Source organism: Bacillus sp. TSO22 (genome assembly GCF_020223595.1).
Classification (GTDB): Bacteria; Bacillota; Bacilli; order Bacillales; family Bacillaceae; genus Bacillus; species Bacillus inaquosorum.
Genome location: NZ_JAHAWO010000011.1, coordinates 230,437 through 287,772 on the forward strand (window position 1 = coordinate 230,437; position 57,336 = coordinate 287,772).

Sequence of the window (57,336 nt, forward strand, 5' to 3'; positions counted from 1 at the left end):
AGATAGCCGCATAATGCGATGATAATAAAAAGGATCATTTTACATTCCTCCCAAAAAAAGTTTTGGTATTCTCTATTGTACGGATAAAATGTTAAAAAGTATTCAAAAAATTCTAAATTGGTTAAAAATAAATTACTGCCCCTCAAAAACAGTCTAACCTGATAACCTGAAAATAGTCTTGCAAATTGGTGATTGTTCATGTTGGTGATTGGTTCTATAGTTACTATCGACGATAAAATGAATTCCTTTATATAACTTTTAACCTAAATTTACGTAATTCCAATTACCTGTTTTTGGGTGCTGTTTTCTTGCTTGTTAGGTTTATACCCTATTTTTCGGAATCAAACACAAAAAACCCAAATTACGGAGCATTTGGGCGGTACGGGGGAATGCAGATTGTGGTTTTGGGGATTTGGATGTCTTATCAGAAGAAGCGTTTGAACATTTTTCTGATCTTTTGAAACGGGCTCGATTTCTTTTGCATTTTAAGCGGCCGGATCGTGATCCATTTTTTAAATAGGCTCTTTTTTGCAGCAATTGCATGTTTTGTCATTGTTTTTCCTCCTCATGTGTTGATACTTGTTTTACGGAGGACGTATTCAAAATGTTTCGTTTTTACGCAAAAAAACCAGCCCTTTTTTGGACTGGCTTTTGGCATTACGCCTGTTCTTCAAACAGCTTTGCAATCTCAACGATGACGTTTACGGCTTTGACCATGTTATCAGCTGAGATGTATTCGAACTTTCCGTGGAAGTTTTCCCCGCCGGTAAAGATGTTTGGCGTCGGGAGTCCCATGTAAGACAGCTGGGATCCGTCCGTGCCGCCGCGGATTGGAGAAATCTTCGGTTCGATGCCGAGGTTTTTCATCGCTTGCTCGGCAATGTTGACGATTTCGATGACAGGTTCGATTTTCTCTCTCATGTTGTAGTATTGATCGTTCATATCAAGCTGAATCCGGTCTTGCCCGTATTCGTTTTGAAGTTCTTCAACGACTCGCTTCATTGTTTCTTTTCTGCTTTGGAAGTTTTCTTTGTCAAAGTCTCTGATAATGTAGTGGAGTTTTGTTTCCTCTACATCTCCTTGAATCGACAGCAGGTGGTAGAAGCCTTCGTAGCCTTCTGTATATTCAGGCGCTTCGTCTGCCGGCAGCAGGCTGTTCAGCTTCATTGCGATTTTTGCAGAGTTGATCATTTTCCCTTTTGCCGTGCCGGGATGTACGTTGTTGCCTTTGATCGTGATTTTTGCGGCAGCGGCATTGAAGCTTTCGTATTCAAGCTCGCCGAGCGGACCGCCGTCAACTGTGTAGGCAAAGGACGCATTGAATCGTTTCACATCAAATTTGTGCGGGCCTCTCCCGATTTCTTCATCAGGCGTAAAGGCGACTCTGATTGTGCCGTGCTTGATTTCAGGGTGTTTGATGAGGTAATCCATGGCTGTCATGATTTCGGCAATGCCGGCTTTATTGTCTGCGCCGAGAAGGGTTGTGCCGTCTGTGGTGATGAGTGTGTGGCCCTTATAGCCGGACAGCTCAGGGAATTGATCAGGCGACAGGATGACCTGTAGCTGTTCATTGAGAACGATGTCTTTTCCATCGTAGCTTTCTACGATTTGGGGATTCACGTTTTTGCCGGTAAAGTCGGTGGCGGTGTCGACGTGGGCGAGAAAGCCGATTGTCGGCACGTCTTTTTCAGTATTGGAGGGAAGAGTCGCCATGACATAGCCGTTTTCATCAATGGCTGCGTCCTGCATGCCAATTGATTTCAATTCATCAACGAGCATGTTTCCTAACGTCAATTGGCCGGGTGTGGAAGGGCAGGTGTCGACGGATTCATCGGACTGTGTGTCGACCTTTACGTATGTAGTAAACCGTTCAATGATTTCTTCTTTCATTTCCAATCATCTCCTTTATCTTATTTTATCATGGCGGGATGAGAGATTTCTATTGCACAATACCGTTTCGAATGGCAAAAACGACTGCCTGTGTCCGGTCTTGGGCGTTACATTTTTGCAGGATGCGGTGCACGTGGGTTTTCACCGTGCTTTCGCTGACGAAAAGCTTTTTAGCAATCTCTTCATTTCTCAACCCATAGGCCATTTGCTGAAGAACCTCGAGCTCTCTTTTGGTAAACGGCTCTGCCAGTTCTTCGGCTTGAGTCTGTTGCTTCGAGCGAAATGTCTCACTGATAATTTTAGCAGCTGTGGCCGTACGGAAAATCGCTTCGCCTCTGGCCGCGGCGCGAATGGCGTCTATCAATTCTTCAGGAAGCGTATCTTTCAGCAAATAGCCGACTGCACCCGCACGGATGCCTTCAAATACATATTCTTCCGTGTCGAAGGTGGTTAAAATGACAATCTTTGTATATGGGAGTGTAGACATAATGTCTTTTGCCGCTTCGATGCCTGAGCAATGCGGCATTTGGACATCCATGAGGATGACGTCGGGTTTTGTTTGCTTTGCCAGTGCAATGATGCCGTGACCGTCGCCGGCCTCACCGGAAACCGTCATATCCGGCTGTGCGTTGATGACATAGCGGAATCCTTCGCGCACTAGCGGCTGATCATCGGCAAGTGCGACGCGTATTTTATCTTTGTTCATCTTTTTGCTCCTTATTCGTTGTCATGAGCGGCAATGCCAGCTCAATTTGCAGGCCGCTCGGCTGCACAGTGCTGAGGGACAGGGAACCGCCTGCTTTTTCAGCGCGCTCTTTCATTCCTGTCAGGCCAAATCCATAAGTAAGATTGCCGGTGAATTGTCCGTCGTCGGTGATTGTGACATAGAGATGGGTCTCGTCGTTAGATATGACGGCAGCCGCATGGGAAGCGTGAGCGTGACGAATGATATTGGTCAGCGCTTCCTGCAAGATGCGATAAATCGTCTCACTTACGTTTTGAGGCCAAGACTCTTCTGACAGGCCGGCAGTGTCTAAAGAAACGTGCAAGCCGCTCCGTTCCTCCACTTGATGGATAAGCCCCCGCAAAGCGGTAAGGCCAACCATGGATTCACTTCGTCCCATTTGGTGAACGACAGACCGTACTTCTTGAAGGCATTCTCTGGCGACACTCAGTACATTTTGAATGACTTTTTCTGAATCCTCCTTGCTGCTTTTCAGGATATAGGGAAGAGATTGAAGCTGAACAATCACAGAAGTCAGCTCATGGCCGATGCTGTCATGAATGTCGCGGGCGATTCTTGTGCGCTCCTCAAGGACCGCGTACCTTAAAGAAAGAACAGAAGCCTCCTGCAGCTCTGCGTGCGCTTTCTGGAGTTCTTCATGCGCCTGCTCCAGCTGCAAGTGCATTTTCGCTAATTCAGCATGATTCCGTTCAGCCTCTTTTCTGGCTTCCCGTCTGAAACGCATGGAGGAGAAGAATACGTACAGTCCGACCATGATCGAGATGTTACTGATGATATCGTCCCAGCTACTGTCAAAAACAGTGTACAGAAAGAAAACGTTTCCCCCAATTAGGCATATTGTAAAAATCAAGGACAGCCGTGCAGGAAGCTTTATGGCCGCATAAACCATTAAAAAGACGATTAAGAAAAAGGCGGCTCCCTGCTCTTGGCCGGAAACAGCCCAAAGAAAAACGGTCAGGAGCCAAAGACCGACGAATATGCTGAAATTAACAGCAGCGGATGCCACATAGGGAATGATCCACACGAATGCTAAGTACACCGTAAACACAAACGCTAACAAAATGGGATCAGCTTCGGATGGGTGAGATAAACATTGTATGCAATTCAATATGAGAATAAGGCTCGGCACAAATTTCTTGTAGTGCCGAGCCGAAGATTGTCGGTTCATGCTGGTCCTTCTTTCGGTTATTGAATCGATACTTTGCCTGCGGTCAGCCGTCTGTATGCTTTGTAAAGCATGAGGTTACGGGCTGTGATAGTGCCGAGGGGAATGAAGAACATAGAATGAATAATGGCAATAAAAATCTCGTTGCTCTCTGGCAGCCATATTCTCGCAGCCATACGCAAAGAAAGTATCACTAGAATGAGGATAACACTTCCAAGTGAGCCGCGTGAAGTAACCTTTCCGGTTTCTGGATGAATCCGCACGTTTACCATCTTCCCGATGCCAAACCCGCAGGACAGTCCAATCAGTAATAAGATGCCGCTGATCGCCACGTGTAAAACAGAATGAAAATATGAAGGCTGAAAAGATGCTGATACGCCCCATAACAGCAGCAGCGGAATGATCAGCAATTTCACGGGTTTTACCGTTCTTTCTCGATACATCGATAAAATAATAAGAATAAAGACAATAAAAATATAAGGGCTCATCGCCATGTCATCAAATCCTTTCTGTATGAAGCATAGCGAAAATTGCAAAAGAAAACGTCAACCGGCAGATTGATTTTTCAGCTGCTATACTTGTTCGCGCTGCATAAAGTCATGTAACATGGCGTGAAAATGCTGAATGTCCTCTATATGATTGCCTACAAAAAATATGAAGAAACTATTAATAAACAATTAAACTTCTTAAAAATGGATGTAGGCCAGTTCTAAACACTATATAATAATATCAGGTCATTTTTTAGGAGGGTTTACATCATGGCAATACTTGTTACAGGCGGTGCCGGGTACATCGGAAGCCACACATGTGTGGAGTTATTGAACAGCGGCTATGAGATTGTCGTTCTTGATAATCTGTCCAACAGCTCGGCTGAGGCGCTGAACCGCGTCAAGGAGATTACGGGAAAAGATTTAACGTTCTATGAAGCGGATCTATTGGATCGGCAAGCGGTAGATTCCGTTTTTGCGGAAAATGAAATTGAAGCTGTGATTCATTTTGCGGGGTTAAAAGCAGTCGGTGAATCTGTGGCGATTCCGCTCAAATATTATCATAACAATCTGACAGGAACGTTTATTTTATGTGAGGTCATGGAGAAATACGGCGTCAAAAAAATCGTATTCAGTTCGTCTGCGACGGTGTACGGCGTTCCGGAAACATCACCGATTACGGAGGATTTTCCATTAGGTGCGACAAATCCTTATGGGCAGACGAAGCTCATGCTTGAACAAATTTTGCGTGATTTGCATACAGCCGACAATGAATGGAGCGTTGCGCTGCTTCGTTACTTTAATCCGTTCGGCGCGCATCCAAGCGGACGGATCGGTGAAGACCCGAACGGCATTCCGAATAACCTCATGCCGTATGTGGCGCAGGTGGCTGTCGGCAAGCTTGAGCAACTAAGCGTATTCGGAAATGACTATCCGACAAAAGACGGGACAGGCGTACGTGATTATATTCACGTCGTTGATCTTGCAGAAGGCCACGTCAAAGCGCTGGAAAAAGTATTGAACGCCACAGGAGCCGACGCATACAACCTCGGAACAGGCACAGGCTACAGCGTGCTTGAAATGGTCAAAGCCTTTGAAAAAGTGTCAGGGAAAGAGGTTCCTTACCGTTTTGCGGACCGCCGTCCTGGAGACATTGCGACCTGCTTCGCAGATCCTGCAAAAGCCAAGCGGGAACTGGGCTGGGAAGCGAAACGAGGCCTTGAGGAAATGTGTGCTGATTCTTGGAGATGGCAGTCTTCTAATGTGAATGGGTATAAGAGTGCGGAATAAGAATAGAGGCCTTCTCAACAGAGAAGGCCTTTTTTAGAGAAAAAGGGCGCCTGCTAAGGCACCCTTTTCAGCTATTATTTGATTTTCACAATAACATCATTACTGAATTTGAGCTTCCAAGTTCCTTTAGCGTAAGCATCCTTGTCCACTTCGAATGCTTTCACATCTGTTACTTTAATATTAGGATTTAGATCACTTAATATTTTAGAGTTGTCAACTTTTGTCTCAGTTGCATAGGTCGAAGAAGCATCGATATCGGAATCATAAGAAGTGCCATCGCCATCAACTAATTTAACAGTTGGAATTGAAAAAGAACTTATCGGCTTTTTAGATACGTTTTTAATTGTATATTGAACAGCTACGATAGTGCCTCCATCAGACGCTTTCTTTTCAATGTATTGAGTGCCGACAGAATCTCTGTCCTCTACTTTCGTAACCGTTACTTCAGTTTTTTCAGTTTTTACAGTATCACCGATATTGTATGTTTTTTCAGTTTCTGCTTTGCTGCTGCTTGATGTTTTGGAAGTGGCTTCTGAACCGCCTCCGCCGCCAATGTTAGCAATAATAATGATAACAACAACTGCGAGAATAAACGTAATGATCTTATGTCGCATAAAAAAGTTACGTTGATCCTTACCACAGTTAGGACATTTTTTTACACCCTTTGCAATTTCTTGACCGCAAGCTTTACAGGGTACTAGTTTTCCTGCCATTATATTTCCTCCTATGTAATTAAATGTACAAAACATATGTACTATAATGCCTATATTATTTCACTTAGTCAATATAAAATTATGAATTTCTTATAATTATTATCATTTATAGTTAATTTTACTTGTAAAATATATGCTATTTTTCTTATCGGTCATATCTATTATTTGTTAATAAATAAATCGCTTTTTCTTGTAGCCCATCTGAATAAATCTCCGCGAATACCCCTTGAATCAATTCGAACCGTCCCTTATAATGCTAATATTGGAAAGTAAACAAGATATGATAAAAAACAGTGGTTTTCTAGGGTTCCGCAATGCAAATTGGTCTGTGACCGAGAGAAAACACATAACAGCCTGGCTGTTATGACACGGTGGGATAAAAGCCCAGGAGTTTCTGCTCTTTTGCGAGAGCGTACTCCTGGGTTTTTTTGTTGATACTATCTGGAGAAGGAGTGTTTTGTGATGAAAAAGAAAATGCTTGATGTGCTGATGCTTGTGATTGGTGCTTTTTTCTTCGCGCTTGCAGTGAATTTGTTTGCGATTCCCAATGACCTTGGGGAAGGCGGGGTCACTGGGATTACGCTGATTTTGTATTATGTGTTTCAATGGTCTCCCGGAGTAACGAACTTTATCTTAAATGCATTTCTGCTTTTAATCGGCTACAAGTTTCTAGACGGTAAAACCACTGTCTATACCATCATTGCCGTAGCGGCGAATTCGCTTTTTCTCCATCTGACACACGGGTGGAGTATTCCGTCTAATGAATTGATCATTAATACGATTTTCGCGGGTGTATTTGCGGGAGTCGGTATTGGCATGATTATTCGTGTCGGCGGCACGACCGCCGGTTCTGCGATTCTGGCCAGAATCGCTAATAAATATTTAGACTGGAATATCAGCTACGCGTTATTGTTTTTTGATTTAATCGTGGTATTTAGCTCTTATTTTATTATTGGTGCGGAAAAAATGATGTTTACGATCGTGATGCTGTATATCGGAACGAAAGTGATGGACTTCATTATTGAAGGATTGAATACGAAAAAAGCCATTACGGTCATTTCGGAAAATAAGAGTGAGATTGCAGAGCAGGTGAATACCTTGATGGATCGGGGTGTCACGATTTTATCAGGGAAGGGAAACTATACGGGCCAGTCGAAAGAGATTTTGTATATCGTCATTAACAAACAGGAGCTGTCCATGCTGAAGAAAATCATCAGAAGCTGCGACAAAAAAGCGTTTGTGATCGTCCATGACGTACGCGATGTGTTTGGTGAAGGGTTTGTTGATATATCTAAATAATGAGAATCCCTCTGCACTTGAAGCAGAGGGATTTGTTCGTTTAGAACGGATATTTGCGGTATTGCTTCTGTATCGAAATCCATTTCGTCACGGTAAATTCCTCGACCACCCAAGGATTTCCGAAGCGGCCGACACCGCTTGCTTTGTTTCCGCCAAAGGCTATATTCGGCGAGTCATTAACGGACTGGTCGTTGACATGGGTCATGCCGCTGTCAATTTGCAGGGCAAACTTTTCGCCTTTTTCTAAATCAGAAGTGAAAACAGCCGAGCTGAGGCCGTATTCTGTATCATTTGCCATATCAATCGCTTCCTGATCGCTGGAGGCTTTGATAATGGTGGCAATCGGGGCAAACAGCTCCGTTTGGGCAATTTTGCTGTTGTTGTCTGCACCGACAAAGACATACGGTGTGAGCACGTTTCCGACGCGTTTTCCTTCAACCGCAAGCTCAATTCCGTCTGCCTTTGCCTGCTCAATGATCTCCAGTGCTTTTTCGATTTGGCGTTCGTTGATCAGCGGACCGACAACGGTTTTCGGATCGGTTTGATCGCCGTACGGAAGCTGTTTGACACGGGCGGTGAATTTTTCAACAAACTCATCGTACACATCTTGATGAACGATGATCCTGTTGATAATCATGCAGATTTGTCCTTGGTGAATAAATTTCCCGAAAATCGCGGCGTCTACAGCACGATCGACATCTGCGTCTGATAGGACGGCAAATGGGTTGTTGCCGCCGAGCTCAAGGGCCATTCGCTTGAAGTTACGCCCAGCGATTTCACCGATGTGACGCCCGACTGCGGTTGATCCCGTAAAGCTGATTAATTTCGGGATTGGATTGGTCAGCATGCCGTCCCCGATTTCCTTTAAGTCCGTCAACATGACGTTGAGGACACCCGCAGGAAGGCCGGCGTGTTCAAATGCTTTTGCAATGATGGTTCCGCCGGAAAGAGCGGTTTGAATATCTGGCTTGTGAACAACACTGTTTCCCAGCGCAATCGCAGGTGCAATCGTTCTCATTGATAAATTCATTGGAAAATTAAATGGAGAAATCGATGAAATCACGCCGAGCGGAAGGCGGTAAATCTTATTGATTTTTCCTTCAATGTTTGATGGAACCTCTTTGACGCCGCCCAACTCGCCGGTATACGTCATGGCTTCATCTAAAATTGCAATGGTTTGCTCAAGCTCGATCGTTGCTTTAATGATCGTTCCGCCGGTTTCGCGGGAGATCATCATGATGATGTCATCACGGTTTTCCTGTAAATAGCCGCGCGCTTTTTGCAGGACTGCTTTTCGGTCTTCTGTTGTGCTCTTGGCCCACTCTTTTTGCGCCTGCTGTGCAATGTCAAAAGCATCCTCCAGCTGTTTGCTTGTTGCCAACGATACTGTTGTAATCACAGACTGGTCATACGGATTCAAAATGTTCTCCGTACGCCCGCTTTCTCCTTCTGTCCATTTTCCGTTGATAAAACTTTTGTTTAACGTTTCTAAACCCATTCATAATCATCCTCCTTTGGTCCTGCATATCCTCTTCTATTTCCGCTGAAGCCAATATGTAAACGAACGAGGTTTCCCTTTCAGTTTCTCGTCTGTCTATGCCGGATATACTCTTTTTTATTGGAGAACCTTGCATTTCGCCTTATACTAAATATACAGATCCTTACATGAGAGAGGAGACCATATGAAATCTCTGCTGGATATTTATCCCGGTTCGATTGTGTCTGATGAGCTTTGCGTAAAGGAAGATTGTCTATGCTTTTTTGATGAGAACAGTCAGAGATATATCTCCATTCCGAAAACGGAAATTAGCGAAAAAGAGACATTGCTGCTGCAGTCATTTTTGACGCCTGCGGATGAGGTCAATCAAATGTCTTTGAAGTCGCCGGAGGAAAACAAGTGGTTTGCGTTTCTTTTTTCTAAAGGGGAAGTGCCGGCGAACATAAAAAAGCGGACGAGATTTGTTCATTTTCATTTAATTGGCAAAATGGAGCGGGCGTCCTTTGCGGAAGCCGTCCGCCATTTTTGGCCGGTTCCTTTTGTGATTGTGTGGATGCATGAGGACAGAGGCGTGATTGTCGAGCAGGAAAGTGAAGCGGCGGCGGGGAAAGACGAACTGGAATCACTCGCTAAAGTTCTTGAGAGTGATTTCTACTTCAGTGTCCGTTTTTATGCCGGGAGATTTTATGAGCCGGATGAGAATCTGCGAACACATTACGCCCGTGAACAGACGTATTTCCTGTTTGCTGAAAAACGGCTGCCTCAGGTGCAGAGTGTGACCTTTGAGATGATTTTTCCTTTTTTATTATTAGAAGCAGAAAAAGAAAAGCTGGAAACGCTGCTCTCTGAAGAAGCTCAGCTTTTATTTGGAAATGAATCTGAGCTGAGGAAGACAATCAAGCTCTTTATTGAAAACAACTCAAACGTAACGTTAACGGCGAAAAAGCTGCATCTGCACCGCAACAGCCTGCAATATCGAATTGATAAATTTATTGAGCGGTCAGGGATAGACATTAAAACGTATAAAGGCGCGCTGCTCGCCTATTTTATCTGCCTGCAAAGCGAAGTTTCAGAATAAATTGGAAATATGCACGAAAAATGGCTGGCTGATTTTATGAACGCTGCCCATTCCAGCGATATGAAAAAGCTGTTACACTCAAATTAAGAAAGCGTTTACAATAACAAAGGGGGATGCTAGATGGCTGAATTGCGGATGGAGCACATTTATAAATATTATGATCAGAAGGAAGCGGCTGTTGATGACTTTAACCTTCACATTGCCGATAAGGAATTTATCGTATTCGTCGGCCCGTCAGGCTGCGGGAAATCAACAACGCTGCGGATGGTTGCAGGGCTTGAGGAAATTTCGAAAGGCGATTTTTATATTGAAGGAAAACGGGTAAATGATGTAGCGCCAAAGGACAGGGATATCGCGATGGTATTTCAAAACTACGCGCTCTATCCGCATATGACAGTCTACGATAATATCGCATTCGGGCTGAAGCTTCGAAAAATGCCGAAGCCAGAAATCAAAAAAAGGGTAGAAGAAGCCGCTAAAATTCTCGGGCTGGAGGAATATTTGCACCGCAAACCGAAAGCGCTGTCAGGCGGGCAGAGACAGCGGGTCGCACTTGGACGGGCAATCGTGCGGGATGCAAAGGTGTTCCTGATGGATGAGCCTTTGTCGAATCTGGATGCGAAGCTGAGGGTGCAAATGCGGGCGGAAATCATTAAGCTCCATCAGAGGCTGCAAACCACAACGATTTACGTGACACATGACCAGACAGAAGCGCTGACGATGGCGACACGGATCGTGGTCATGAAAGACGGAAAAATCCAGCAGATCGGGACGCCGAAGGATGTATACGAATTCCCTGAAAACGTATTTGTCGGCGGATTTATCGGATCACCAGCGATGAACTTTTTCAAAGGAAAGCTGACGGACGGCGTAATCAAAATCGGTTCTGCAGCATTAACCGTGCCGGAAGGAAAAATGAAGGTGCTGCGTGAAAAGGGCTACATTGGCAAAGAAGTCATCTTCGGGATCCGTCCTGAGGATATTCATGATGAATTAATTGTCGTAGAATCGTATAAGAACTCTTCGATTAAAGCGAAAATCAATGTCGCAGAGCTGCTCGGTTCTGAAATCATGATTTATTCGCAGATTGATAATCAAGACTTTATTGCGCGGATCGACGCCCGTCTCGATATTCAATCAGGTGATGAGCTGACGGTTGCGTTTGATATGAATAAAGGACATTTCTTTGACAGTGAGACAGAAGTGAGAATTCGTTAAGTTCAAAAACCGGACATGGAGACATGTCCGGTTTTTTTGTGTTCTCTTAAAGGTTTACAGAAAAAACCGCAGGGGGTAGTGGTTGGTAAGAAAGGGGAGATCGTGATGTGGCATGCGGCAATGTGGGGCGGGATCTCCGGCTCTGCAGTATTGCTGGGCGCGCTGGCGTCCATGTTTTTTTCGATTCGCAAACAGATCATCGGCTATATTATGGCGTTTGGCACAGGCGTCTTAATTGGCGCTGCCGCTTACGAGCTTCTTGGGGATGCAGTGGCAGAAGGCGGAATTGTGTCGACAGGCGCCGGATTTATTGCGGGGGCAGTCGTTTTTACAGTTTTTGATTACGCGGTTTTCAAAAGAGGCGCGTCACAAAGAAAAAGATCGGGACAAGCAGCTGCCGGCGGAGGAGGAATCGCCATTTTTATCGGCACCATCATGGATGCTGTTCCGGAATCGATTATGATTGGCGCCAGCCTTCTCGAAGAACAATCGGTCAGCTTCCTTTTGGTGATTGCCATCTTTATCAGCAACATACCTGAAGGGCTGTCCAGTACAGCAGGAATGAAAAACAGCGGGTATTCCAGAACAAAAATTATGCTGCTTTGGGCTGCGGTGTTCGTGATTTCGATTCTCGCATCATGGTCAGGATATTTCTTTCTCGACGGTGCTTCTGAAGAAGTGATGTCAGCAATCGCAGCGTTTGCGGGCGGGGGCATCATTGCAATGATTGCTTCGACGATGATGCCCGAGGCGTACGAAGACAGCGGTCCGATGACAGGTTTGATCGCTGCACTTGGCCTGTTAACCTCGCTGGTTTTGAATCAGTTTTCTTAAATGTGAGCCGGTCATGCTTCCATGTCCGGTTTTTTTGCTTGAAAATCTCAGAAACAAACCGATGAAAAAGGAGGAAGAAATAGACAGAAAGCAGGAGAACGATGAAACGATTGATTTTAAGCGCCTTTCTTTTAGGCGGCTGCTTTGCTCTCGCGGCTTGCGCTGATCAAGAGGCAAACGCGGAGCAGCAGATGCCGAAAGCAGAACAAAAGAAACCGGAAGAAAAGACAGTACATATTCAGAAAAAAGAAGACGATACATCCGCATGGATTAAAACAGAGAAACCGGCAAAGCTGCCGATTTTGATGTATCATAGCATTTCCTCAGGAAACAGCCTCCGTGTCCCGAAGAAAGAATTCGAAGCACATATGAAGTGGCTGCTCGATAACGGCTATCAGACATTAACGCCGAAAGAGGCGTATCTCATGCTGACGCAGGATAAAAAGCCGAGTGAGAAATGCGTGCTGATCACGTTTGATGACGGATACACAGACAATTATCAAGACGCGTATCCGGTGCTGAAGAAGTACGGGATGAGGGCGACGATTTTTATGATCGGCAAATCGATCGGACATAAACATCATCTGACAGAGGACCAAATGAAAGAAATGGCGAAGCATGGCATATCGATTGAAAGCCATACGATTGACCACCTTGAGCTGAACGGGTTAACGCCTGAACAGCAGCACAGTGAGATGGCTGATTCGAAAAAACTGTTTGACGGCATGTTTCATCAGCAAACCTCTATCATCAGTTATCCGGTGGGGCGCTACAATGAGGATACGCTAAAGGCCGCCAAAGAAACGGGCTATCAAATGGGCGTGACGACAGAACCGGGCGTGGCATCGAGAGACCAGGGAATGTACGCCCTCCATCGCGTGCGCGTGTCCCCGGGCATGTCAGGCGCATCTTTTGGCGCGTATATCGAGTCGATGAAATAAAAAAGGAGGCGCTCAATCGCCTCCGCCGCCACAGCCGGAATCGCTGAAACTTCCGTCACTGCCGCATCCATCATGATGCGAGCCATGATCTGAATAACCGAAAAACCCGCTGTCCGCCTGCTGCCGGCTTTTGTTTTCCAAGGGCTGCGGCTGAATGACTGAAAGAAAAACGATAATAGCTACAATCAATAAGATGATCACAATCATTTCTGGTCACTCCCTTTTTTCACCATATCTGTTATACGGATGAAACGCTGATCGGTTTCACTTCAAAGAGATCGATTCTTTCAGCCGGTCTCTGAGCCAGCGCATGAGGCAGGAACTTGCAAAAATACGGACAGCAAAAAAGCAAGCTCTTTCGTTTTACAAAGAACTTGCTTGCGGTGTATCAATAAAACTGATGAAGCAGCAATAAGGTTAAGGACACTGTAATCGCTCCCCCGATTCGGGTAGACACCTGGGCGAATGGCATTAGCTCAAGTCTTTCTGCGGCGCTTAAAATGGCGACGTCCCCGGTGCCGCCTTGTCCTGAATGGCACGCATTGATAATGGCGGTTTCAATCGGATACATGTTCAGCCATTTTCCGGTGAAAAAGCCGACGGCCATCATGGTCACAACGACAGACAGAATCGTAATGATATTGCTGAGGTTGAAGGCAGCGACAAGCTTGTCCCACGGCGTCATAGACACGCCGATCGCAAAAAGCAGCGGGTAGGTTACAGCGGTTGAAAAGAAGCGGGACACCCCAAACGCGCCATTTTCAATTGAGGCAGGCACCAATCTGAACAGCTTAATCAGGACAGCCAGTAACAGCATGGCAACCGGTGCCGGAAATCCGAAAAAGTCGTGGGCGAGCATGCCGACTAAGTATAAAGAAACAGCAAGGATACCGCCTGATGCAAATAAAGAAAGGTTGAACATTTGCTGGCCGCTTTGTGATTCCTCCAGCGCAGGGGACACTTCTTCAGATCGGTCCACTTTGCCGTTGCCTGTCCATTCCGGTTTTTTCTTTCCGATTCTGTTCAGCAATCCCGCTAGAATGATCGCGCACAGGCTGCCCAGCATGATCGACGGCAGAACAAGTGCAAACGCTTCCCCTTGAGACATGGGCATGATGTCAGAATAACCGATGGACAGCGGGATAGCGCCTTCTCCGACTCCTCCTGCCATGATCGGAATGACAATGTAGAGCAGTGTATGCTGAAATCCGAGTCCGAGCAATGTGCCGACAGCCAGTCCGACAATAGCGGCCGCGACAGAACCGGCAATAAGCGGAATAAAGATTTTCATGAATGCTTTTACGAGTGTTTCTCTTTTCATGCCGAGGATGCTTCCCACGACAATTCCTGCGATAAACAAGTATAGAAAGTTTGAGTTTTCTGTAAATTCTGTGGTGGATTTGACGATATCATGAGGCAGCAGGTGATAGTAGACGACAGCGGACGGAATAAAAGTAGCTAGGATGGCCGGGCCGCCGATAGAACGAACAATCGGTATCGATTTGCCGATTTGGGCAAAGGTGAACCCGAAAAATGCCATGACGGCAATGGATGTCAAGATGTCACTTTTTACATCGTGATGCATAACAAAAACAGTGATTAATATAAACAGCAAGGCATACACAGGAAGCGGTATGATGCCTACTTTTATATTCATGGCTCTCGCAAACCAATTCTCTTTTCGAACCCCTTCGTGAATTGTATCCGTTTGCAATTGCATTTGTGTTTGAAGCTCTCCCATTGAAAAACCTCCCCTATTCTTGATGCAGTGAAATTGTTCACTACGTTAAGTATACTAAAAAATTGAAATTATTAATATATTAAAAATTTACTATTCAACTTTTCACTTCATCACGTTACTGATGAAAAGAGGCATTCTGACTAAAATCGATCTGTGACAGAATGCTGAGAAACGAGTGCTGGTGCCGGACAAGCATTTTATTCGCAAGGAACGATGTGTTGATGTACGATAATAAAGGGTCATTTATCCTAGCAGCCGTCATAAATCAGCAACGAAATAGACAATAATCCGTCACATCATTCAGGACTTTTTAGGTATTTTGGGCTTTATTTTTGAAATGAATCGTTGTAAAGTACTTAATATGAACCAGTCAGAGATTGTGTCATTTGGTCAGTCTGGCAATCTTGCATCATATTGAACGACTTTTTGACACATTTGTGAAATATTGAACAATATTTTTTTCGTCTATTTTGTGAATTACTGATCAAGGTTTCGGTTCTGCTTGTGAAGTAGTGAGCAAATTAACAGTTTCAACCGGAAATGGAGGATAAAGCATGAGTGAATTGGTATTAGCCCGTATTCAATTTGCATCAACAACGTTGTTTCACTTCTTGTTTGTGCCGATGTCTATCGGGCTTGTGTTTATGGTTGCGTTGATGGAGACTCTTTATCTTGTGAAGAAAAATGAGCTGTACCTCAAAATGGCAAAGTTTTGGGGGCACTTATTCTTAATAAATTTCGCAGTCGGTGTCGTAACAGGGATTTTGCAAGAATTCCAGTTTGGACTGAACTGGTCTGATTACTCCCGTTTTGTCGGAGATGTATTTGGCGCTCCGCTTGCGATTGAAGCATTATTGGCGTTTTTCATGGAATCTATTTTTATCGGATTATGGATTTTCGGCTGGGACCGCCTGCCGAAAAAAATTCACGCTCTCTGCATTTGGCTCGTGTCATTTGGAACGATTATGTCGTCTTTCTGGATTTTAACAGCGAACTCCTTTATGCAGGAGCCGGTCGGCTTTACGATCAAAAACGGCCGCGCAGAGATGAATGACTTTGGCGCGCTGATTACAAACCCTCAGCTTTGGGTTGAATTCCCGCACGTCATTTTCGGTGCGCTCGCCACTGGGGCTTTCTTTATCGCCGGAGTGAGTGCTTTTAAACTATTGAAGAAAAAAGAAGTGCCGTTCTTTAAACAATCTTTTAAACTCGCAATGATCGTCGGCCTTTGTGCCGGTCTTGGCGTCGGCCTTAGCGGACACATGCAGGCTGAGCACTTGATGGAATCACAGCCGATGAAAATGGCTGCCAGTGAAGGCCTTTGGGAAGATAGCGGTGACCCTGCTGCTTGGACAGCTTTTGCCACGATCGATACAAAAAATGAAAAAAGCTCAAATGAAATTAAAGTTCCTTATGCCTTGAGCTACCTGGCATATCAAAAATTCAGCGGAAGTGTCAAAGGGATGAAAACACTTCAGGCTGAGTACGAAAAAATATACGGAAAAGGCGACTACATTCCGCCTGTCAAAACGACGTTCTGGAGTTTCCGCATCATGGTTGGAGCAGGTGTTGTCATGATTCTTGCTGCGTTAGGCGGCCTTTGGCTAAACCGCCGCAAAAAGCTTGAAAACAGCAAATGGTATTTGCGCATCATGATCGCTTTGATTTCCTTCCCGTTTATCGCGAACTCGGCGGGCTGGATTATGACAGAAATCGGGCGTCAACCTTGGACGGTTATGGGCTTGATGACTACGGCTCAATCCGTGTCGCCTAACGTAACGGCGGGCTCCCTGCTATTTTCAATCATCGCCTTCGGAGTGATGTACTTGATTCTGGGTGTGCTGCTTGTCTTCTTGTTCATCCGTGAGATTAAAAAAGGTGCAGAGCATGATGAGCATCATGATGTGCCTGTATCAACAGATCCATTTAGTCAGGAGGTATACCATGGCATCTCTTCATGATCTTTGGTTTATACTCGTTGCTGTATTGTTTGTAGGATTCTTCTTTTTGGAAGGCTTTGATTTCGGGGTCGGCATGGCGACCCGTTTTCTTGGCCATAATGAATTAGAACGCAGAGTGCTGATCAACACGATCGGACCGTTTTGGGACGCGAATGAAGTATGGCTTTTGACTGGTGCAGGCGCCATTTTCGCTGCATTTCCGAACTGGTATGCAACGATGCTGAGCGGTTATTACATTCCGTTTGTCATTGTGCTGCTTGCGTTAATGGGCCGCGGGGTCGCGTTTGAGTTCCGCGGCAAGGTCGATCATTTGAAATGGGTAAAGGTTTGGGACTGGGTCGTTTTCTTCGGCAGTCTGATTCCTCCGTTTGTGCTTGGTGTGCTGTTCACGACATTATTCCGCGGGATGCCGATTGATGCCGATATGAACATTCACGCACATGTATCTGATTATATCAATGTATACTCTGTACTTGGCGGTGTGACTGTAACACTTCTTTGCTTCCAGCATGGATTAATGTTTATCACGCTGCGTACGATTGGTGATTTGCAAAACCGCGCCCGGAAAATGGCACAAAAGATAATGGGTGTTGTTTTTGTAGCGGTTCTTGCCTTCGCGGCCCTTTCTGCCTATCAGACAGACATGTTTACACGCCGCGGCGAGATTACCATTCCGCTTGTTGTTTTGATTGTCATCTGCTTTATGCTTGCTGCTGTATTTATCCGTAAGAAAAAAGACGGCTGGACATTCGGGATGACAGGCGCGGGGCTGGCGCTGACTGTAGGAATGATCTTTATTTCATTATTCCCTCGGGTAATGGTCAGCTCGCTTCAAAGCGCGTACGATTTAACAGTAGCTAACGCTTCTTCCGGTGATTATTCGCTTAAAGTCATGTCAATTGCAGCATTAACCCTATTGCCGTTTGTAATCGGCAGCCAGATCTGGAGCTATTATGTCTTCCGGAAGCGCGTCAGCCATAAGGAGCCTATGACTTATTAATGGGAAAAGACCTGTTTCGATATAAAGGAATGAAGCGGATTCTCACCGTGATTACTTGTTTAACGCTGATTCAGACAGCCGCCATTATTATGCAGGCAGAGTGGCTGAGTGAAGCCGTAACCGGGCTGTTCAACGGGAAGAGCATTGCCTCCCTGTTTCCGGTGATCGGCTTTTTCCTCATCGCTTTTGTCGCCCGGCACGGGGTGACGGTGGCGCGCCAGAAAATCGTCTATCAATATGCCGCCCGGACAGGAGCAGATTTGAGAAAGAGTTTTCTTGATAAGCTGTTCCGGTTAGGCCCCCGTTTTGCAAAGAAAGAGGGGACAGGGCAAATGGTGACGCTGGCAATGGAAGGCATCAGCCAGTTCCGCCGCTACCTGGAGCTGTTTCTGCCGAAAATGGTCAGCATGGCGATTGTGCCTGCGGCGGTTGTCATTTATGTATTTTTTCAGGATCGCACATCAGCCATCATTTTAGTCGCTGCTATGCCGATTCTGATTATTTTTATGATTCTCCTCGGCCTTGTCGCGCAGAGAAAAGCGGATCGTCAGTGGAAATCCTATCAGAGACTTTCCAATCATTTTGTTGATTCTCTTCGCGGGCTGGAGACATTGCGTTTCTTAGGTTTGAGCAAGTCGCACAGCAAAAATATTTTCTACGTTAGTGAACGGTATCGCAAAGCAACGATGAGTACGCTTCGGGTGGCATTTTTATCTTCATTTGCCCTCGATTTTTTCACGATGCTGTCGGTGGCGACAGTTGCAGTGTTTCTTGGCCTGCGCCTCATTGACGGCGATATTTTGCTTGGGCCCGCTTTAACGGCGCTTATTCTCGCACCTGAGTATTTTCTGCCGGTGCGGGAGGTGGGGAATGATTATCATGCAACGCTAAACGGGCAGGAAGCAGGCAAAACCATTCAAGAGATTTTGTCGCAGCCTGGTTTTAAAGAAGAGGCGCCGCTTCAGCTTGGGACGTGGTCCGAACAGGATGAGCTGAAGCTGTCAGGTGTGTCAGTCGGCCGGTCGGTGTCCGATATTGACCTGTCATTCAAAGGCAAGAAAAAAATCGGCATCATCGGTGCAAGCGGTGCCGGAAAATCAACATTAATTGATATCCTCGGCGGTTTTTTGGAGCCGGATGGCGGTATGATCGAGGTCAATGGGTCACGCCGGTCCCATTTGCAGGATGGCAGCTGGCAGAAAAACCTCCTCTACATCCCGCAGCATCCGTACATTTTTGATGATACGCTGGCGAATAACATTCGCTTCTACCACCCAAGCGCTTCGGCCGAGGATACAGCCCTCGCAGCTGCAGCGGCGGGACTGACGGAGCTGGTGGACAAACTTCCGGACGGATTAGAGGGCCGGATCGGGGAAGGCGGCCGGGCGCTCAGCGGCGGCCAGGCTCAGCGTGTCGCGCTGGCTCGCGCCTTTTTGGGAAACCGTCCGATTCTGCTGCTGGATGAGCCGACTGCCCATCTTGATATCGAAACAGAATATGAAATAAAAGAAACGATGCTGGATTTATTTGAGGATAAGCTCGTCTTTCTCGCGACTCACCGCCTTCACTGGATGCTCGATATGGACGAAATTATCGTGCTGGACGGAGGCAGGGTTGCGGAAGTCGGGACTCACGATGAATTGCTGGCGACAAACGGTGTGTACACCAAACTCGTGGAGGCACAACTGGGGGAAAGAGCATGAAGAAAGAAGAATGGATTCTGCCGTATATCAAGCAAAATGCCCGCCTGTTCGTTCTGGTTATCTTTTTGGGCGCGGTGACGATTTTTTCTGCTGCTTTTCTCATGTTCACCTCAGGGTTTTTGATCTCTAAGGCGGCGACAAGGCCGGAAAACATCCTGCTTATTTATGTGCCGATTGTCGCTGTACGCACCTTTGGGATCGCGCGGTCTGTGTCACGATATGTGGAACGCCTCGTCGGCCATCACATCATTTTGAAAATCGTGTCCGACATGCGCGTCCGTCTTTACAACATGCTTGAGCCGGGTGCCTTGATGCTGCGTTTCCGTTTTCGCACGGGGGATATGCTCGGCATTTTGTCTGAGGATATTGAGCATTTGCAGGATGCCTTCTTAAAAACGATTTTTCCTGCGATCTCAGCCTTGCTCCTGTATGCTGTTTCAGTGATTGCGCTTGGGTTTTTCTCTTGGCCGTTTGCCATTTTGCTTGCGCTTTATTTGTTTGTTCTTGTTGTGCTGTTTCCGGTAGTGTCTTTGCTCGTGACAAGAGCGAAGAATGCGAAGCTGAAAAGCGGGCGGAATGTGCTGTACAGCCGTTTGACAGATGCTGTGATGGGTGTCAGCGACTGGATGTTCAGCGGACGCCGGCATGCGTTTATTGATTCCTATGAAAAAGAGGAACATGATTGGTTTGAGCTTGAACGGAAAAAACAACGCTTTACAAGATGGCGGGACTTTGCCGCGCAATGCCTTGTCGCCGGTCTTATTTTGCTGATGTTATTTTGGACGGCAGGTCAGCATACAGACGGTGAACTGTCCAAAACGATGATTGCGGCTTTTGTGCTTGTGGTGTTCCCGCTGACGGAAGCCTTTTTGCCACTTTCTGATGCCTTGGGTGAAGTGCCCGGCTATCAGGATTCCATCAGACGCATGAACAAAGTGGCTCCTCAGCCGGAGGCGTCACAAACAGAATCAGTGGCTGAAACGCTTCATCTCCAAGATGTCACACTGTCCTTTCGTGATGTGACGTTTTCTTATGACGACAGCAGCCAAGTGCTGCACAACTTTTCCTTTACGCTGCGCCAAGGAGAAAAAATGGCGCTGCTCGGCCGGAGCGGGTCTGGGAAATCAACGTCCCTCGCATTAATCGAGGGCGCTTTAAAACCGGACTCAGGAACTGTAACGTTAAACGGAGTGGAGACAGCGCTGTTAAAGGATCAGATTGCTGATGCGGTGGCCGTGTTAAATCAAAAACCGCACCTCTTTGATACAAGCATTCTAAACAACATCAGGCTTGGAAACGGAGAAGCAAGCGACGAGGATGTGCGCCGCGCCGCAAAACAGGTGAAGCTGCATGACTACATCGAGTCACTGCCTGACGGATATCATACCTCTGTTCAGGAAACCGGTATCCGGTTTTCCGGTGGAGAGCGGCAGCGGATCGCACTCGCCCGGATTTTACTTCAGGATACGCCGATCATCATTCTCGATGAGCCGACAGTCGGTCTCGACCCCATCACCGAACGCGAGCTGATGGAAACGGTGTTTGAGGTGCTTAAGGGAAAAACGATTCTATGGATTACGCACCATCTCGCTGGAGTGGAAGCGGCCGATAAAATCGTGTTTCTCGAAAACGGAAAAACGGAAATGGAAGGAACGCATGAGGAACTGCTGGCGTCAAACGAACGGTATCGCCGCCTGTATCATCTTGACGTTCCTGTAAAATAGAAGACAGCCCCTGAGGCTGTCTTTCAGCATGTCGACAAACCCTTGCATTCGTTGTCAGTCCTGCGCCTTGGTGCTCACGAATTATAACATTCGCTCCGCTCCAATGCTCGTCTTTCCTAGACTTCAAGGGTTTTCAATCACGCTGAAAAGATGACAAAATCCTAAAACAAAAACCGTTTTAGGATTTTGTCAACAATCTGGAAGACAGCCCCTGAGGCTGTCATTTTTTTGTTTGAAATAAAGAAGGTACAGGAAAAATAGGAAGAGAAAGCAGAGGAGGGATAGAGATGAATGTGCCAATTTGGACGGAAGAGCATGTGAGAGCCTCGCTCCCTGAAAGAGATGCGGAGGGCCATAAAGGAACGTACGGTACGGCTTTGCTGCTGGCGGGAAGCGACGACATGCCGGGCGCAGCGCTTCTTGCGGGGCTTGGGGCGATGCGGAGCGGTCTCGGAAAGCTTGTCATCGGCACGTCTGAAAGCGTGATCCCGCTGATTGTTCCTGTTTTACCCGAGGCGACCTATTGGCGTGACGGCTGGCAAAAAGCAGCGGACGCTCAGCTTGAAGAGACGTACCGGGCCATCGCCATCGGATCAGGGCTTCCGCAAACTGAAAGCGTACAGCAGGCAGTTGATCATGTGCTTGCGGCGGATTGCCCCGTTATTTTGGATGCCGGAGCGCTGGCGAAGCGCACGTATCCGAAACGGGAGGCGCCCGTCATCCTCACGCCGCACCCGGGTGAGTTTTCCCGCATGACAGGGGTGCCGGTGAAAGAATTACAAAACAAAAGAGCGGAATACGCAAAGGAATGGGCGGCTCAGCTTCAGGCTGTCATTGTGTTAAAAGGAAATCAAACCGTTATCGCGTTTCCCGATGGTGATTGCTGGCACAACCCAACCGGAAACGGGGCACTCGCCAAGGGCGGCACCGGTGACACACTGACCGGCATGATATTAGGCATGCTCTGCTGCCATAAAAATCCGAAGCATGCCATATTAAACGCGGTTTATCTGCACGGTGCGTGCGCCGAGCTCTGGACAGACGAGCACTCCGCCCATACGCTGCTCGCTCATGAGCTTTCTGACATGCTGCCTCGCGTGTGGAAGCGATTTGAATGATAAAAAGCTGTCTTCATAGAGAAGACAGCTTTTCTTGATAACCTGCTCGTTTTTTCAGACGCGGTTTCATCAATACATAATAAAGAACAGAGGGAACGGCCAAGCCGACAATCCATGCGATGTCTCCGCCGCCAAACATTTTGGCCAGCGGTCCGATGTAAAAGGATGTATTGATAAACGGGATTTCCAGCAAGATGGACAGAACGAACGCAATCGTGGTGATCCAATTGACTTTTCCGTACGGCCCGTTCACATCGAACATGGCTTTGACTTGATACTTTCCGTGGCGGACGAAGTAGTAATCGACTAGATTGATTGCCGTCCACGGAATTAAGAAATAACTGATGAAAAAGATAAAATTCAAAAACAGCTCCATAAAATTGCTTTGCCCGAGAAGGCTTAAGACTGTGCCGACGAGCGTGACACCAAGGATCATGATGATTCTGACTTTGGGCGTGACCTTTAATTTCAGAAACGGCTCAAGCGTTGTTGTCGTGGACATGAAAGCCCCATACAGGTTAAAGACATTGATCGCCATTTGCCCAAATAACACAATGATCAGCATAATGAACGAGAAGGGGCCGAACAATTGGACAATCTGGCTGCCTGAGTTTGCCGTAAAGTCAGGAAGTGCCGTCGTCAGCAAAGCGCCGAGCAGCATCATCCAGATGGAGCTGACAGATGTACCTGCATAGCTGTACCAAAACGTTTTGGACGCCGGTGTTTGAACTGGCAGATATCTTGAATAATCGGCAACATACGGCGCATAGGCCAGCTGCCACGTCGCGACAGCGCTGACCGCCACCAAGAAAATTGGCAGATCAACCGCTCCGGGAATCCAGCTACCTGCCGGAATCGGCAATTGAAAAATGAGTATCGTTGCAGCAAAAAATACAGCAAAAGAGGTCCAAGAAAGGATTTTTTGCATTTTGTGAATCAAATCATGGCCGAAAATGGTGAGTAAAAAACATACGGCGCTTAAGCCTATAATGCTCCATGATCCCGGGATGGGAACAAAGCTGCTTAAGGTTCCAGCCGCCAGAATCGTACTGCTTGCGAAGAAACCAAGGTAGATAAACATGACTAGGAAGAGGGGAAGAATCGCTCCAATTACGCCGAATTGGGCACGGCTTTGAATCATTTGCGGGATGCCAAGCTGAGGGCCTTGCGCGGAATGAGACGCCATAAATATGGCACCGATTAAGGTTCCGCAAATAATAGCGGCAACACTCCAAAACAGATTAAGTCCCATTGCAACGGGAATCGTGCCAGTCACTAACGTGGTGATATGCATATTAGCCCCGAACCATACGGGAAATAAATCTTTCGCTTTACCATGTCTTTCTTCATTCGGAATATATTCAATCGTTCGCCTTTCTACTTTCAATGCATCGTCCTCCATATTGGATGTTTTTTTAAAATCGACATAAAGTCATAGCTTAACAGACTATGAGGGGGTTTACAAATGAGGATGTGCAGCCAAACGGTCGGGAAGCCTGATCTGTCAATGGCTGAAAAGAATTGTAAAAAAGCTGAACGCTTTTGAATCCGGTGTCGTCTTATAAGGCAGAAAAACAAAAAAAAGGGGGGATCGCGGCCATTGGATACACATGAAGAACAGCAGCTGATTCAGCAGGCGAAAGAGGGAAACGACGAGGCGTTTACAGCCCTTTTCCACTATCATTATTCTTTTTTATATAAATACTTGTTAAAACTTTCCCTTCATCCTGACCTCAGCGAGGAGCTTGTTCAGGAAACCTTTCTGAAAGGGTACATTCATTTAAGAAGCTTCCAAGGCCGTTCCAAATTCTCCACGTGGCTGATTTCTATAGCATCCAGGCTCTATCTCGATCACCAGAAAAAGAGAAAGAGAGAATGGAAACGGAATCAGGCAGTTACGGAGGAAACAATCCGCAAGATCAAGTGGGACGTGTCAGTGAAAGGGGGAGAATGGAGCGAAACGCTGGATATGTTTTCAAAGCTGGATCCTAAATTGCGCACGCCAGTTTTATTAAGGCATTACTACGGCTATACCTACGCCGAAATCGGGCTGATGCTGCAGATCAAGGAAGGCACGGTGAAGTCCAGAGTTCATAAAGGGCTCCAGCAAATCAGAAAGGAGTGGAACGATGAATAAAGAAAAGCTTTCAATTCATTTCAAATCAGAATTGCAGAAAATTGATCAAACAGCCAATCCCTCTATACCAGATCAAAAAGAACTGCTTTACCAGCTGTTACAAATGAAAGCTGAACGCAGAAAAAAACTGATGAAAGAGATCATCTTATTTGTATTCTGTGCGCTGATGGTTGTGAGTGCGGCAATCCTGGCATTCACTCAAGCTCCCGCTGTGTTTATCGTGCTTCAGGTTTGTGTGCTTGCTGTTTTGCCGATTTTGATTGCGGCTGAGAAAAAAAGACATCTCGGTGAATGCGAGGTGGAGCGCCGATGACACAAACAGAAATTGTCATCATGGTTGCGGCTTATCTCATCGTATTGGCACAGGGGATCTTTTTATTTATTGATGCGAAAAAACGTAATCGCATGGCATGGGTATGGGGGATTGTCGGATTGATTCAAGCACCGATGCCTCTGATTTGTTATTACTTTTTTGTCATTAGGCCGGACCGGAAGAAAAGGGGGATCAAGCAATGAATATTTCTTGGGAAATGATTTTGCCGCTGATTGTATTGCAGCTTGTGCTGGCGGTGTTCGCTCTCATCAGCTGTATAAAGGAAGAGCGGACAAACGGGCCAAAGTGGATGTGGGCTGCAATCATTGTATGTATCAATATTATCGGGCCGATTTTATTTTTTACCGTCGGCAGAAAGCAAAGGTGAGCGGGCATGCTGTCTATTGAGTCATTATGTAAATCGTATCGGCATCATCGGGCTGTAAAGAATGTCAGTTTTCACGTGAATGAAAACGAGTGTGTCGCACTATTAGGCCCTAATGGAGCCGGTAAAACCACAACGCTGCAAATGCTGGCCGGGCTGCTTTCGCCAACCTCTGGAACCATCAAGCTGTTAGGGGAGAAAAAGCCGGACCGGCATTTGATTGGGTACCTCCCGCAGTATCCTGCTTTTTATTCATGGATGACCGCAAACGAATTTTTAACATTTGCCGGAAGACTGTCCGGTCTTTCGAAGAAAAAATGTCAAGAGGAAATTGGCGGGATGCTGGAATTTGTCGGCTTGCAGGAATCCGCGAACAAAAGGATCGGCGGCTTTTCAGGCGGCATGAAGCAAAGACTCGGTCTGGCACAGGCCCTGCTCCATAAACCGAAGCTTTTGATATTGGATGAACCGGTTTCTGCACTTGATCCGTCAGGACGGTTCGAGGTGCTGGACGTGATGCGGGAGCTGAAGAAGCATATGGCTGTTCTGTTTTCTACACACGTTTTGCACGATGCGGAGCAGGTGTGTGATCAGGTGGTGATCATGAAAAACGGAGAGGTTTCATGGAAAGGGGCGTTACAGCAGCTGAAAAAACAGCATCAAACGAACGTTTTCACCCTTACTGTAAAAGAGAAACTGAAGGGCTGGCTTGAAGAGAAGCCTTACGTATCAGCTATTGTCTATATGAATCCGTCCCAAGCTGTTTTCGAACTGCCAGATATACAAGCTGGCCGGACATTGTTGAGTGATTGTATCCGAACGGGATTGACCGTCACCCGTTTTGAACAGAAAACGGAGTCTCTTGAAGACGTCTATCTAAAGGTGGTGCACGCATGAAGGTGATGATGACGTTATTGCAGAAAGAATGGCTGGAAGGGTGGAAAAGCGGCAAGCTGATCTGGCTGCCGATTGCGATGATGATCGTAGGGCTCACACAGCCGCTGACCATTTATTATATGCCAGAAATCATTGAACACGGAGGAAACCTTCCTGACGGCATGAAAATCAGTTTTACGATGCCTTCCGGCTCTGAAGTGATGGTCAGCACGCTTTCCCAATTTAACACGCTTGGCATGGCTCTGATCATTTTCAGCGTTATGGGCAGCGTAGCAAATGAAAGAAATCAAGGCGTAACGTCGCTGATCATGTCGCGGCCTGTGACTGCAGCCCATTATATCGTGAGCAAATGGCTCACCCAAAGCGTGATCGGCATCGCGTCGTTTGCAGCTGGATACGGGCTTGCTTATTATTACATCTGGCTGCTGTTTGAGGACACATCATTCAGCCGTTTTGCCACAAGCCTTGGACTTTACGCTCTTTGGATCATGTTTATTGTGACTGCTGGCCTTGCCGGAAGCACGATGTTTCGGTCTCTCGGAGCAGCTGCGGCTTCCGGGATCGGGCTGACAGCTGCCGTTTCCTTTGCTGTATCGCTATTTCCTGATGGTGCGAAATGGCTTCCGGCTGCGCTTTGCAAGCAGGCGGAGCATATCCTTCTTCATGGAGAGAGAGCGGATTTCTTTGGATGGTCGCTCACATTCTCCATTTTGTGCATCATGCTTCTGGCCATGTTTTCTGTGTGGCGCTTCCGGCGGTATGAAAGCTATTAATTAATCATGTTACGCATTTTCACGAGCATCACAAGAAAGGCGGCAAATGCCAGTAACCCGGCTCCATAAAAAACCTCCGCAAGCCCGAAAAGCTGTGCGGTTTTTCCGGCAAGAAGGGGTCCGAGGAAGATGCCCAGCGCATAAAACGATTGATAAAACCCCATCACTGACATTTTCAAACGGGCAGAACTGATATCGACGACCCGGCTTAGCAGCAAAGGAAATACGAAACCGAGCGCCAGACCGATGCAGGCGTGTGTGATGCAAACCGTGAACAATGTAGCTGAAAAAGGAACGAATAGCAAACAGACTCCGGTGACAGCAAAACTGATGAGCATCACGAAGTAAGCAATTCGGCTTGTGAAGCGCAGAAACACAAAGCTTAGTGTGGCGGCTGCGTGAGGGAGGAAAAAAGCGCTCATCACCCAAAGCAGCTCCGCATCACCCATTCCGAGCTGATTAATGAAAAGCGGCGTAAATCCAAACACTGTCATAAATAACACCGCATGAGCTGTCATAGAGAGGATGGTGAAAAGCTTCAGCTTCGGCAGCCGCAATGTGTCTTTGATGTATTGCGGCACACGAATTGTGTCGCGGTTCACTGGAGGAGCCGACGGGTCTTTAATAAAGCAGCAGATCACCAGACCTGCGGCCGAGGCTGCCAGCGCCATCCAAAACGGGACCTGCCTGCCTAAATGGGCTGTCGCAAGTCCGCAGAACACAATGCTGACAAACTGAGGCATGACGGTGAAAAACTGCATGATGCCCATTGCTTTTGACGCATTGCTATTGTTGAAATAGTGCGCGTATAAAATGGTCGCCATTACCCACATAGAAGCGGTTATCCCCGCAAACAGCCGCGCGGCCAGCACGAAGAAGAAAGAGTCAAACATCAGAAAAAGCAGGCTGCTGAGGACGGAAAACCCAAACCCGGCAATTAACAATTGCTTGCGCAGAGAAAACAGGATGTCTGACAGAAGGCCGAGCGGGAATCGCAGAAGGATTTGCGTGACCCCGTAGCTGCCGAGGATGATGCCGATTGCGCCGTATGAAAAGTGCAGATCCTCCAAATACAGGCTGAATACAGGAACATAAATATAGCCTGAAAACCAAAAACAAAATACCATGCATAAAAAAACGGCGTGATCTAAAGCGCCGATTGTTTTTTTCTGAGGAATCATATCCTGCTGTAATTCCATCGTTTCTCCCCACCCCTTTCCTTTCAGTACAACACAACTGCTGAAAGCGTTTCAATAGAAAAATAAAAAAACAGGACTTCAAAAAAGTCCTGTTCGCTGTTTTTAATATGGGTCAGACGGATGGCTTTCCTGTTCAGCCTGTTTTGTAGCCTGTTCCGTTTCTGTTGTGCCGATCGGTCCGTTGCTGTTATTCTTGGAGGCCTTTTTCAGTCCTTCTGCCACGCGTTTCCCGTAGTCCGGATCAGCTTTTGTGAAATTCTCAATCATCTGATCCTGGATTTCTTTGCGGCATGTAGAAAGCGTATTAACCAGGTTCGTGATCAATTCGTTCCGTTCAAATTCAGTAAATCTCCGGTATGTTTCTCCGGCCTGTCCGAAGTTGTTCGTTCTGTCGATCGCCTCACGCTTTACATCGCCCTCGACATGCGGCGTATGATCTTTTCCATCCTGCTTCGCTTCTTTCAGCCCGCCCATAATGGAGGGCTCATAGTTGACGTGCGGGTTTTGGCCTTCTGCTCTATCGACCCGATATTGCATTTGCCCGCCTTCCTGGTTGGTGGCGACATGCTTTTTCGGCGAATTGATCGGAAGCTGCAGGTAATTTGCGCCTACACGGTAGCGCTGCGTATCAGAGTAGGCAAACGTCCGCCCCTGGAGCAATTTATCATCTGAAAAATCAAGTCCGTCAACAAGCACTCCCGTTCCGAATGAAGCTTGCTCCACTTCCGCATGGTAGTTTTCCGGGTTTTTATTAAGCACCAATTTGCCGATCGGCTTCCATGGGAAATCGTCTTTATACCACAGTTTTGTCGGATCGAGCGGGTCAAAGTCCAGTTCGGGATGCTCACCATCGCTCATAATTTGGGCATACACTTCCCACTCCGGATAATCTCCATTTTCAATCGCTTCATACAAATCCTGTGTTGCATGGTTAAAGTTTTTCCCTTGAATCTCTTCCGCTTCCTTCTGTGTCAGGTTGCGGATGCCCTGCTTTGGTTCGAAATGGTATTTCACGAGAACGGCCTTGCCTTCCTCATTCACCCATTTATAGGCGTGTACGCCTGAACCCTGCATTTGCCGGTAGTTGGCCGGAATCCCCCAAGGCGAAAACAAGAAGGTGATCATATGTGTCGCTTCAGGAGACTGAGAAATGAAGTCGAAAATACGTTCACCATCTTGGATGTTGGTCACTGGATCAGGCTGAAATGCGTGCACCAGATCCGGAAATTTCAGCGGGTCGCGAATAAAAAAGATTTTCAGATTGTTCCCGACCAAATCCCAGTTTCCGTCGTCGGTATAAAGCTTAACGGCAAAACCGCGCGGGTCTCTCAATGTTTCAGGTGAGTGTTTTCCATGATTCACCGTAGAAAAACGGACAAATGCCGGTGTTTTCTTGCCTTTTTCCTGAAAGAGCTTAGCCCGGGTGTATTTTGAAATCGGTTCGTCTCCAAAGCTTCCGTACGCTTCAAAATACCCGTGTGCACCCGCTCCTCTGGCATGAACAACCCGCTCAGGAATGCGTTCACGGTCAAAGTGGCTGATTTTTTCGAGAAAATCATAGTTCTCAAGTGTTGTAGGCCCTCTATTCCCGACAGTTCTTACATTTTGGTTGTCAGTGACAGGGTGCCCCTGTCTGTTCGTTAAGGTATCCTCTGACTCGTTTTTCCCGGACGTCTTATGAGAAAGCGTATCCTCGCTGCTTTGGGCATTTGTTCCGTGATGTTTATTCTGATGATCATCATTCATTGGTTGACCCTCCTTTATTAACGGTAACAATATTCCCTGAATGGAAAGATTTTAAAACAGCCGTTTTTTTTCAGCGGCTTCGGGAATGGTACAATGTACAAAAATCGGTAAAAGGAGAGTTCGATTCGTGACAAGAGAAAAAGATCCGCTGCCCATCACGTTTTACCAAAAAACCGCTCTTGAGCTTGCCCCGTCGCTTCTTGGCTGCCTTCTGGTAAAAGAAACAGATGAAGGCACAGCGTCAGGCTATATTGTGGAAACAGAGGCCTATATGGGCGCCGGAGACAGAGCGGCCCACAGCTTTAACAACCGCCGGACGAAGCGGACTGAGATTATGTTTGCGGAAGCCGGACGAGTGTATACATACGTGATGCACACCCATACGTTGCTGAATGTCGTTGCCGCAGAAGTGGATGTTCCGCAAGCGGTATTAATCAGGGCGATTGAGCCTCATGAAGGCCAGCTGTTAATGGAGGAGAGAAGGCCGGGCCGGCGTCCGAGGGAATGGACAAACGGGCCCGGAAAGCTGACGAAAGCGCTTGGCGTCACGATGAATGACTATGGACGCTGGATCACGGAACAGCCGCTTTACATTGAAAGCGGGTACACACCGGAAGAGATTTCTACCGGCCCGCGCATCGGCATTGACAACAGCGGAGAGGCGCGCGATTATCCGTGGCGTTTCTGGGTGACGGGAAACAGGTACGTGTCACGTTAGCATGTTTAAGCAAAAGGCAATCAGGGGAATGGTTGAGAAAAAGAAGGGAGAATCGGAGCTTTGAAAAAGATGATCAAAACCGTTATCAAATGGGCGCCGGTCATTTACCCGATTGTTCGAAAAATCATGAAGGATCGCAAGGCGTCTAAACAAAAGAACATGTCCGCTTCCCGAACAGCCGGCTGAATCCGGCTGTTTTTTTATGGGTCAGTTTTCCCTCTTGTCCCTCCGATGTTCATTGACTTGCCATTCGCCCCATTATAGAATTTATATACATTTCGCATTCCTTCATCATCCTTTCTGCCTATTCGCTTTATCCCTGCATCTACTTGATAGGAGGTTTTTCTCATGCTTCATGGGCGACTTCGTGATATTTTACGCTTGCTGATGGCGGCTGAAGCCCCGGTGACAAGCTCGTTTTTTGCCGCGCAATTAAACGTGACGACGCGGACGGTCCGCAATGATATAAAGGAATTGCAAGGCGTGATAAGCGGTCATGGTGCCTTTGTCCAATCGGTAAGAGGATCTGGTTACATACTCCGCATTCACGATGAGCAGACATTCAGAATGCTGCTGCAAGATGTATTTCAGCAAAAAAAGGGCCTGCCGGTGTTGCCGGAGGAGAGAATGGCCTATCTCATGAAACGTCTGCTGCTGGCGGAGCATTACCTCAAGCTCGATGAATTGGCTGAAGAACTATTTATCTCAAAATCTACACTCCAAACGGATTTAAAAGAAGTAAAGAAACGTCTGCTGCCCTATCGCATCGTCATGGAAACACGCCCGAATTACGGCTTCAAGCTGCGCGGGGACGAGGTCCAGATGAGGTACTGTATGGCAGAGTACATTGTCGATGAAAGAGAAACAGAGATTGATGTTCTGAATGAAAAGGCTGATATATTGCCAGATGAAGAAATCGAAATCATCCGTTCAGCCATCCTGAAAAAAATCAAAAACGACCGCATCCCTCTGTCTAACTTAGGACTGAATAACCTCATCATCCATATTGCCATCGCTTGTAAACGGATCAGAACGGAAAACTACGTATCTCTTTTCCCGGAAGATATGGATCATATCCTGCATCAAAAAGAATACCTGGCTGCCGAAGCCATCGTAAAAGAGCTGGAATCAGCACTTGCCGTTACGTTTCCGAAAGACGAGACGGCCTATATCGCCATGCATCTCCTCGGCACAAAGCGAATGACACAACCACAATGCGGGGAGGACACATTTTCAATAGACGAAGAAACCGATCTGCTGACATTTGCTATGATAAAGGCCGTTGATCGAGAACTGAAGCTCGGAATCTTGCATGACAAAGAGCTGAAAATCGGCTTAGCGCTCCATATAAAGCCGGCAATCAGCCGCAACCGATACGGCATGAACCTGAGAAATCCGATGCTGGCAGCGATCAAGGAACACTATCCTCTCGCTTTTGAAGCCGGGATCGTTGCCGGAATGGTGATAAAGGAACAAACGGGCATCGACATTCATGAAAACGAAATTGGTTATTTGGCCCTCCACTTTGGCGCCGCGATTGAAAGGAAAAAAACAGAAAGCCCGCCGAAGCGCTGTATCATTGTGTGCGCATCAGGTGCCGGGAGCGCTCAGCTACTGCGTGAAAAACTCCGCTCCCATTTCGGTAAACGGCTCGATATTCTAGGAACTGCTGAGTATTACAGTCTTGACCAGATGTCCTATGAATCCATTGATTTTGTCATCAGCACCATCCCGATCAAAAAAGAGCTCCCTGTACCAGTGCTGAAGGTCAACACACTCTTGGGCGGAACCGACTTTATAAAAATCGAATCCATTCTGAGTGATGAAAAAGAGAAAGCAGCCCGCTACCTGAAAAAAGAACTCGTGTTTTTCCAGAAGGATCTGCGCTCAAAAGAGGAAGTGATTCAATTTTTAGGGCAGAAAGCAGTTGATTGCGGCTATGCCGAAAAAGAAATCATAGAATCCATTTTTGAACGAGAAGACATGTCGCCAACGTGCTTTGGCAATCTTGTTGCCATACCGCACCCGCTCGTTCCGCAGACAAAAACAACATTTTGGGCCGTTTGTACGCTCAAAAAACCGATAGATTGGGAGAAGCAGCGTGTTCAATTTGTCTGTTTGCTTTGTGTCGAAAAGGAGAACAAAGCGGATTTGCAAAGCATGTATAAACTGCTTGGCAGCATTTTGGATGACCCGGCGGCGGTGAACCAGCTGATCAAATGCCGTTCGTATCAAGAGCTTTCGGATGTGTTTGACCAAAAAATGCTGAACTGACAGCCTGTATATACCTTTTTTCCGTTTCCTGCGGAAAAACCTTGAGTGTTTATGAAAGCGATTTCATAATATGATGATATCAACAACAGGACATGACAAAATTGATCAAACTCTAGGGGGTCTTTTACATGAATATATTACTCGTTTGTGCAGCAGGCATGTCTACTAGCTTACTGGTGAGCAAGATGGAAAAAAGTGCGCAGGAACAAGGAAAAGACTATACCATTTGGGCAGTTTCAGGTGATTCTGTACAAAATCATATTGATAAAGCGGATGTATTGCTTCTCGGCCCGCAAGTCCGTTATATGCTTCCGCAGCTGAAAAAACTAGGAGAGTCAAAGGGGGTTCCGGTAGACGTCATTAATACCGTCCATTATGGCACGTGCAACGGGGCAGAAGTGCTGAAATCGGCTGAACAGCTTGGATATGTGTCATAGAGAGGGGCGGGCTATGTGAATAAAGTCAATCAGATCTTAGAAGAAAAGGTCATGCCTATAGCGGGAAGAATTGCGGGACAGCGCCATTTGCAGGCGCTGCGTGACGGTATCATCCTTACGATGCCGCTGATTATCATCGGTTCCTTTTTCCTCATCATCGGCAACCTCCCGATCCCGGGATACGCTGAGTTTATGGCAAAAACGTTTGGCAGCGCCTGGTCTGAAAAGCTGGCCTACCCAGTTGACGCCACCTTTGAAATTATGGGTCTGGTCGCCGCGTTCGGCATCGCCTACCGGCTCGCCGAGAAATACGGTGTTGATGCCTTGTCGGCCGGAGCTATTTCACTTGCGGCATTTTTGTTAGCGACACCGTATCAAGTGCCGTTTACGCCTGATGGTTCGACGAAAGAGATTATGGTCGGCGGCGGGATTCCGCTTTCACTCATGGGAAGCAAAGGCCTGTTTGTCGCCATGATTATCGCGATGGTGTCCACAGAGATTTACCGCCTCATTATCCAGCGCAATTTGGTCTTCAAAATGCCGGATGGTGTTCCGCCGGCAGTCAGCAAGTCATTTGTCGCGTTAATCCCCGGCTTTGCCGTCATCTTCCTGATTTGGGCAGCCCGGCTGATTGTTGAAGCAACACCGTTTGAAAGCCTTCATAATATTGTAAGCGTTTTACTGGGGACGCCGCTATCCATTCTTGGCGGAAGCCTCGGAGGCAGCCTTGTCGCAGAAGCTGTCAAAATGCTTTTATGGGCCTGCGGCCTTCACGGCGCCAACATTGTCGGCGGCGTCATGGCACCGATTTGGTACGGCGCCATGGATGCCAACCGGATCGCGTTCCAAGCGGGTGAGGAGCTGCCTAAGATTTTCACCCAGCAGTTTTTTGATATCTGGATTAATATCGGCGGAAGCGGAGCCACTTTGGCACTGGTTGTCACGATGTTCCTGCGCGCCCGAAGCAAACAAATGAAGCAGCTCGGAAAGCTTGCGATCGGGCCGGCCATCTTCAATATTAACGAACCGATTATTTTCGGAATGCCGATCGTCATGAACCCGATGCTCTTACTTCCGTTTATCATCACGCCGCTTGTCACAGTGACACTCACATACATCGGAATGAGCACCGGACTTGTTGCTAAACCGGCGGGTATTGCAGTTCCATGGACCATGCCGCCGATCTTTTCAGGCTATCTGGCGACAGGGGGAAAAGTCTCAGGTGCGGTCATGCAAGCCATTAATATCGCCGTATCCTTTGTTGTCTACTACCCGTTCTTTAGAATGTGGGATAAACAGAAGCTGAAAGAAGAAAACGATCTGGAGCTCGTCCAAACGCCTGCAGCATCAGATGACAAAGAAGCGGCTCTGTAGAGAAAGGAAGTGAATCGCGTGAATGAGAAAATGGAGCAAATCATTTTTCAAATTATCCTTCACGGAGGAAACGGAAGGAGCTCTGCAATGGAGGCCATTGCCGCTGCGAAAAGCGGTGACGCAGAAGAAGCGCGGAAAAAGCTTCAAGAGTCAGGAGAAGAATTAACAAAAGCCCATCATTATCAGACAGAGCTGATCCAAAATGAAGCGGGCGGAGAAAAAACGGAAATGACGCTTCTGATGGTGCATGCACAGGATCATTTAATGAATGCGATGACAGTCAAGGATCTGGCGGCGGAGTTCATTGAGTTATATGAAAAAATCACTGAGCAAAGGGGAGCAAGCATATGACAAAAGGATTGAAGATTGTAACGATTGGCGGAGGTTCAAGCTACACGCCAGAGCTTGTGGAAGGGTTCATTAAACGGTATGATGAGCTGCCTGTCCGTGAATTATGGCTCGTCGATATCCCTGAGGGCGAAGAAAAGCTGAATATTGTCGGCACGCTCGCCAAACGGATGGTTGAAAAAGCCGGCGTCCCAATCGACATTCACCTTACGCTCGACCGGAGAAAAGCGCTGAAAGACGCAGACTTTGTCACGACTCAATTCCGCGTCGGGCTTCTGCAGGCAAGAGCCAAGGATGAACGCATCCCATTAAAATATGACGTCATCGGCCAGGAAACGAACGGCCCGGGAGGCCTGTTTAAAGGGTTGCGAACGATTCCGGTCATCCTTGAGATCGCAAAGGATATCGAAGAGCTCTGCCCGAATGCATGGCTCGTCAATTTCACAAACCCTGCCGGCATGGTGACAGAGGCCTTGCTTCGCTACTCTAACCTGAAGAAAGTCGTCGGTCTCTGTAACGTTCCGATCGGCATCAAAATGGGTGTGGCCAAAGCGCTTGACGTAGATGTGAACCGCGTAGAAGTCCAATTCGCCGGATTAAATCACATGGTGTTCGGGCTGGATGTTTTCTTGGACGGCGTAAGTGTGAAGGATCAAGTAATCGAAGCGATGGGTGATCCGAAAAACGCAATGACGATGAAAAACATCTCAGGAGCAGAGTGGGAGCCGGACTTTTTAAAAGCGCTCGATATCATCCCTTGCGGTTACCACCGTTACTATTTCAAAACGAAAGAGATGCTGGAGCACGAACTGGAAGCATCACAAACGGAAGGCACCCGCGCTGAAGTTGTGCAGAAGGTCGAAAAAGAGCTGTTCGAACTTTACAAAGATCCGAACCTTGCGATCAAACCGCCGCAGCTGGAAAAACGGGGCGGTGCTTACTACAGCGATGCAGCGTGTAACTTGATCAGCTCCATTTACAATGATAAACACGACATTCAGCCGGTGAACACGGTCAATAACGGCGCAATCGCCAGCATCCCAGACGATTCCGCGGTTGAAGTGAACTGCGTGATGACGAAAAACGGCCCTAAGCCAATAGCTGTCGGCGACTTGCCGGTGTCTGTCCGGGGCCTTGTTCAGCAAATCAAATCCTTTGAGCGTGTCGCGGCAGAAGCGGCGGTCACAGGCGACTATCAAACAGCACTCCTCGCCATGACGATTAACCCGCTCGTTCCATCCGACACTGTGGCCAAACAGATTTTAGACGAAATGCTGGAGGCGCACAAAGCGTACCTGCCGCAGTTCTTTAACAAAATTGAAGCGTAAAAAAAGCCGGCCCAGTGGCCGGCTTTTTTCTTATTTGCTTTCAGTCAGCGCTGCAACTTCAGTCGTCCATCCGAATTCATCCGCGACAGTGCCTTTTTGAATGCCTGTAATCGTGTCATATAGTTTTTTTGCGATTTCTCCTGTTTCACCGTTGTTAATCGACAGTGTTTCATCCTGCCAGATCAGCTCACCGACCGGGGAAATAACAGCAGCTGTACCGGTTCCGAAGGCTTCTTCAAGGATGCCGTCTTTATGGGCTTGGATGACCTCATCGATCGCAATTTTCCGTTCTGAAACGGAAAGGCCCCAATGCTTAAGCAAGGCGATGACGGAATTGCGCGTAATGCCTTCCAGGATGCTTCCGTTCAGCATTGGCGTTACAATTTCACCGTTGATTTTGAAGAAGATGTTCATGCTTCCGACTTCTTCGATGTATTTCTTTTCAATCCCGTCAAGCCAGAGTACTTGAGAAAATCCTTTCTCTTCGGCTACCTGCTGCGCTTTTAAGCTTGAAGCGTAATTCCCTGCGGTTTTGGCATTTCCCGTTCCGCCTTTTACCGCACGGACAAATTCACTTTCAACAGCGATTTTGACCGGCTTGATGCCTTCTTTGTAATATGAGCCGACCGGAGAAAGAATGATAAAGAGCTTATACGTATGAGATGCCGCAACACCGAGGAAAGGCTCGGTAGCGATGATGAACGGACGGATATAAAGGGACGTGCCCTCCGCATTCGGAATCCAGTCTTTATCGATCGCGACAAGCTGTTTTAAGCCTTCGAGAACCTGTTCTTCATCGATTTGCGGGATGCAGAGGCGGTCGTTTGATTGATTTAGGCGCTCCATATTTTTTTCCGGTCTGAAAAGCAGGACATGGTCATCCTCTGACACGTAAGCCTTTAACCCTTCAAACACGGTTTGGCCGTAGTGATATACCATTGCCGCTGGGTCCATTGAAATAGGTTGATAAGGAATGATTCTTGGGTCGTACCATCCTTTATCCGCCGCGTAGTCCATTACAAACATGTGGTCTGTAAACACTCTTCCGAACGAAAGCTGATTTGGGTCTGGTTTCGGTTTTTTGGTTGATGTCAATTCAACACGAATCGTTTGTTTAGTCATGGTCAATCTCCCTGCTGTTAAATTGTTTATATTATCAAACTTATTTGAAAATAATTTATATTCTATTGTATACCTTCAACAAATATTCGCAATAGGTTTGCTCAAATTTGTAAGAAATTCATAAGAAAAAAGCAGGAGAAATTAATTCTCCTGCGTGTTCATTTGTTCGAACACCCTGTCATAATCGGCGCGAGTGGCATTCCGAAGACCTTCAACACGTTCATTTGTAATCTCTTGTTTGCCTTCTTTCAAGTCATCCAAGAAATATTGAACATATTCTTCAGCTGAAATGCCGCGGTATTTGAGGCCTTGTTTATCGCGTGATTTTTGGTTTAATCCCGTGTCCACCATAGGAGGCGCCATTTCAATCACTTCCACGCTCGTATCGCGAAGCTGGTGTCTGAGCGTAAGCGAGAACGAGTGAAGCGCCGCTTTTGTTGCACAGTACACCGGATAAACAGCTAACGGGTTAAACGCAAGCCCCGACGTGACCTGAACAATTGCCGCGTCGGGCTGCTTCATCAAATGAGGTGTGAAAAGAGCTGATAAATGGACAGGCGCTTGGAAATTAAGTTCAATTTCATCTCCGTCCTCAAAAAGCTCCTCTGTCCCTTTTTTGAAGTCGATCTCCTTTTGAATGCCGGCGTTATTGACCAGAACATTCAGGTTCGGAAATTTCTTTAGAGCCCATTCAAACAATGCTTCCCGCTGCGAACGGTCTGCAACATCACATTGCTTTGTATGGATGTTTGGGAGCTGCTGCTTTGCTTCTGTAAGACGCGCTTCGCTGCGTCCGCAAATCACGACTTCATTACCGAGCTCCAGCAGCCGCTTGGCCAGTTCAAGCCCAATGCCTGCGGAACCCCCTGTAATTAAAACCGTATTGCCTGTCATCTTCATTAATGTACACCTCTTACTAGTTGGCTGTGATTCCTTTACTATTTCAAATCTTAGCGGGAAATATGCAGCAGCGTCCTACGAGATGCTCAGGATGAAGTGACTTTTCCGGTTTTATAAAATTCGTCAATTGCTTTATCGACGTACACCCAGCCTTTCCAGCCGATGTGGATGGTATCTTTCATGAAATACGGGTCATATTCATGTCCTGAAAAATCAGCAACCTGGAAGCCCTTCGCTCTAATCTGTTTATTCACTTTTTTGTAATAGTCGGTGCGGCCTTTTTTCGGGAAGCCTGTGTAGTCGTACCATTTTCCGTTAACAGGGATGGTGACAAACATAGGCTCTGCACCCGCATCCTTCAGGATATCAAGCATCATTTCAAAGTCGCCGTATTCCGGTGACACTGCATACGATCTTCCTTTGTTTTTCCCTTTCAGCTTTGGCACTTTCGGCTTCAGCTTTTTATAAACTGGATTGTCGATATGAAAATCGTTAGATCCGGAGTGGCGTTTGCCTGATTGATCTGCGAGTTTATTTAATTCAGACCATGACTTATCCTTTACTGACTGCGAGATATAACGCTTTGGCCCGGATGATTCCGTCGCTGAATAATACATGTCTTTCTTTTCCAGCATGCTGTAATAGACTTTTGCCGCCGGCTTCAGCGCGTTTGCTTTCCATGTCTGGCCGTTTACCATTGCTTTGTACAGCTCGGAAAGAATCGCATCGTTTTGCACGGCCTTAAAGCGCAGCATGCGTTTCATCATTTTCTTTTTCACATCAGGGTCGATCTGCTCGTTAAATGCCAAATCTAGCCCTTGCAGCGCAGAATAGTTCGGGGCGAAATGCTGTTCATCAGACCCGCGCTTAATAAACCATTGCGGAGACACGATGAATACGATTTTTTTGCCTTTCAGCTGATCCATATGGGCAGCGAAGTTTAAAGAATGAATCAATGACTGGGACCCGCCTTTGCCGACAAGGTATGGCGTGAACCCCTCATTGTTTACTTGAAAATAATTAGATGGGTGGAACTCGTCCAGCCGGGAAAGCTCAGAAGACCCGTAAATCGGAAGATATGTCGGATCTTTGAGCATTTGATCTTGTAAATAAAGCCCTTGAAACATACTTGGGTTCAAGGCTGTTGCTGACTCTTTCACCCGTTTATCGGTGATGAAGCCTGTCAGCCATGAAGATGGAATTGCGATGGCGCCTGCGAATAGAATAAACGCCAAAATAATTGGACCGAAAAAACGCTTTTTCATTATTTCAACTCAGACAGCTGATTTACAATGTTGTTAGGCGTATTCCAAACATCCCGGTCAAATTCAGTGATCGGCACTAAAATATCAAAACGGTTTTCAATCGCAAGCAACAATTCTACTGTTCCAAAAGAATCAAGCAAACCTTCTTCAAAAATTTCAATATCAGGATTTTCCTTTACGATGTCATCCTGGCAAACCTCTGCTAAAACGTCTAATACCTCTTGTTTAAAATCCATAGCTTTCTAATCTCCTTTAATGGTGGTGATGAAATAATTTTCCTGAGAAAATATAAAACCCGAAGCAAACGAAGTGGAACGTGATCACAATAGCGAGAACGGTTGTCCAGCGGTTGGACGGCAGCCATTTATATTTCTTATTCCACTTCTCGAAAAAGTTGTAACACGTCATCAGCACGGCGTGATAGAGGCCGTAGATGATATATTGCGGCGCAAGCCCGTGCCAAACCCCCATCAGCATAAACAGCAGGAAATACCCGATGTTTGAGACAGCCATACGGTTTTTGATCCACTTTTTCTTTGTCATCCAAAATACGAATCTCATAAACACATAATCTCTAAACCAAAATGACAGAGACATATGCCAGCGATTCCAGAAATCTTTAATATTTTTACTGATAAACGGTTTATTAAAGTTTTCCGGTGATTTAATGCCCATGATATAGCTGACCCCGACGGCAAACATCGTGTAGCCGGCGAAATCAAAGAATAAATACATGCTGTAGCCGTACATGTACAGCAGGTTCCCAAGAATCTTATTGTGCGTGATCGCGGGAAGATTCATGATGAAGTACGTATTGATTGCATAGCCGATAATAAACTTGTACAGGAAACCGATAAAGATCTTATGAATCCCTGTATACAATAGGTCGGCGTATTCTTCTTTCGTCCAAGCCTTCTGTTCATCCTTGACGAACCGGCGGTATCTGTCGATCGGACCGGAGGAAATCGTCGGGAAAAACAGGATAAAATACAGTAGGCGGTGCAGCGGCAGCTGTTCCTTCAGCAGACCGTCCCTTGCTTCCATAATCAGCTGAACGCCTTTAAAGGTTAAATACGAAATCCCTAAAAAGCTGATCAGGTTATGTGGCGGGTGATGCGGCTGCGGGTGTGAAAGAAACGGCCATATTTTTGACAAGAATAAAGGCAGAATCGCCGCGATAACAGCTCCGCAAAAGACAAAGCCGCTGTTCGCTTTCTGCCGGTACGCCAGATAGCCGCTGATCAAGAGCACCTGCCATATCGTAAACAGACACAGTGCGATGACCCCATGTAAGTCGTGCGAAAAAATTAAAGCCAATATAATGATAGATATGAACATGTTGTATGCTTGAAATTTTTTTCCGTTCAGGCCGAGAATGATCGTCGGCAGAAGAAGAATGCCAAGCAGTATAAAGAATAAAAACGAGCTGTAAGGCGTCATACAAGAACCTCTTCGCCGATGCGCTTCCGGTCAATTTTGCCGTTGGCCGTCATTTGAATGTGATCCTGATAGATGAATTTTCTCGGGATCATATACGCCGGAAGGGAAGCGGCAAGCTCTTTTTTAATGGCGCTTGTCAGCTGGAACTCCTTCTGGAACTCATGCTCCTCAGGCACAACAGCAGCGATCAGGTACTCGACTGTTCCGTTTGGCTGATACGGAATCACAACAGCAGAACGAACGTACTGAGACTGTCTGACATGGAACTCAATTTCCTCAAGCTCCATTCGGTAGCCGTGAAGTTTAATTTGGAAATCCAAACGTCCTTGGCAGAAAATCTGACCATCTTGGATATAGCCAGCATCGCCAGTCCGGTATGCCCACTGTCCTTCATAAGAGAAAAACGCTTTTTCCGTCAGCTCTGGCTCACCAAGGTAGCCTCGGCTTACGCTTGGCCCTGCAATGACGATTTCTCCTTTTTCTCCTTCAGGAAGCGGCTGTCCCTGTTCATCCATAATGAAAATGTTCATATCTGGCTTGGCAAAGCCGACTGGAAGCGATTCGTTGCGGCTGATGACGTCACTTGTAATTTCAACGGATGTGACAGCCACTGTCGCTTCAGTCGGACCGTACGTATTAAAGATTTTTGCTTTCGGAAAACGCTCAAGCAGCGCATTCGCCACAGAAACCGGAAGAACCTCTCCGCAAAACATAAATGTGTCTGCATCTGGCAGCAGGTCTTGTGAAAAACCCGGGTCCATCAGGCACATCTGCACAAAGGAAGGCGTTGATGTCCACACATTCAGCCCGGACTTCTTCAGCTCTTCGAATAAGATTTTCGGCTTATTCACAGCATCCTTTGTCACGCAGTGTAAAGTCCCGCCTGATTGAAGGCATGGGTAAAGATCCATGACAGATAAATCAAATGAAAACGGCGCTTGGTTTAAAAATGTTTTTCCTCCGTTGACTGGAAAGTCTGCACAAATCCAGTCTGTGAAGCTTTGAAGATTCGCCGCGGAAATCTGCACGCCTTTTGGATTTCCCGTGCTTCCGGAAGTGTAAATAATATAAAACGTCTCGTGTTCCTTGACCCATTGATCTTGGCTGACAGAGCTGCCTTCGTTTTCCAGCAGTTCTTCTGCTGAAACCGTCTGAATCTGCTGGCTGTCTGTATCAATTGGAAGTCCGGCTGCATTGATCAGCAATTCTGCTCCAGAGCTTTCGATAATTTTCGCAATCCGCTCGGACGGAATGGACAGATCAACCGGAATATAAGGGTGTCCCGCTTTGACGCTTCCTAAGAAGGAAACGATCATGCAGGGCTCCATATGGCCGTACACAAGGATAGGAGATTTCTTTTCCCCAGAAATGCGTTTTTGGATCGCGGCAGCCGCGCGGTCAGACTGCTCCCATAATTCCTGATACGTGAGCGACTGGCCTTGAGAGCGGAAGGCATCGGTTTGCGGATAAGATTCCGCATGTGTTTGAATAGCATGTAAAAGTTTCATAGTTATTCTCTCTCCAATTAGAAATCGTTATAAATATATGAACCGGTATTCGCGGTGTGAAAACCATACATAAAAAACAAAACAAGCAGTATCATCAAATAAAATCCTGTATGACATGTCCACTTGACAGCGGGCTTTTCATACAGCTGTTTCATCAATTGCAGCATATCAAAAATTCCCTTCCCGTTTTTTCGACAATCACATGAGTATTTGACGATTAGATGCTCAAAAAGTTTCATTTTTTCCCTAATCTCCCTCAAAATAATATATCGGCGTCTGCTTTTGAAAATGAAACTTTATACCTGCAAGGGCAAGAATGGAAAGTCTCGAGCTGATTTATAATAAAGGAAAACCTACATGGAGTCAAAAGATCTTTTTAACTTTTAAAAAGCGTAATGTACTTAAAAAAATTTTTCTGTACCTATTCGTTCGGGTAAAAGCAGAAACCTAATGAAATCGGGGCGGAAAGCGTATAATAAGAAAGAAAACGCCTTCTTGCGGTATCTTGTGAAATGAGGGAGAAGTCATTATGATAGATAAGGAAGCAAAAGGAGTTTTTATCAAGCTGCCGGCTGAAAAAAAGTAAGCCTTTTAATAGAAAGGAAGAGGAAGATGAACCAAACAAATAAGGGTGAGGGTCAGACAGCGCCGGAAAAAGAAAGCATGGGGCAGATCCTTTGGCAGTTAACCCGTCCTCATACGTTAACCGCATCGTTTGTGCCTGTGCTGCTCGGAACGGTTTTGGCGATGTTTTATGTGAAGGTTGATCTGCTGCTGTTTCTGGCTATGCTGTTTTCTTGCTTATGGATCCAAATTGCGACGAACTTATTTAATGAATACTACGATTTTAAACGCGGGCTAGATACAGCAGAATCTGTCGGAATCGGAGGTGCGATTGTACGCCACGGAATGAAGCCTAAGACGATTTTGCAATTAGCCCTCGCATCATACGGGATTGCCATTCTGCTTGGTGTCTATATTTGCGCAAGCAGCAGCTGGTGGCTCGCTGTGATCGGCCTTGTCGGCATGGCGATTGGCTACCTGTATACAGGAGGTCCGCTGCCGATTGCATACACGCCGTTCGGTGAGCTATTCTCAGGCATTTGCATGGGTTCAGTGTTTGTGCTGATTTCGTTTTTCATTCAGACAGATAAAATCAATATGCAAAGCATTTTGATTTCGATCCCGATTGCGATTCTTGTCGGCGCGATTAACCTGTCGAACAACATCCGCGATATTGAAGAGGACAAAAAAGGCGGACGCAAAACATTGGCGATTTTGATGGGGCATAAGGGAGCTGTCACTCTCTTAGCTGCGTCGTTTGCTGTCGCTTATATTTGGGTTGTCGGTTTGGTCATTACCGGTGCCGCAAGCCCGTGGCTGTTTGTCGTCTTTTTGAGCGTGCCTAAGCCGGTTCAGGCAGTAAAAGGATTCGTCCAAAAAGAATTGCCGATGAATATGATTATTGCAATGAAATCAACAGCCCAAACGAATACATTTTTCGGATTCCTGCTATCGATCGGATTATTGATCAGCTACTTCCGATAAAACCGAAAGACCGCCCGTTTCGTGCGGTCTTTTTTTGTTACATTCGACAGTATTTTGTAAAAAAATTCATAGAACCTTGCAGCAGGCAGGCACGTCTAGTACATGGACAGCGGATAAAGATCCGTTAAAGGAGATGACGAAAATGGATTTATCTGTAACACATATGGACGATTTAAAAACGGTAATGGAAGATTGGAAAAATGAATTATTAGTTTATAAATTTGCGCTTGATGCGCTGGATACAAAGTTCTCGATTATCAGCCAGGAATATAACCTCATTCACGGACACAACCCGATTGAACATACGAAATCCCGTGTCAAAAGCTTTGAAAGCATCGTGAATAAATTAATGAGAAAGGGCTGTGAGATTACGACAAAGGAAATGAAGGAGCACATCAACGACATTGCCGGTGTGCGCATCATTTGTTCCTTTATTTCTGATATTTATAATGTCGTTAACGTCTTAAAGCAGCATGAAGATTTGAGAATCGTAAAGGTAAAGGATTATATTCAGACGCCAAAACCGAACGGCTACCGAAGCCTGCATTTAATTATTGAGATGCCTGTGAATTTAACGAACCGTGTGGAATACGTCAAAGCAGAAATTCAAATCAGGACGATCGCGATGGATTTTTGGGCGAGCCTTGAACATAAAATTTACTATAAATTGAACAATGACGTTCCTAAGCAATTAACAGATGAGCTAAAGGAAGCCGCGGAGATCGCCCATTATTTAGATGAGAAAATGCTGGGGATTAAGAAAGAAGTGGATTAGAAAAGACGGCATCAAGTGCCGTCTTTCTTATTTAATATCTTCATAAATGTCAGAGGCTTTGGCCTTCATTTGTGTCTTATTGGTTTTCGGTTTCTTCTCTTTTTTCACAGCTTGATAGACAGCGGCTGTCACAAGATCGCCGGCCTGCTGGAGGCGTTCTTTGCTGATATGTTCGATCGAGTCTTCAGGAGTATGATACCACGGTTCAACTTCTTCGGTTTCCGGGTCTCCCCAAATAAAGTTGGCGGAATCAATGCCGGCTTCGTGGAACGGCACATGATCAGATGATCCTCCCTGTGTCAGAGACAGGCTGTCAAACCCAATTTTATCAGCGGCCGTATGGCTGGATTCCCAAACAGCGTTAGATTGGCCGTCCAATGTGTTGACATACAGCTCAGACGCATTCTCCCAGCTTGTGCCTACCATGTCTAAGTTAAAGTTCACTTCACTTCGTTTCAGCTCTTTTTCCGATAGATGATCTACATAATGAGAGGAGCCGAGCAGGCCGAGCTCTTCAGCGCCGAAAGCAATAAAGCGGATTTCTTTGTCAGAAGGAATGCTTTTTAGAACGCGCGCCATTTCCAGCATGACAGAGGTTCCTGAGCCGTTGTCATTTGCTCCGGGCGAAAAAGGAACACTGTCATAATGGGCCGTCACGTACACAATGTCTGGATGTTTGATGTTCTTTGGTTTTTTGATACCAATGATGTTCTGGGAGGTTTGGTTTGCGAATGCGTTTAGTTTTAAGGTGGCTTCTTTTTGCTGGGCAAGGGCTTCACCGTCTTCTTTCTTAATTCCAACGACAGGAATGCCGGCTTTATTTCCCGACAGGTTTGGCGTCACAGGCACGAGGCTTTCTTTGTTGTTATAAATGATGACAGCCTTCGCTCCGGCGTCTTCGGCGTTCTTGGCTTTCTCGTAAAATGTCAGATCTCCTCTGGCAATCAAGGCGATTTTGCCCTTGGCGTCAGCGGTGAAGTCCTTTGGATAGCCTAAGCCGGCATTGTAAAGCGGAGCCGTCAGCCCTTTTTCTTCAGTCGGGGCTGAGCCGGATGCCGCCCGGAGAAGAATGTCGCGTCCTTCTGAAGACAGCGTTCCCTCAAGCCGGTCAGGGATACCGAATCGTTGAACCTTCACATCAAGCTTTAATTTTCTCAAGGTTGAGGCGATCAATAAGGCACTCTTTTTTTCAGCGGCAGTTCCGGCTATTCTGGGGCCGATTGCTTCACTGAGCTGAGAAATGGTGGAATAAGCACGCTTTCCTTTGAATGGGAGCTCTCGCTCGCTATCTGATATTTGAACAGCGCGGGCGGCAGGGGTGACACTCTGTGCCGGCAAGAGAACCGTTCCGGCAGTTAAAACAGCCATCGTCATTACAGTCAAAAGCTTTTTCATCGAAAATAAACCTCCCCTAATGTATGGATGAGGATTATTTCGGGATACTAAAGGTATTTCCTGCAAAATGGAGAGCGTTTTTGAAAAGACAGTGCTTTATACCTGCAAAAAAACGCTTATGAATGAAGGGGCATAAGCGTTTCTGAATATCAGACTATTGAAGTTTTAAAAACTTGCGTTTGCCGACTTGGATGATCATATTTTCCTTTATCTCTGCATCAGCGTGGATATCTGTTATTTTCTCTCCGTTAATTCGGACACCGCCGTTTTGAATCATGCGGCGCGCTTCGCTCTTCGAAGAGAGAAGCTTCAATGTGACGAGCAGATCGACAACCGCTAGCGCTTTCTCGCCTTCCCATTTCACAGCCGGAATATCCTCAGGCAGGCTGTTTTCCTGAAAGACTGTTTTAAACGAGTGTTCGGCAGCTTCAGCGGCTTCTGCTCCGTGATACATTCGGACAATCGTTTTGGCTAAAAGCATTTTGGCATCCCTTGGATGAACGGCGCCGGTTTCTAAGTCTTTCACGAGCTGTTTTTTCTCTTCAAGCTCTAAGTCCGTTGCCAAATGAATGTATTTTTTCATGAGGCTGTCGGGCAGTGACATTGTTTTTCCGTACATGTCGTTTGGATGTTCGTCAATGCCGATGTAGTTGTGTTTTGACTTCGACATTTTTTCAACGCCGTCCAAGCCTTCCAAGAGCGGCATAAGGATGACAACTTGTTTTTCTTTGTCGTATCGTTCTTGGAAATGCCGTCCCATCAGCACATTGAAATGCTGATCTGTTCCGCCTAATTCAATATCGCTTTCGAGAACAACGGAATCGTATCCCTGCATCAGCGGGTAAAAGAATTCATGGAGTGAGATCGGTTTTTGCATGGCGATGCGTTCTTCAAAGTCGTCGCGCTCCATCAGGCGGGCTACCGTTATTTTGCCTGCCAATTCAATGACATCCTCCAGATTCAATGTTTTCAGCCATTTCGAGTTGTAGTGAAGCTCGACTTTTTCTTGATCAAGCACTTTTCCGAATTGCTGAAAGTATGTTTTGGCGTTTTGCTGAACTTCTTCATCAGTCAGCTGCTTTCTGGCTGCTGATTTTCCGGTCGGATCCCCGATTTTTCCTGTGAAATCCCCAATTAACAGCTGAACAATGTGGCCGTTTTCTTGAAATTGGCGAAGCTTGTTTAACACAACTGTATGGCCCAAATGCACATCTGGTGCAGATGGATCTAATCCGAGCTTAATTTTAAGCGGTGTGCCTGTGGAAATCGATTTAACGAGCTTCGCCTTTAATTCCTCGGGCGGTATGACCTCATGGGCGCCTGTCATGTATAACTGAAGCTGTCTTTCGACTTCTTTTTGCTGTGCAGCTGTAAGCTGATCAAATATTTTCATCGTTCATCCTCCTTTTTTAGAAACACAAAAAAGAGCCCATCCCGATAAGGGACGTGGCTCAATGCACGCGGTACCACCCTGGTTGAAGACATCGTCTTCCGCTCATTCGAATAACGGTTTCCCGTTCTTTGCTACTAAGGTTCACAAAGAAAGCTCGGGGAGGTAATTCACGTTTGCCTGTGTGCCGGCTCGCACCTTCCGCCGGCTCTCTGAAACAGGGAGACAAACCGCTACTGGATTCCCGTCAAAGCTTATGTTGTATGAAGATTGTCAGCTACCTTTCTAAGCAGCTCTGTCAGTGTTTTCTGTTCGTCCTTCGTCATTCCCGCAATGAGCTCTGCTTCCCCTTTGTGAAACTCCGGGTAGAGTTCTTCGATCGCTTGTTTGCCGGAATCGGTGATGGAGACAAACACGAGTCGTCGATCTCTTGTGTCGATGCTTTTACGGCAAAAACTCTTTTTTTCGAGCGTTTTGATCACGTTGCTTGCTGTAGCTGTTGAAATGCCTGACAGTTCAGCAATTTTTCTCGTTTCGAGCTTCCCCCATACCCATAGATCATAAAGAATGGAGAAAGCGGTCCAAGAAAGTTTATAAGAAGAAAGAACCTCAGTCTCCATTTTGACACGGAGCTTTTGCGCAGACCGATACAGATTCGTCGCAATCGATATGGCTTCCAGGTTCAGTGACTCAACGGGCATTTGTTTAAGCTTAGAAAGTGTGTCGTGTTCCTCTTTCCGAAGCTGCTGATGTTGATAGGAACGTTCCATTTTTTAGGCCTGCCTTAAATTATCAGAATCATTAGCTATGAAATGAATTGTAACAGAGTTTGATTTGAACTTCAAGCCAATATATCGGTTGAATAAAAAACGCCGCAAGAACCCCAAAATAAAGAAAAGACCACAAACGGGGGTGCAATCTTGCAAAAATATGTTCAATCCGTCTATAAACATGATCCGTTTCATCTTTTTTCAGCAGAGCATGTGGTGACGTTAGCGATTATCGCTCTTTTGGCCATTCTGTTGTTTCTGTTCCGCAAGGCGGTCAAGCGGCCTAATGTCAGCCGGTTTCTGCGCTATTTGTTTGTATTTCTGTTGCTTGGTTCGCAAATCGGCTATCAAATATGGATGATTGCCACGGGCAGGTGGTCGGTGCGCACTTCATTGCCTCTCCAGCTTAGTGACCTGTCGGTGTATTTGTCAGCCATCATGCTGGTTACCAAAAGCAGGAGGCTGTTTGTATTTTTATATTTTGTCGGCATCGGCAGCTCGATTCAGGCTCTTTTGACACCTGACCTCGGTATGTTTTCATTTCCGCATGTGCGATATATCCTCTTTTTTATTTCGCATGGGTCTGTGTTTTTATCCTGCCTGCTGATGGCAGTGGTCGGCACTTACAGAATGGGCCAGCGCTCCTTATGGGTGACCGTCCTGATTGTCAATGTGTACGGAGTCTGCATTTATCTGCTTGACCGCTGGATTGGCGCGAATTACATGTATTTGACGAAAAAACCGGGCGGTTCTTCTCTCCTGGATGTTCTCGGGCCGTGGCCGTGGTATATCGCTTCGGCTGAAGCCATTACGATCGCAAGCTTTTTTGTCCTTTATTGGCTATATCGCATGTTCAAAAAGTGACACCTTTTTTGTTGTATAGCACATTCTGTCTAAAAAAATATTGAAGAATAGTGTTTAATTTTCTGAAATCGGGAATGTAACTTGTACAACACAAAGGGAGATGAATACCATTGAAGAAAGATGAAATTATGCATATCGTGTCATGCGCAGATGATAATTATGCTCGTCATTTAGGTGGGATGTTCGTTTCTTTATTGACAAATATGGATCGGGAGAGAGAGATAAAATTATACGTCATTGATGGTGGAATTAAGCCTGATAACAAAAGAAGACTGGAAGAAACCACATTGAAATTTGGCGTCCCGATTGAATTTTTAGAAGTGGATACCAATATGTATGAACATGCGGTAGAGAGCAGCCATATTACAAAAGCGGCGTATTACCGCATTTCGATTCCTGACTTAATTAAGGACGAAAGCATCAAACGAATGATTTATATCGACTGTGATGCGATTATCCTTGAGGATATTTCGAAACTGTGGGACTTGGATATTGCGCCATATACGGTTGCTGCTGTTGAGGATGCGGGGCAGCATGAACGCCTGAAAGAAATGAATGTCAGTGATACAGGGAAGTATTTTAACTCAGGTATCATGATTATTGATTTTGAACCTTGGAGAAAGCAAAACATCACAGAAAAAGTCATCAACTTTATCAATGAAAACCCGTCTGAAGACTTTCTTGTGCTGCACGATCAAGATGCACTGAATGCGATCTTGTATGATCAGTGGTATGAACTTCATCCGCGCTGGAACGCTCAAACCTATATCATATTAAAACAAAAAACGCCTGCGACGCTGTTAGGCCAGAAACTTTATAGAGAAACGAGAGAAAACCCGGCCATTGTCCACTTCTGCGGCGGAGAAAAGCCTTGGAATTCCAATACGAAACACCCGTATCGCGATCAGTATTTCCATTACATGTCGTATACGAAGTGGAATACAATCAGCAATCCGGCGATCAACCAATAAATCGGATTTAAAAAACGCTTTTGATCAGCTCAAAAGCGTTTTTTTTGTTTGCCTCAGCGTGCGACTGACCGTTGGTAAAACCGCTGAATATGCATGGCGATATAGCACAATTCTTTCTCAGGAAACTCAAAGCCGTATGCCTTCTTCACAAATGTGCCGATGCTTAGGGCACACAGGAAGGCATCCTTAAACTTCTCTTTAATAATGTCGATCATTTCTGCATCCAGCTCGTAAATGGATTCACCCGCTTTGATATGCTGAATGGCAAAGCGGAGATGGGTCACAAGCCGTTCATAAGAAATGGTATCTTCAACAATATTGATTGACAGCTGAATTTCAATAATCTCGATAATATCACGGATCATTGTTGTAATATCAAGCGTCTGTGTCATATCACCGGCATTGTTTCTTGCTGTGTGGATATGCATGGCAATATTGCCGATTTCATCATCAGGAATGTGAATCCCCAGTTTATCTTTAATTAGCGTTCTGGCCCACAAGCCGATCTGGAATTCCTTCGGATAAAGAACTTTGATCTCATTCAGCAGCGGATTTTTGATGACCATTCCATTGCTCAGGCGTTCGATCGCAAAGGAAAGATGGTCTGAAAAAGCGACGTGAATGCGCTCGTTGATTTTGATGTTCAGCTCTTTTTCGGCATGGGAGATAATTTGCTCGGAAATCTGAATGTGGTCTTCCGGCAATGTTTCTAAAATCTCTTCGAACTGCTTATAGTCAGGTGTATCTTTTCTGACAAAGGTTTTTTCTATTTTTGACGGATCGACAATATCATTCTTCTTTTTATCGAACGCAATTCCTGCACCTAAGAGAATCTTCTCTTCATTTTGATCCTTTACGACGATAGCATTATGATTTAAGATTCTTTTAATTTTCATAGCTTTTTTTTGTCCTTTCATCCCCCGTTTTATGAATGAAAACGAATAAATCCAGTTATTCTGTCTCTTCTTTAAACCCGAGAAACAATGTAGCTATAAAAGCAGAGACGGCCGCGATCAAAAAACCGATCATATAATGAACAAAATTAGCTGCGCCGAACGGCAGCACGATTGAAATCATCGGAATGCCTGTCAGTCCGTAGGAATTCGACACGACATGTACCGCAACCATGTATGCTCCGCCAATAGCGCCGCCGATGGCAGCTCCGATAAAGGGGCGGATCAGTTTGACATTTACTCCGAATACAATCGGCTCCACAATGCCTAAAAACGCAGTCAGGGAGGCAGGGAGCGCAATTTTCTTCAGGCTTGATTGTTTCGTTTTGAAGAAAACCGCAAGCCCCGCTCCGCCTTGGGCCACATTCGCCATCGACCATATCGGCACTAAAAAGTTCACTCCTACATGCGGATCAGCAAGCAGCGTTGCCTCTATCGCATAAAAGCTATGATGCAAGCCAGATAGAACGATGGTGGAGTAGATGCCGCCGAACAGGGCTCCGGCGGCAATGCCGGCGTGATCGTAAATATAGACAATCGACTGTGTCATGATCTGGCCGATGATAGACGCGGCGGGATTCATCACAATCAGCGCGAGGCACCCTGTCATCATGACCGTAATAAAAGGAATGATGACGACATCGAGCGACTTCGGCACAATCGATTTTAACAGCTTCTCGATTTGGCTCATGACATAAACGGAGAGAAGAATCGGGATAATGGAGCCCTGATAGCCCATCATTGGTATATGCAGCCCCCAGATGTCTAAGGAAGCGGGGGTTTTGCTGCCGAGCATAGACGGGTCCAGCAGATCAGGATGCGTCAGGAGCCCTGCTATCACTGCCCCTAAATATGGGTTGCTGCCAAATTGCCGTGCGGCACTGAAGCCGACCAAAATCGGCAGCAAAATAAAGGCTGTACTGGACACGAGGTCGAGCACTTTGATCCACGGGCTGTCAGCTGCGAACCAGTGAAACACCTTAATCATTCCGATCAGCCCCATGAGCAGGCCGCTTGCTGTTATTGCCGGGATAATCGGCACAAAAATATCGGACAGTGTTTTTGCAAATGCTGCGACAGGGTTCAGCTTCCGTTTGGCCTTTTTCTGTTGAACAGGCTCTTCAGAAGGCGCGGCCTCCCACACGTGAACAACTTCTTTATATATTTTGTTGACGATGCCTGCTCCGAAGATAATCTGGAATAGCCCATATCGGAAAAAGGTGCCCTGTACACCGTGCAGTTTTTCTATGGCATGTATATCGATTTTCGTCTCGTCTTTTACCTCAAAACGAAGACGGGTCGTACAATGGCTGATGCTGATAATATTGCTTTTTCCTCCTGCGAGGAGCAATAATTCTTTTCCAATCTCTTTTTGCAAGCAATCAAAACCTCCTTTGCTGAAGAAAAGTCGGCTTGTTCATCGTATCAAATGAAAAGTTGACAATCAAAATGAAAAAGTGAGAAATACCGGCTGATAATGACAAAACGTGCAGGGACAACAAAAAATGCCCGCGTCGGTGACGGAGCATGAAAATAGGGATTGTCCATGGCGCCGTTATAAGCCCAACACGAAAAGAAGAGTTAAAATGTCCTGATTTTTTTGGACACTAATACTCCCTTTGCATCATTGGGTTTTGCCTGCCTGACCAGTCACAATCCCGCCATATGTGGTGATAACTGTAATAACGTTCATTTTATGCTGTTCATGGCTGGATAGCAATAGTATGAAAAGCCTGTGCGGTGAATGGGAAAAAGGTTGTGCGTGGTGTTTTTAGGGATGTAAAAAAGCCTGTAAGACTTAGAATACAAGTTTTACAGGCTTTTTGGTTACTTTTTCGGTTTGACGGCATTCAGCCGTTTTTGCAGCTTTGTTTTTTCATTGGATGCTTGTAATTGATTCACTGCAGACTGAGCGGATGCCTTTGATTGTTTTGTTTTGTCTTTTTCCGCTTTCTTCACTTTGGCTTTGGCAGTTTCGACTTTTTTTGCTTCGGCTGCCGCTGCTTTTTTCTTCACTTTGTCTAACCGTTTTTGCAAGGACGTTTTGTCTTTGCCTGATTGAAGCTGATTGACTGCCGATTGTGCTTTTGTCGCATTTGCATTAGTTGATTTCTTTTCTGCTGCTGCGACTGATTGCTGCGCCGTTTTCAAATTGGTGCTTTTCACTTTGGTAAGGCGCTTCTGCAGGGACGTTTTTTCTGAACCTGCCGGCAGCTTGCTGACTGCTGATTGGGCGCTGTCAACATCTGTTTTCTTTTTGCTTTTTTCCGCTTTCGCCACTTTCTCTTTCGCTTGCTTTGATGCAATATAGCGTTTTACTTGGTCTAAGCGTTTTTGCAGGTTCTTTTTGTCTGTTCCGTTCGGCAGCTTGTTGATGGCAGCTTGGGCTGTATCGACGGTTTGCTGTGTTTTATACTTTTCTGCCTTTACGACTTTGTCTTTCGCATCTTTTACATTTCTGTTTGACTGTATTTTATCCAGTCTTTTTTGCAGGGCTGTTTTGGCGTCAGAATTCGGCAGCTGGCTGACGAGTTCTCTCGCTTTGTTGATATCGGTTTGTGTTTTTGTCTTTTCCGCTTTTTTTACCGCTTGCTCTGCCGCCGCGTACGCTGAATCTGTTGCCTTCGCTTTATACTGGATGAAGCCGTAGCCAAATTGCTGATCGCGGCCTGTTGTTCCAAGATCAACGATATTTTTCTGCATATCTGCACGAAGCTGCACGTTTGTCTCGGCAGGATCACGCTGTTTTAACAAAGCAAACATGGCAGCGGCGTGCGGTGTCGCTTGGGATGTTCCGCTTCCTGTCGCATAAAATTGGTTTAAGTAAGTGCTCGTGATGTTTGTTCCCGGCGCTGAAAATTCAACTTCATCTCCAGTTGTTGAGAAGGAGGCAAGCTGATTCTTTTCGTTTGTCGCTGAAACCGCAACGACGCTGCTATATGCCGCCGGATAGTTCACTGGCTTGCCGTTCCCGTCGTTCCCGCTTGCGGCAACAAGCAGAACGCCTTGTTCATAAGCTTTGTCCACGGCGTCATGAAGGATTTGGCTGTCTGACGTCGTGCCAAGGCTCATATTGACGATGTCCATCCCGTTTGCGATCGACCAGTCAATTCCTTGGAGAAGACCTTGAAGATCCCCCGAGCCGTTCTGATCAAGCGCTTTAACCGCGTATATTTGTGCTTCCGGTGCGATGCCGTCAATTCCATAGCCGTTATGCTTGGCTCCGATAATCCCTGCGACATGTGTTCCGTGGCCGTTATCATCTTTGTAAGAAGAGGTGTAACTGACAGCTGAAAACCCGCCGGCAATCGACAGGTCATCGTGGGGGGAGATCCCGCTGTCAATGACTGCAATTTTGACATCTTTGCCTGTCAGTCCTGCCTTCCAAGCCTGTTTCACCTGAATGGGCTCAAGGTTCCACTGCTCGAAGTTGTCAGAGGTGTCAGTGCCGTCTGACAGGACTTTGAAATCCGTGCTGCCTGCTGCGGTGAAGGAGACATTGTTTTCGACATACAAAATATCAGGATCCTGTTTTAATTCTTTCACTGTCTCCTGATCTGCTGTGACCGCTACCGCCGGCAGATGCTTATACTGTTGTTCAACCTCAGCATAGCTGTCCAGAACGCTTTCCTTGCCGGCTTTGTTTTTATAAACCACAATAACCTCTTTCTCGCTGCTGTTTTGCGCATGAGCGAGAGGGCCTATGGCGAGAAAACTGAAAAACAGAGTGGCTGATACAATGAGTTTGCAAGACATGTTTTTCATGGTTCATCTCCTTTTTTCTATGATGTTTGATATATATATCGGAGAAAAAAGAGAGTTTGATAGTAAGGAGGAAAAAATATTTTCATGGACAGATTATTTAGCAGAATGCAGATTTTTTCCGCAGGAAGAGGAAATTTTCCAAATGAATTTGTAAGCGTTTTCAAAATAAGATAAAGAAAACATTGCGAAGGTTGTTCACAAAGCAATGAGAAAAGGGGGCTTTTCAGATGAGCGCATTCACTCGGGTGATGGAAGAAAAAATAATGCCTGTCGCTGGGAAAATTGCCGGGCAACGGCATCTCAGCGCTTTGCGTGACGGAATTATCCTGACCATGCCGCTGATTATTATCGGGTCTGTCTTTTTGATTTTAACGAGCCTGCCGATTCCTGGTTATGCTGATTTCATGACGAGTGTGTTTGGGAAAGAGTGGGCGGATAAGCTCGGATATCCGGTTAATGCTTCGTTTGATATTATGGCGATGATTGCCGCGTTTGGAATCGCCTATCGGCTGGCAGAAAGCTATGGTGTCGATGCCCTATCAGCCGGTGCGATATCAATTGCCGCATTTCTGTTGGCAACGCCGTTTGAAGTGCCGTTTACGCCGGATGGCTCAACGGAATCCATCATGGTCGGGGGCGGAATCCCGATCACACTGCTTGGCAGCAAGGGTTTATTTGTCGCCATGCTGATCGCTTTGTTTTCAACTGAAATTTATCGGTACATTATTCAAAAAAATATCGTCTTCAAAATGCCAGACGGCGTGCCGCCGGCGGTAAGCAAATCATTTGTCGCGCTGATTCCCGGCTTTATCATTGTTTTTCTAGTGTGGCTGGCGCGTCTTCTGATTGAAATAACGCCTTTTCAAAGCCTGCACAATGTCGTAGGAGACCTGCTTGGCACACCGCTTTCCATCCTTGGCGGCAGTCTCGGTGGAAGCCTGATCGCTGAGTTTGTGCAGATGCTGCTTTGGTCGTGCGGGATTCACGGGGCTTCAATCATTGGCGGAATTATGGCGCCGATTTGGTACGGCGCGATGGATGCCAACCGTCTCGCGTTTCAGGCTGGCGAGGCGCTGCCGAGTATTTTTACGACTCAGTTCTTTCAAATTTGGATCAATGTCGGTGGGAGCGGAGCGACGCTGGCGCTTGTCCTGACGATGCTTGTGCGCTCCCGGAGCAAACAAATGAAGCAGCTTGGCCGATTAGGGATTGGACCTGCGCTATTTAATATCAACGAGCCGATCATTTTCGGCATGCCGATTGTCATGAACCCGCTCCTCATTGTTCCTTTTATCATTGCACCACTCCTCACGATAACAGCAACTTATATCGGCATGAGCACCGGACTGGTGGCAAGGCCGGCCGGAATCGCCGTGCCATGGACGATGCCGCCGCTCATATCAGGCTACCTGGCGACAGGCGGAAAGGTATCGGGTGCTGTTATGCAGCTGGTGAATCTGCTGATCACCTGCGCCATCTACTATCCGTTTTTCAGAATATGGGATCATCAAAAATGGAAGGAAGAGAGTGCGGTTGAATCTGGGGGTGAGAATGTTTCGTAATTTTGTAAGCGTTTAAATAATAAAAAAAGCAGCGTTACGCTGCTTTTTTCTTAACGCTGAAAGAACTCAATCCACTCGCCATCAGGACCTTCAATATAGAAGTAACGGTACCCGTTTGGAAGAGTTGTGATCTCTTCGTCGATAAATTTCGCGTTCATTCTTTCCGCTTTTGTATATTCAGCCGCGATGTCATCCGTCAGCAGGGCAATGTGGTGCACTTTTCCTTCGACGGGAAGCTCACTGCTGTAGCCTTGAATCAGTTCGATTTCTGTTTCCGGACCGTCTTCAAAGCCAAGAAAAGCAAGCTCGATTACGCCGTTCGTATGTGTGATGCGATCCTTCAATTTCATGCCGAGAACCTCTTCATAAAATGTGATGGACGCGTTGATATCCCTTACCATAATGCCTGTATGGTCAATTCGTTTTGCCATGCTGCTCCTCCTCGTAACTCTTTTTGTCTATCGTAGAAAAACCTTTCCTTTCTGTCAATGCAGACATCTTGGCGTTTTGTGGTACGATAAGAGAAAGCAAACAGAAAGAGGACGAAATATATGAAGCTACTCACCCTAAAGAAAGCACATGCTGCAAAAATCAAAAAAGGCTATCCGCTCATCGAAAAGGAAGCTCTCGCAGGGAGTGCGGGGCACGTGAAAGAAGGAGACCTCGTTGATATCGTGTCTGAGAGCGGCGAGTTTCTTGCGCGGGGGTATTATGGCCTGCAAAACAAAGGGGTCGGCTGGACGCTTACCCGCAATAAGAATGAACAGATTGAC

58 protein-coding genes, 1 riboswitch and 1 other annotated feature (2 of these 60 cut by a window edge) are annotated in these 57,336 nt (G+C 46.4%); of the genes, 31 read left to right on the forward strand and 27 right to left on the reverse strand.

Annotated elements, in window-relative coordinates:
* From KHQ79_RS13495 to KHQ79_RS13515, 6 genes are all read right to left on the reverse strand, one after another.
* Positions 1-146 carry the 5' portion of a hypothetical protein gene (locus tag KHQ79_RS13495; protein ID WP_225515589.1) on the reverse strand. It extends 133 nt beyond the left edge of the window, so only the first 146 of its 279 coding nucleotides appear in the window; the start codon lies at positions 144-146; its stop codon lies off the left edge, out of view.
* Between the two features lie 278 nt (positions 147-424).
* A complete protein-coding gene (locus KHQ79_RS22250) occupies positions 425-553 on the reverse strand; it encodes a hypothetical protein (protein WP_003236190.1) in 129 nt (42 codons plus the stop codon).
* 104 nt (positions 554-657) lie between these two features.
* A complete protein-coding gene (pepT, locus tag KHQ79_RS13500) occupies positions 658-1,890 on the reverse strand; it encodes a peptidase T (protein WP_003236188.1) in 1,233 nt (410 codons plus the stop codon).
* A gap of 49 nt (positions 1,891-1,939) precedes the next feature.
* Positions 1,940-2,596, reverse strand: a complete 657-nt coding sequence (gene yxjL / locus KHQ79_RS13505; RefSeq protein ID WP_003236185.1) for a two-component system response regulator YxJL — start codon at positions 2,594-2,596, stop codon at positions 1,940-1,942.
* Positions 2,583-3,803 (reverse strand): sensor histidine kinase, encoded by a 1,221-nt coding sequence (locus KHQ79_RS13510; protein ID WP_225515590.1) that lies wholly within the window; start codon positions 3,801-3,803, stop codon positions 2,583-2,585. The genes yxjL and KHQ79_RS13510 overlap by 14 nt, the downstream gene beginning before the upstream one ends.
* A gap of 17 nt (positions 3,804-3,820) precedes the next feature.
* Positions 3,821-4,294 carry a DUF1453 domain-containing protein gene (locus KHQ79_RS13515; protein WP_225515592.1) on the reverse strand — a complete coding sequence of 158 codons (474 nt, stop codon included), beginning with the start codon at positions 4,292-4,294 and terminating at the stop codon, positions 3,821-3,823.
* Between the two features lie 264 nt (positions 4,295-4,558).
* Here KHQ79_RS13515 and galE point away from each other — a divergent pair, with 264 nt between their 5' ends.
* Entirely contained in the window at positions 4,559-5,578 is a 1,020-nt protein-coding gene (gene galE, locus KHQ79_RS13520) for a UDP-glucose 4-epimerase GalE (protein ID WP_225515594.1), read from the forward strand.
* Between the two features lie 74 nt (positions 5,579-5,652).
* Here galE and KHQ79_RS13525 read toward each other — a convergent pair whose 3' ends face one another.
* Positions 5,653-6,192, reverse strand: coding sequence for a DUF4352 domain-containing protein (locus tag KHQ79_RS13525; protein WP_119914626.1), 540 nt, complete (start codon positions 6,190-6,192; stop codon positions 5,653-5,655).
* Positions 6,193-6,581: 389 nt separating this feature from the next.
* A riboswitch (guanidine-I (ykkC/yxkD leader) is annotated at positions 6,582-6,684 on the forward strand.
* A 69-nt stretch (positions 6,685-6,753) separates the two neighbouring features.
* Between KHQ79_RS13525 and KHQ79_RS13530 the strand changes: the two genes are divergently transcribed.
* Complete coding sequence (locus tag KHQ79_RS13530; RefSeq protein ID WP_003236173.1) at positions 6,754-7,590, forward strand: YitT family protein; 837 nt, start codon at positions 6,754-6,756, stop codon at positions 7,588-7,590.
* A gap of 40 nt (positions 7,591-7,630) precedes the next feature.
* On the opposite strand, the gene KHQ79_RS13535 is transcribed toward KHQ79_RS13530, so the two are convergent.
* Positions 7,631-9,088, reverse strand: coding sequence for an aldehyde dehydrogenase family protein (locus tag KHQ79_RS13535; protein ID WP_225515596.1), 1,458 nt, complete (start codon positions 9,086-9,088; stop codon positions 7,631-7,633).
* Positions 9,089-9,272: 184 nt separating this feature from the next.
* Between KHQ79_RS13535 and KHQ79_RS13540 the strand changes: the two genes are divergently transcribed.
* The 4 genes from KHQ79_RS13540 to KHQ79_RS13555 all read left to right on the forward strand — a co-directional run bounded on the left by KHQ79_RS13540 (position 9,273) and on the right by KHQ79_RS13555 (position 13,159).
* Positions 9,273-10,166, forward strand: a complete 894-nt coding sequence (locus KHQ79_RS13540) for a PucR family transcriptional regulator (protein WP_003236169.1) — start codon at positions 9,273-9,275, stop codon at positions 10,164-10,166.
* A 120-nt stretch (positions 10,167-10,286) separates the two neighbouring features.
* Positions 10,287-11,384, forward strand: coding sequence for a maltodextrin ABC transporter ATP-binding protein MsmX (gene msmX / locus KHQ79_RS13545; RefSeq protein ID WP_003236167.1), 1,098 nt, complete (start codon positions 10,287-10,289; stop codon positions 11,382-11,384).
* Positions 11,385-11,489: 105 nt separating this feature from the next.
* On the forward strand, positions 11,490-12,218 hold the full coding sequence (locus KHQ79_RS13550) for a ZIP family metal transporter (RefSeq protein ID WP_225515598.1): 729 nt from the start codon (positions 11,490-11,492) through the stop codon (positions 12,216-12,218).
* 101 nt (positions 12,219-12,319) lie between these two features.
* On the forward strand, positions 12,320-13,159 hold the full coding sequence (locus KHQ79_RS13555) for a polysaccharide deacetylase family protein (protein ID WP_225515600.1): 840 nt from the start codon (positions 12,320-12,322) through the stop codon (positions 13,157-13,159).
* A 12-nt stretch (positions 13,160-13,171) separates the two neighbouring features.
* Here the strand turns inward: KHQ79_RS13555 and KHQ79_RS13560 are convergent, their stop codons facing one another.
* Both KHQ79_RS13560 and cimH read right to left on the reverse strand, forming a co-directional pair.
* A complete protein-coding gene (locus KHQ79_RS13560) occupies positions 13,172-13,366 on the reverse strand; it encodes a hypothetical protein (RefSeq protein WP_225515602.1) in 195 nt (64 codons plus the stop codon).
* Positions 13,367-13,547: 181 nt separating this feature from the next.
* On the reverse strand, positions 13,548-14,900 hold the full coding sequence (gene cimH / locus KHQ79_RS13565) for a citrate/malate transporter CimH (RefSeq protein WP_100275301.1): 1,353 nt from the start codon (positions 14,898-14,900) through the stop codon (positions 13,548-13,550).
* Between the two features lie 554 nt (positions 14,901-15,454).
* Here cimH and cydA point away from each other — a divergent pair.
* The 5 genes from cydA (at position 15,455) to KHQ79_RS13590 (ending at position 22,406) form a co-directional block, all read left to right on the forward strand.
* The gene (cydA, locus tag KHQ79_RS13570; RefSeq protein WP_060399810.1) at positions 15,455-16,861 is read left to right on the forward strand and encodes a cytochrome ubiquinol oxidase subunit I; all 1,407 of its coding nucleotides are present in this window, start codon (positions 15,455-15,457) and stop codon (positions 16,859-16,861) included.
* A complete protein-coding gene (gene cydB / locus KHQ79_RS13575) occupies positions 16,845-17,861 on the forward strand; it encodes a cytochrome d ubiquinol oxidase subunit II (RefSeq protein WP_019259866.1) in 1,017 nt (338 codons plus the stop codon). The genes cydA and cydB overlap by 17 nt, the downstream gene beginning before the upstream one ends.
* Positions 17,861-19,564, forward strand: a complete 1,704-nt coding sequence (gene cydD / locus KHQ79_RS13580; RefSeq protein ID WP_119914465.1) for a thiol reductant ABC exporter subunit CydD — start codon at positions 17,861-17,863, stop codon at positions 19,562-19,564. The genes cydB and cydD overlap by 1 nt, the downstream gene beginning before the upstream one ends.
* Positions 19,561-21,288 carry a thiol reductant ABC exporter subunit CydC gene (cydC, locus tag KHQ79_RS13585; RefSeq protein WP_225515604.1) on the forward strand — a complete coding sequence of 576 codons (1,728 nt, stop codon included), beginning with the start codon at positions 19,561-19,563 and terminating at the stop codon, positions 21,286-21,288. The genes cydD and cydC overlap by 4 nt, the downstream gene beginning before the upstream one ends.
* Before the next feature lie 287 nt (positions 21,289-21,575).
* Positions 21,576-22,406 (forward strand): NAD(P)H-hydrate dehydratase, encoded by an 831-nt coding sequence (locus KHQ79_RS13590; RefSeq protein ID WP_225515606.1) that lies wholly within the window; start codon positions 21,576-21,578, stop codon positions 22,404-22,406.
* A 13-nt stretch (positions 22,407-22,419) separates the two neighbouring features.
* On the opposite strand, the gene KHQ79_RS13595 is transcribed toward KHQ79_RS13590, so the two are convergent.
* Entirely contained in the window at positions 22,420-23,793 is a 1,374-nt protein-coding gene (locus KHQ79_RS13595) for a cytosine permease (RefSeq protein ID WP_003236143.1), read from the reverse strand.
* Positions 23,794-24,006: 213 nt separating this feature from the next.
* Between KHQ79_RS13595 and sigY the strand changes: the two genes are divergently transcribed.
* From sigY to KHQ79_RS13625, 6 genes are read left to right on the forward strand one after another with little or no spacing between them, the layout of a single operon-like run.
* Positions 24,007-24,543 carry an RNA polymerase sigma factor SigY gene (gene sigY / locus KHQ79_RS13600; RefSeq protein WP_003236140.1) on the forward strand — a complete coding sequence of 179 codons (537 nt, stop codon included), beginning with the start codon at positions 24,007-24,009 and terminating at the stop codon, positions 24,541-24,543.
* On the forward strand, positions 24,536-24,856 hold the full coding sequence (locus tag KHQ79_RS13605) for a YxlC family protein (protein ID WP_003236138.1): 321 nt from the start codon (positions 24,536-24,538) through the stop codon (positions 24,854-24,856). Before sigY ends, KHQ79_RS13605 begins: the two co-directional genes overlap by 8 nt.
* Positions 24,853-25,059, forward strand: coding sequence for a sigma Y negative regulator YxlD (gene yxlD, locus KHQ79_RS13610; RefSeq protein WP_003236135.1), 207 nt, complete (start codon positions 24,853-24,855; stop codon positions 25,057-25,059). The genes KHQ79_RS13605 and yxlD overlap by 4 nt, the downstream gene beginning before the upstream one ends.
* On the forward strand, positions 25,056-25,244 hold the full coding sequence (yxlE, locus tag KHQ79_RS13615) for a sigma Y negative regulator YxlE (protein WP_003218770.1): 189 nt from the start codon (positions 25,056-25,058) through the stop codon (positions 25,242-25,244). Before yxlD ends, yxlE begins: the two co-directional genes overlap by 4 nt.
* Positions 25,245-25,250: 6 nt before the next feature.
* Positions 25,251-26,138: an ABC transporter ATP-binding protein gene (locus KHQ79_RS13620; protein ID WP_225515608.1), complete on the forward strand. Its 888-nt coding sequence runs from the start codon at positions 25,251-25,253 to the stop codon at positions 26,136-26,138.
* Complete coding sequence (locus KHQ79_RS13625) at positions 26,135-26,911, forward strand: ABC transporter permease (protein ID WP_225515609.1); 777 nt, start codon at positions 26,135-26,137, stop codon at positions 26,909-26,911. Before KHQ79_RS13620 ends, KHQ79_RS13625 begins: the two co-directional genes overlap by 4 nt.
* Here KHQ79_RS13625 and KHQ79_RS13630 read toward each other — a convergent pair.
* Together KHQ79_RS13630 and katX are read right to left on the reverse strand one after the other, a co-directional pair.
* Positions 26,908-28,110, reverse strand: coding sequence for an MFS transporter (locus tag KHQ79_RS13630; protein WP_225515611.1), 1,203 nt, complete (start codon positions 28,108-28,110; stop codon positions 26,908-26,910). The genes KHQ79_RS13625 and KHQ79_RS13630 overlap by 4 nt on opposite strands.
* A gap of 102 nt (positions 28,111-28,212) precedes the next feature.
* Positions 28,213-29,856, reverse strand: coding sequence for a catalase KatX (katX, locus tag KHQ79_RS13635; protein WP_225515613.1), 1,644 nt, complete (start codon positions 29,854-29,856; stop codon positions 28,213-28,215).
* A gap of 127 nt (positions 29,857-29,983) precedes the next feature.
* Here katX and KHQ79_RS13640 point away from each other — a divergent pair, with 127 nt between their 5' ends.
* The 7 genes from KHQ79_RS13640 to licH all read left to right on the forward strand — a co-directional run bounded on the left by KHQ79_RS13640 (position 29,984) and on the right by licH (position 36,335).
* A complete protein-coding gene (locus KHQ79_RS13640) occupies positions 29,984-30,574 on the forward strand; it encodes a DNA-3-methyladenine glycosylase (protein WP_133485493.1) in 591 nt (196 codons plus the stop codon).
* Between the two features lie 69 nt (positions 30,575-30,643).
* Entirely contained in the window at positions 30,644-30,760 is a 117-nt protein-coding gene (locus KHQ79_RS13645; RefSeq protein WP_109571642.1) for a hypothetical protein, read from the forward strand.
* A gap of 162 nt (positions 30,761-30,922) precedes the next feature.
* A complete protein-coding gene (licR, locus tag KHQ79_RS13650) occupies positions 30,923-32,848 on the forward strand; it encodes a transcriptional regulator LicR (protein WP_003236122.1) in 1,926 nt (641 codons plus the stop codon).
* A 128-nt stretch (positions 32,849-32,976) separates the two neighbouring features.
* The gene (gene licB, locus KHQ79_RS13655) at positions 32,977-33,285 is read left to right on the forward strand and encodes a PTS lichenan transporter subunit IIB (protein ID WP_003236120.1); all 309 of its coding nucleotides are present in this window, start codon (positions 32,977-32,979) and stop codon (positions 33,283-33,285) included.
* A 15-nt stretch (positions 33,286-33,300) separates the two neighbouring features.
* Positions 33,301-34,659 carry a PTS lichenan transporter subunit IIC gene (gene licC, locus KHQ79_RS13660; RefSeq protein ID WP_060399799.1) on the forward strand — a complete coding sequence of 453 codons (1,359 nt, stop codon included), beginning with the start codon at positions 33,301-33,303 and terminating at the stop codon, positions 34,657-34,659.
* 18 nt (positions 34,660-34,677) lie between these two features.
* The gene (gene licA / locus KHQ79_RS13665) at positions 34,678-35,010 is read left to right on the forward strand and encodes a PTS lichenan transporter subunit IIA (protein WP_019259850.1); all 333 of its coding nucleotides are present in this window, start codon (positions 34,678-34,680) and stop codon (positions 35,008-35,010) included.
* The gene (gene licH / locus KHQ79_RS13670; protein WP_133485497.1) at positions 35,007-36,335 is read left to right on the forward strand and encodes a 6-phospho-beta-glucosidase LicH; all 1,329 of its coding nucleotides are present in this window, start codon (positions 35,007-35,009) and stop codon (positions 36,333-36,335) included. Before licA ends, licH begins: the two co-directional genes overlap by 4 nt.
* Before the next feature lie 30 nt (positions 36,336-36,365).
* Here the strand turns inward: licH and KHQ79_RS13675 are convergent, their stop codons facing one another.
* The 7 genes from KHQ79_RS13675 to KHQ79_RS13705 all read right to left on the reverse strand — a co-directional run bounded on the left by KHQ79_RS13675 (position 36,366) and on the right by KHQ79_RS13705 (position 42,737).
* Positions 36,366-37,457, reverse strand: a complete 1,092-nt coding sequence (locus KHQ79_RS13675; protein WP_225515615.1) for a branched-chain amino acid aminotransferase — start codon at positions 37,455-37,457, stop codon at positions 36,366-36,368.
* Between the two features lie 141 nt (positions 37,458-37,598).
* Complete coding sequence (locus KHQ79_RS13680) at positions 37,599-38,357, reverse strand: SDR family oxidoreductase (protein WP_225515617.1); 759 nt, start codon at positions 38,355-38,357, stop codon at positions 37,599-37,601.
* 86 nt (positions 38,358-38,443) lie between these two features.
* Positions 38,444-39,622, reverse strand: a complete 1,179-nt coding sequence (dltD, locus tag KHQ79_RS13685) for a D-alanyl-lipoteichoic acid biosynthesis protein DltD (RefSeq protein ID WP_084994023.1) — start codon at positions 39,620-39,622, stop codon at positions 38,444-38,446.
* On the reverse strand, positions 39,622-39,858 hold the full coding sequence (gene dltC / locus KHQ79_RS13690) for a D-alanine--poly(phosphoribitol) ligase subunit DltC (protein ID WP_003227325.1): 237 nt from the start codon (positions 39,856-39,858) through the stop codon (positions 39,622-39,624). Before dltC ends, dltD begins: the two co-directional genes overlap by 1 nt.
* Before the next feature lie 16 nt (positions 39,859-39,874).
* Positions 39,875-41,062: a D-alanyl-lipoteichoic acid biosynthesis protein DltB gene (gene dltB, locus KHQ79_RS13695; RefSeq protein WP_225515619.1), complete on the reverse strand. Its 1,188-nt coding sequence runs from the start codon at positions 41,060-41,062 to the stop codon at positions 39,875-39,877.
* The gene (gene dltA / locus KHQ79_RS13700) at positions 41,059-42,570 is read right to left on the reverse strand and encodes a D-alanine--poly(phosphoribitol) ligase subunit DltA (protein ID WP_225515621.1); all 1,512 of its coding nucleotides are present in this window, start codon (positions 42,568-42,570) and stop codon (positions 41,059-41,061) included. Before dltA ends, dltB begins: the two co-directional genes overlap by 4 nt.
* Positions 42,571-42,587: 17 nt before the next feature.
* On the reverse strand, positions 42,588-42,737 hold the full coding sequence (locus tag KHQ79_RS13705) for a teichoic acid D-Ala incorporation-associated protein DltX (RefSeq protein ID WP_003227330.1): 150 nt from the start codon (positions 42,735-42,737) through the stop codon (positions 42,588-42,590).
* Between the two features lie 149 nt (positions 42,738-42,886).
* On the opposite strand from KHQ79_RS13705, the gene KHQ79_RS13710 reads away from it, so the two are divergent.
* The 3 genes from KHQ79_RS13710 to ywaC all read left to right on the forward strand — a co-directional run bounded on the left by KHQ79_RS13710 (position 42,887) and on the right by ywaC (position 44,893).
* Positions 42,887-43,021, forward strand: a complete 135-nt coding sequence (locus KHQ79_RS13710) for a hypothetical protein (RefSeq protein WP_032731716.1) — start codon at positions 42,887-42,889, stop codon at positions 43,019-43,021.
* 161 nt (positions 43,022-43,182) lie between these two features.
* The gene (locus KHQ79_RS13715; protein ID WP_225515623.1) at positions 43,183-44,118 is read left to right on the forward strand and encodes a 1,4-dihydroxy-2-naphthoate polyprenyltransferase; all 936 of its coding nucleotides are present in this window, start codon (positions 43,183-43,185) and stop codon (positions 44,116-44,118) included.
* Positions 44,119-44,260: 142 nt separating this feature from the next.
* Entirely contained in the window at positions 44,261-44,893 is a 633-nt protein-coding gene (ywaC, locus tag KHQ79_RS13720; protein WP_003222250.1) for a GTP pyrophosphokinase YwaC, read from the forward strand.
* 27 nt (positions 44,894-44,920) lie between these two features.
* Here ywaC and KHQ79_RS13725 read toward each other — a convergent pair whose 3' ends face one another.
* From KHQ79_RS13725 to ywaE, 3 genes are all read right to left on the reverse strand, one after another.
* A complete protein-coding gene (locus KHQ79_RS13725) occupies positions 44,921-46,288 on the reverse strand; it encodes a M28 family metallopeptidase (protein ID WP_225515625.1) in 1,368 nt (455 codons plus the stop codon).
* A gap of 154 nt (positions 46,289-46,442) precedes the next feature.
* The gene (tyrS, locus tag KHQ79_RS13730) at positions 46,443-47,681 is read right to left on the reverse strand and encodes a tyrosine--tRNA ligase (protein ID WP_225515627.1); all 1,239 of its coding nucleotides are present in this window, start codon (positions 47,679-47,681) and stop codon (positions 46,443-46,445) included.
* Between the two features lie 44 nt (positions 47,682-47,725).
* Positions 47,726-47,938, reverse strand: a binding site (T-box leader).
* Positions 47,933-48,448: a tyrZ transcriptional regulator YwaE gene (gene ywaE, locus KHQ79_RS13735; RefSeq protein ID WP_003236091.1), complete on the reverse strand. Its 516-nt coding sequence runs from the start codon at positions 48,446-48,448 to the stop codon at positions 47,933-47,935. Its footprint overlaps the feature before it by 6 nt.
* 150 nt (positions 48,449-48,598) lie before the next feature.
* Here ywaE and KHQ79_RS13740 point away from each other — a divergent pair, with 150 nt between their 5' ends.
* Together KHQ79_RS13740 and KHQ79_RS13745 are read left to right on the forward strand one after the other, a co-directional pair.
* Positions 48,599-49,312, forward strand: coding sequence for a YwaF family protein (locus KHQ79_RS13740; RefSeq protein ID WP_003236090.1), 714 nt, complete (start codon positions 48,599-48,601; stop codon positions 49,310-49,312).
* A 110-nt stretch (positions 49,313-49,422) separates the two neighbouring features.
* A complete protein-coding gene (locus tag KHQ79_RS13745; protein ID WP_003236089.1) occupies positions 49,423-50,283 on the forward strand; it encodes a glycosyltransferase family 8 protein in 861 nt (286 codons plus the stop codon).
* Positions 50,284-50,336: 53 nt separating this feature from the next.
* Here the strand turns inward: KHQ79_RS13745 and sacY are convergent, their stop codons facing one another.
* From sacY to KHQ79_RS13760, 3 genes are all read right to left on the reverse strand, one after another.
* The gene (gene sacY / locus KHQ79_RS13750; protein WP_003236088.1) at positions 50,337-51,179 is read right to left on the reverse strand and encodes a transcription antiterminator SacY; all 843 of its coding nucleotides are present in this window, start codon (positions 51,177-51,179) and stop codon (positions 50,337-50,339) included.
* A gap of 55 nt (positions 51,180-51,234) precedes the next feature.
* Complete coding sequence (gene sacX / locus KHQ79_RS13755; RefSeq protein WP_225515629.1) at positions 51,235-52,614, reverse strand: SacY negative regulator SacX; 1,380 nt, start codon at positions 52,612-52,614, stop codon at positions 51,235-51,237.
* 449 nt (positions 52,615-53,063) lie between these two features.
* The gene (locus KHQ79_RS13760) at positions 53,064-55,001 is read right to left on the reverse strand and encodes a minor protease Epr (RefSeq protein ID WP_225515631.1); all 1,938 of its coding nucleotides are present in this window, start codon (positions 54,999-55,001) and stop codon (positions 53,064-53,066) included.
* Positions 55,002-55,228: 227 nt separating this feature from the next.
* On the opposite strand from KHQ79_RS13760, the gene celB reads away from it, so the two are divergent.
* Complete coding sequence (celB, locus tag KHQ79_RS13765; protein WP_225515633.1) at positions 55,229-56,563, forward strand: PTS cellobiose transporter subunit IIC; 1,335 nt, start codon at positions 55,229-55,231, stop codon at positions 56,561-56,563.
* Positions 56,564-56,613: 50 nt separating this feature from the next.
* On the opposite strand, the gene glxA is transcribed toward celB, so the two are convergent.
* Positions 56,614-56,994: a glyoxalase GlxA gene (gene glxA / locus KHQ79_RS13770; RefSeq protein WP_003236077.1), complete on the reverse strand. Its 381-nt coding sequence runs from the start codon at positions 56,992-56,994 to the stop codon at positions 56,614-56,616.
* 120 nt (positions 56,995-57,114) lie between these two features.
* On the opposite strand from glxA, the gene KHQ79_RS13775 reads away from it, so the two are divergent.
* Positions 57,115-57,336 carry the beginning of a class I SAM-dependent rRNA methyltransferase gene (locus KHQ79_RS13775; protein ID WP_225515635.1) on the forward strand. Its footprint extends 966 nt past the window's final position, so 222 of the gene's 1,188 nt are visible here — the first part of the coding sequence; the start codon lies at positions 57,115-57,117; its stop codon lies beyond the right edge, outside the window.

Coding starts and splice junctions, on each gene's coding strand:
- KHQ79_RS13715 (WP_225515623.1), top strand. CDS start 43,183: ATGAACCAAACAAATAAGGGTGAGGGTCAGACAGCGCCGGAAAAAGAA.
- KHQ79_RS13515 (WP_225515592.1), bottom strand. CDS start 4,294: ATGGCGATGAGCCCTTATATTTTTATTGTCTTTATTCTTATTATTTTA.
- galE (WP_225515594.1), top strand. CDS start 4,559: ATGGCAATACTTGTTACAGGCGGTGCCGGGTACATCGGAAGCCACACA.
- KHQ79_RS13560 (WP_225515602.1), bottom strand. CDS start 13,366: ATGATTGTGATCATCTTATTGATTGTAGCTATTATCGTTTTTCTTTCA.
- KHQ79_RS13645 (WP_109571642.1), top strand. CDS start 30,644: ATGATCAAAACCGTTATCAAATGGGCGCCGGTCATTTACCCGATTGTT.
- dltC (WP_003227325.1), bottom strand. CDS start 39,858: ATGGATTTTAAACAAGAGGTATTAGACGTTTTAGCAGAGGTTTGCCAG.
- cydC (WP_225515604.1), top strand. CDS start 19,561: ATGAAGAAAGAAGAATGGATTCTGCCGTATATCAAGCAAAATGCCCGC.
- KHQ79_RS13705 (WP_003227330.1), bottom strand. CDS start 42,737: ATGCTGCAATTGATGAAACAGCTGTATGAAAAGCCCGCTGTCAAGTGG.
- KHQ79_RS13680 (WP_225515617.1), bottom strand. CDS start 38,357: ATGAAGATGACAGGCAATACGGTTTTAATTACAGGGGGTTCCGCAGGC.
- glxA (WP_003236077.1), bottom strand. CDS start 56,994: ATGGCAAAACGAATTGACCATACAGGCATTATGGTAAGGGATATCAAC.
- celB (WP_225515633.1), top strand. CDS start 55,229: ATGAGCGCATTCACTCGGGTGATGGAAGAAAAAATAATGCCTGTCGCT.
- KHQ79_RS13535 (WP_225515596.1), bottom strand. CDS start 9,088: ATGGGTTTAGAAACGTTAAACAAAAGTTTTATCAACGGAAAATGGACA.
- KHQ79_RS13530 (WP_003236173.1), top strand. CDS start 6,754: ATGAAAAAGAAAATGCTTGATGTGCTGATGCTTGTGATTGGTGCTTTT.
- KHQ79_RS13590 (WP_225515606.1), top strand. CDS start 21,576: ATGAATGTGCCAATTTGGACGGAAGAGCATGTGAGAGCCTCGCTCCCT.
- yxlD (WP_003236135.1), top strand. CDS start 24,853: ATGACACAAACAGAAATTGTCATCATGGTTGCGGCTTATCTCATCGTA.
- KHQ79_RS13675 (WP_225515615.1), bottom strand. CDS start 37,457: ATGACTAAACAAACGATTCGTGTTGAATTGACATCAACCAAAAAACCG.
- cydB (WP_019259866.1), top strand. CDS start 16,845: ATGGCATCTCTTCATGATCTTTGGTTTATACTCGTTGCTGTATTGTTT.
- dltB (WP_225515619.1), bottom strand. CDS start 41,062: ATGACGCCTTACAGCTCGTTTTTATTCTTTATACTGCTTGGCATTCTT.
- licR (WP_003236122.1), top strand. CDS start 30,923: ATGCTTCATGGGCGACTTCGTGATATTTTACGCTTGCTGATGGCGGCT.
- ywaC (WP_003222250.1), top strand. CDS start 44,261: ATGGATTTATCTGTAACACATATGGACGATTTAAAAACGGTAATGGAA.
- KHQ79_RS13630 (WP_225515611.1), bottom strand. CDS start 28,110: ATGGAATTACAGCAGGATATGATTCCTCAGAAAAAAACAATCGGCGCT.
- KHQ79_RS13710 (WP_032731716.1), top strand. CDS start 42,887: ATGGAAAGTCTCGAGCTGATTTATAATAAAGGAAAACCTACATGGAGT.
- KHQ79_RS13760 (WP_225515631.1), bottom strand. CDS start 55,001: ATGAAAAACATGTCTTGCAAACTCATTGTATCAGCCACTCTGTTTTTC.
- cydA (WP_060399810.1), top strand. CDS start 15,455: ATGAGTGAATTGGTATTAGCCCGTATTCAATTTGCATCAACAACGTTG.
- KHQ79_RS13525 (WP_119914626.1), bottom strand. CDS start 6,192: ATGCGACATAAGATCATTACGTTTATTCTCGCAGTTGTTGTTATCATT.
- KHQ79_RS13540 (WP_003236169.1), top strand. CDS start 9,273: ATGAAATCTCTGCTGGATATTTATCCCGGTTCGATTGTGTCTGATGAG.
- KHQ79_RS13620 (WP_225515608.1), top strand. CDS start 25,251: ATGCTGTCTATTGAGTCATTATGTAAATCGTATCGGCATCATCGGGCT.
- licB (WP_003236120.1), top strand. CDS start 32,977: ATGAATATATTACTCGTTTGTGCAGCAGGCATGTCTACTAGCTTACTG.
- KHQ79_RS13555 (WP_225515600.1), top strand. CDS start 12,320: ATGAAACGATTGATTTTAAGCGCCTTTCTTTTAGGCGGCTGCTTTGCT.
- licH (WP_133485497.1), top strand. CDS start 35,007: ATGACAAAAGGATTGAAGATTGTAACGATTGGCGGAGGTTCAAGCTAC.
- dltA (WP_225515621.1), bottom strand. CDS start 42,570: ATGAAACTTTTACATGCTATTCAAACACATGCGGAATCTTATCCGCAA.
- KHQ79_RS22250 (WP_003236190.1), bottom strand. CDS start 553: ATGACAAAACATGCAATTGCTGCAAAAAAGAGCCTATTTAAAAAATGG.
- katX (WP_225515613.1), bottom strand. CDS start 29,856: ATGAATGATGATCATCAGAATAAACATCACGGAACAAATGCCCAAAGC.
- tyrS (WP_225515627.1), bottom strand. CDS start 47,681: ATGAAAATATTTGATCAGCTTACAGCTGCACAGCAAAAAGAAGTCGAA.
- KHQ79_RS13550 (WP_225515598.1), top strand. CDS start 11,490: ATGTGGCATGCGGCAATGTGGGGCGGGATCTCCGGCTCTGCAGTATTG.
- pepT (WP_003236188.1), bottom strand. CDS start 1,890: ATGAAAGAAGAAATCATTGAACGGTTTACTACATACGTAAAGGTCGAC.
- sacY (WP_003236088.1), bottom strand. CDS start 51,179: ATGAAAATTAAAAGAATCTTAAATCATAATGCTATCGTCGTAAAGGAT.
- KHQ79_RS13625 (WP_225515609.1), top strand. CDS start 26,135: ATGAAGGTGATGATGACGTTATTGCAGAAAGAATGGCTGGAAGGGTGG.
- cydD (WP_119914465.1), top strand. CDS start 17,861: ATGGGAAAAGACCTGTTTCGATATAAAGGAATGAAGCGGATTCTCACC.
- KHQ79_RS13725 (WP_225515625.1), bottom strand. CDS start 46,288: ATGAAAAAGCTTTTGACTGTAATGACGATGGCTGTTTTAACTGCCGGA.
- yxjL (WP_003236185.1), bottom strand. CDS start 2,596: ATGAACAAAGATAAAATACGCGTCGCACTTGCCGATGATCAGCCGCTA.
- msmX (WP_003236167.1), top strand. CDS start 10,287: ATGGCTGAATTGCGGATGGAGCACATTTATAAATATTATGATCAGAAG.
- yxlE (WP_003218770.1), top strand. CDS start 25,056: ATGAATATTTCTTGGGAAATGATTTTGCCGCTGATTGTATTGCAGCTT.
- KHQ79_RS13510 (WP_225515590.1), bottom strand. CDS start 3,803: ATGAACCGACAATCTTCGGCTCGGCACTACAAGAAATTTGTGCCGAGC.
- KHQ79_RS13605 (WP_003236138.1), top strand. CDS start 24,536: ATGAATAAAGAAAAGCTTTCAATTCATTTCAAATCAGAATTGCAGAAA.
- dltD (WP_084994023.1), bottom strand. CDS start 39,622: ATGAAAAAGCGTTTTTTCGGTCCAATTATTTTGGCGTTTATTCTATTC.
- ywaE (WP_003236091.1), bottom strand. CDS start 48,448: ATGGAACGTTCCTATCAACATCAGCAGCTTCGGAAAGAGGAACACGAC.
- cimH (WP_100275301.1), bottom strand. CDS start 14,900: ATGGGAGAGCTTCAAACACAAATGCAATTGCAAACGGATACAATTCAC.